Consider the following 51,211-nt stretch of genomic DNA (forward strand, 5'->3'; position numbering starts at 1 on the left):
TGTATCAAGGAAAACAATGCTCTGAACAAAGCAAACGCCTATATGTGTGTATTATCACACAGCAGCAGTAAGATATTTTGATGAGATGAACAGCATCATACATCATATAAAAACATATATAAAGTCTATCATAATACACATCTTTATATCACTCACTTGATGAGATGAATGCTGTAGAATTGCATGTTTAAAGAAGCAAAGAGATACGGGACTGTTAAGAATAGATGCTCAATGTCATTTTTTTTCACAAGAAAATAAAGAAAAAAACAGTTTTAGTTAATCAACGTAAATATTCAAAACTTTGCGTCATTAATTATAAGATTGAAAATACAATATTTTTTGGAACCTGTTTGAAATAAAAAGGTTAATAAAGCAGCGTTTTAAGAGATGGTGAAAAGATGAGATTAAGTAAAAATCTGCAATTAAGAGTTTTTTTTATTTTTATTGTATGTATTTCGTTGATCGTTACAGTTTCAATAAGTACGGTTTTCCATGCCCCTTATTGTCAAATCACTGCATATGCTTCCACCCAAGATATCGCTAAACCAGGTCAAAATTCATTTACTGCTTCGCAAATTAAAAACTGTCTCATGCAAAATGGTTTCAAAAATATTAAACGAGTGCGTTTAGATGATAAAGGTATTTGGCGCGCTCTTGTAGAAGTCAAAGAGTGCTGTTTTCTCGTATCAGTTGATTATTCTGGAACAGTAAGCATTCAAAATGAAAGAAAAAAACGTGATTGATTTAAAAACTTATAGTAACCTCTGTTCTAATAATCATGAGAAAAACTTTTTAAAAAAAATCTTTCATTCTATTAAAGAATCTGTACTCGTTGGATGTCTGAATGGTAGCATATCGGGAGCAATCGCAACAATTCTTGCAGCATATGGTTATATTGCTCTTCCAGGATTTGGTCCAATTATCGCAATGGGTATAGGCGTAGCACTTCCTGCCGGTACGATAATTGGCATAATAACGGGATCAATGATAGGTATTGTTGTTGGCACATTTTGCGCCTTTATGAGTGATTTATCTACATCATAATGCTTGTTTCCCTTTCCAAAGTTCGTGCGTAAAAAATTGTATTTATTTCCGTGCTTATAAACAGAAATATTGAAAAAACAAATATAATCAATCTGTTATATGTTTTATGGAAATCGTACCATATTATAGGATGAAGTGCTGGCTTTAAGTTATCGATATTTCTTATCTACTTAAAAAGTTTTTCTTTTTTAAAGAGCAAAGCTTGGAAAAATAGAGGTGAAGGATAACTATCAACTCATAGAGATTATGTTTTTTTAAGAAAGAAGGATTTCTCTAGAGAGAGTGGTGTATGGAGAAAATCATTTTGAACTTATTTATGATGCTTTTTCCTTTTTAATTGCACCTTCCTAAGAAGTTCTGTTCTCTTTATAGAGCAAGCGGAAAAAAGGTGTTATATGAATAAGATTTTTCTTCTTTTATTAACCTTACTGACATTTTTAAATTTTTTTTCTACGGTGTTAGCAACATCAATCCAAGTAAAAATCTATGAGCTAAAGAAAGACAACATCAAACAGCCTATAGGGATAATAGAAATTGAAGAAAATGAACACGGTCTCATTTTTTCGCCAAATTTGTCTACACTTCCGGAAGGTTTGCATGGCTTTCACATGCATATGAATCCTTCATGTGATACAAAGGATGGTGTAATTGGAGGAACTGCAGGTGGACATTATGATCCAGACCATAGCAATAGACATCTTGTCCCCTATAATATCAATGGTCATCTTGGTGATTTACCGGCACTTTATGTTAATGAACAAGGACGAGCAACGATGAGCGTTCTTGCACCACGCTTAAAAAAACTTTCTGAAATTAAAGAGCACTCATTAATAATCCATATGGGAGGAGATAACCAATCGGATAAACCGTTACCTCTCGGTGGAGGTGGTGCACGTTTAGCATGTGGTATTATAAAAAAATAACCATAAAACTGCTATAAATTATGGAAAGCTACGATTTTTCTCCAATTCGGTAAGGATATAGTCTATTACTTCAGCTTGTAGTGTAACTTGTCATAAGATTTTGTAATAATTTTTTTAAGTTTCAAAGTTCTTTAATCCATTTTAAAAATTTGAATTCTAATGATATTTTTGTGAAAAGCGTTTTAAAATCGTGTAACAGATGCATAAGCATTGTTAGTCTCGATTGAACACTTTTCCATTATTCACTATTTCCTCAATTCCTCTACGATATAAAGATTAGTTAGTCATGATTTCTAGTCAGACCTTTATGCCAAAGAACCATTTTTGATCGTGCAACAGAACCTTTTCCCTTCTGATGTACGGTAGAATCCAGTGCTATAATTAATCTATAATAGACAAAAAAGTGTAATATTTCAGTAAACTTTTTTAAATACTGAAATAAGTATCCGAAATCTTTCTTTTTCTTATCCAGAATAAGAAAGATAAAGAGGGGGTAATAAAACACTTGCAAAAGTAAGGGTTTCTGTTGTTTTTAAGGAATGTAAAAAGGGGTCTTAAATTATAATCGACAGTTTTATGCTGATAGTAGATTGCTAAAAGGAATGAGAGATAATTAATAAGCTTGAGAATAATAGAATCTTTGAAAAAATAATTCTCATGGACACATATGATCCCAATCAGACTGGCGAATTTCACCAGTCTGATAGAATTGACGAACACGTTTAATATATTGAAAAAAGTCTTTGTTTTCCTTCACCAATCTATTGGCTGTATCCCAATCAACTTCGCTACGTTCTTTTGCAGGAATTATAATCTGACTCTCGGAAAAATTTTCTCTATCAAGTCTTATAAATCCGATTCCATGTAAACTTGAAAGTATCCGAAATTCTTTTAACGTATCTACTCCTTCAATTTCGCTAGCGACTAAATAACTAAAATTAGCCCATGACGAATTGCTAACCGTTTGGAAAAATGCTTGTCGCAAATTTGAGCGATTGATAAGGATTTTTACTTCAAAAGACCAAAGTTTTGTCTTTTTATAAAAATATTGTAAAGCACAATCTTTGATTTCACGATGCCATTCGCTACTTAAATCTTGCATTCCTACAATATCTGGATAAAGCCATTTATTACCACCAGCACCATTCTTATTCTGAGAATATTTCTCGTCAATACGCCTACTATAAACTTCAAGCTCTGACCATAAAAATTTGGATAATAAAGGATAAAGATCATGCTCTTTAATAGCCTTTTTAACAAAAGATTTATCACTCCCAAAAACTGAAGAATCTATATCTCCTTCTACTTCATCAATTTCGGCTCTATCAGTTAATTGTGTAAAGTAATACTGCCGTGGCCGTCCTTCAGTGGTTTTAATTTCTGGATAGCGTTTTTGCAATCGAGGACGCAGGGCTCCTATTTCAGCAACAATTTGCTGAATAAGAGCGGCATCATTGTTAAGGAGAGTAACTATTGCAGTTGAACGCTTTTGTTTTTTGCGACATGCATCTGGGTAGTTTTCAAATATCCATTGTGCGATTTCTCGAGCTGTAAATTTTTTTGTTGGGTTTTTCTCTAAAAAACTAAAAATAGTATTTGTTAAATTTAGAGTCATACGTCAAATCACCCGTTTTCATCCTTTATTATATTTATTCCATTAGTTTTAGACTTTACAAGAGAGAGAATAATAAATAATTTAGGATTTTTTGAGATATGCCTATACTTGATGCGGAGCGTGATAAGATTTCTCAAGATCTTCCAATAAAATATGAGGTTCTAGTTTTGGACGTCTTTCTTTTCCAATCCAAGTGAGTTTTAATTTTTGTTTATTATAACTCATGCGATCGTCCTTAAATTTAAACACTTGTAAAAAATAAACAGCTCACTCATGAATGGCTAAATTAAAATGTCTTAACAATAATTTTTTAGTACCATCCGACAGCAATTTGTGCTTCTTCTGACATACAATCAGGTGTCCATGGTGGATCAAAAGTCATGGTCACTTCAACGTGCGAAACACCTTCAACTGCGCTGACAGCATTTTCCACCCATCTCGGCATTTCACCTGCAACAGGACACCCAGGCGCTGTAAGTGTCATTTCAATTTTTACCGAACGATCATCTTCAATATCAATACGATAAATTAATCCTAGCTCATAAATATCAGCAGGAATTTCCGGATCATAAACCGTTTTAAGAGCAGAAATGATATCATTCGTCATACGCTCAATTTCATCTGCCGGAATTGTTGATATGTAAGATTTTTCATTTCCACTTACAGTCTCAACAGATTCTGTAGAGTGATGCTCTTCAATTGATTTAGCCATTAAAAAATGTCCTTGCTTTTTCTAATGCTTCCACTAACTGATCAATGTCTTCATAACTACTATACATGGCTAATGATGCACGACAAGCAGATGTTAAACCAAAATGTTGTAACAAAGGTTGTGCACAATGCGTTCCTGCGCGTATAGCAACGCCTTGTCGATCAACAAACATAGCGATATCATGTGCGTGAATACCTTCCATTTCAAAAGATATAATAGCACCTTTATGAGGAGAACAACCATAAATACGCAATGATTTAACCGTTTCAAGCCTTTCATGTGCATAGGCTAAAAGTGCTGTTTCATGTGCATGAATGGCGTTCCTGTTTTTTTCTCGCATATAATCAATAGCAGCAGCCAAACCAATAGCTTCGGCTATGGGAGGAGTGCCTGCTTCAAAGCGATAAGGGGGAGCATTATAGGAAACTTTCTCAGTGGTCACATCCTCAATCATTTCTCCTCCCCCTTGAAAAGGATGCATTTCTTCTAGCCTGTATTCTTTACCATAAAGAACACCAATACCGGTCGGACCATAAAGCTTATGACCTGTAAAAACATACCAGTCACAATCAAGGTTTTGCACATCAACTGTTAAATGTACAGCCCCCTGAGAACCATCAACAAGAACAGGAATAGCATTTTGATGCGCTAGCTTGATTATCTCTTTCACAGGAGGCACAGTCCCCAATATGTTGGACATATGCGTAATAGCAACAAGTTTTGTTCTCTCACTTAAAGCCTTTTGGAAATCCTCAATATGTAAAATTCCATTCTTATCAACAGGCACAAAAACAAGCTTAACACCTTTCTGTTCACGAATAAAATGCCAAGGAATAATATTTGAATGATGCTCCATAATGGTGAGGACAATTTCATCACCCTCGTTCAATTTAGACATTCCCCAACCATAAGCAACGGTATTAATGGCTTCCGTCGCACTCTTGGTAAAAACAATTTCTCTCGCTGTTTGAGCATTTAAAAAAGCACGAACTGTTTCGCGAGCGTTTTCATAAGATTGTGTAGCTATATTTGATAAAAAATACATTCCTCTATGCACATTTGAGTAACGACATCGATAAAAATTATTCATTGCATCAAGCACTGATTGAGGCTTTTGAGCAGATGCCCCACTGTCAAGATAAGCCAGCCGCTTACCATAAACATCACAGTCTAAAATAGGAAAGTCACAACGAATCTCTTCTACATTATAACTCAACGTTGGTGCATCAATGTCCATTTTTATGCCTTAAATATTGTGCTTTAGCCATTGGATAATGATGTCATCGAGAGTTACTCGAATTTTATCCTGCTCAATATCCTCAATTAATTCTGAAACAAACCCTTTAATTAAAAGCTCTTGAGCAGTTTTGAAAGGGATACCACGCGCCATCAGATAAAAAAGCTGATCACAATTAATCTTAGCAACTGTCGCACCATGACCACACGCAACATCATCAGCAAAAATCTCCAATTCGGGCTTTGCATCAAATTCTGCTTCATCTGAAAGGATAAGGCTATTACAGGCCATACGTGCATCTGTTTTTTGCGCTTTTTGTGCCACGCGTATCATACCCTGAAAAACACCATGCGCCTTATCTGTGACAACATTGCGAATAATTTCCGTTGAGGTTGATTTTTCTTCAATGTGACGAACAGTCATCGTAAGATCACTATGTGTCTCCCCGGATAATAAATTTATTGCTCGTAATTGAAAATCAGAGCCTTTTCCTTGCAATTCAATATCAATTTCCTGACGATTAAGTTGGCTAGCTATATTAATAACATAAAGTGATAATTTAGCATTCTCACCAAGCACAGCATGCAATCGACCAAATTGTGTAGAATTTATTCCCCGATCGCGGATAAGGATCCATGTGACTTCACTATGGGCTGCAATATGCAATGAAACTATCGAACTGACAAAAGATTCTTTATCATTGCCGATTTGGCGCTCAATAACAACAGCTTGGCTGTTTTTGCCAATTTTAATATCTGAAAAAACGTGTGACTGTCCACCCATTTGAATGTTTTGGAGTTCTAGGGGAAAGTCTAATTTCGTATTCTCAGGAATCTGAAAAAGCCAGCCATCAGTAGCGAAAGCTGTGTTTAATTGCCCAATAAAATCATCAGTAGCAGTGATCTGTTCTAGCTTTGCATGTTTTTTTTCTAATGCATCTGCAAGACGTTCTATTGTGATAGCTGATATTTCCGATTGTATAAGTGTTTTACCATTTTCAATAGAAAAAACTGAGCTTTCTGAAAATAATGGAGCAACCAATTGGCTACTCGTTGTTTCTGAAAAATCACTGACCGATTTTAATAGAGCACGTAGATTGGTGTAATGCCAACTTTCAATTTTACGTGAAGGAAGAAGTACCTTTTGAAATAACTTAATAGCTTCTTTGCGTACTGCACGCACCACGTCATTTCCAGGTAAATCACCAATACACTGGTTGAAATTATTTATAATATCTTCTTCAACTGCTCTTAATTCTTGTCGTGCGTTCATAGGCATATTCAATAACCTCAAGCCGCTTTACCAATAATATCAGCATATCCATTTTGTTCCAAATAAAGCGCTAATGATTTATCTCCACTTTTAATAATACGACCTTTATGAAGAACATGCACCGTATCAGGAACAATATAATCAAGCAGACGCTGATAATGCGTAATAACCAAAAATGAACGCTCTACACTACGTAGTCTGTTAACGCCATCTGCAACAACTTTTAATGCATCAATATCTAAACCAGAATCCGTTTCATCCAAAATACAAAGTTTAGGTTCAAGGAGAGCCATTTGCAAAATTTCAGCGCGTTTTTTTTCTCCACCCGAAAAACCAACATTCAAGGGACGTTTAAGCATTTCCATATCTATTTCAAGTTTGGAAGAAGCTTCTTTAACACGTTTGATAAATTCAGGAATTTTAAGCTCCACTTCACCACGCACTTTGCGTTGAGAATTCATCGCAACTTTTAAAAATTCCATTGTTGCAACACCAGGTATTTCCATTGGATATTGAAATGCAAGAAAAACACCAGAGGCAGCACGTTCTGCTGGATCCATTTCTAAAAGTGATTGTCCGTTATAAAGAATATCCCCTTCTGTTACTTCATAATCATCACGACCAGAAAGTAAATAAGACAAGGTAGATTTTCCTGCCCCATTTTGTCCCATAATAGCAGCAATTTCACCATCCTGAACGGTTAAGTTTAAACCGCGAATAATCTCCGTATCAGTTTCAGCAATACGGGCGTGCAAATTTTTGATCTCTAACATAATGTAATCCTGTTCTTGTGGTTTATTGGGAGCGCACCATTTTACTTAATGGACAATTAGCCTACGCTTCCTTCAAGGCTGATACCAATCAGCTTCTGCGCTTCAACAGCAAACTCCATAGGGAGTTTTTGAATGACTTCTTTTACAAAACCATTCACGATTAACGCGATAGCCTCTTCTTCTGGAATTCCTCGTTGCATAACATAAAAAAGCTGATCATCAGATATTTTTGATGTTGTTGCCTCATGTTCAAATTGAACCGTTGCATTTTTTGCCTCAATATATGGTACCGTGTGAGCACCACAATCATTGCCAATTAATAAACTATCGCATTGCGTAAAATTCCGCGCATTTTGCGCTTTTCTGTATGCGGAAACTTGTCCACGATAAGTATTATTTGAAAAACCAGCAGAAATACCTTTAGAAATAATACGGCTTGATGTATTTTTCCCTAGGTGTATCATTTTGGTACCAGAATCGATTTGTTGATGGCCATTTGCAACGGCAATAGAATAAAATTCTCCACGTGAATTGTCACCACGTAGCAAGCAAGACGGGTATTTCCAGGTAATTGCAGAACCCGTCTCAACCTGCGTCCATGAAATCTTAGAATTATCACCTCGGCAATCCCCTCTCTTCGTCACAAAATTGTAAATGCCGCCCTTTCCTTCTTTGTCACCAGGATACCAGTTTTGTACCGTAGAATATTTAATTTCTGCATTCTTTAGTGCAATAAGCTCAACAACAGCAGCATGAAGTTGGTTTTCATCACGTTGAGGTGCTGTACAACCTTCAAGATAAGAAACGTAAGAATCTTCATCTGCAATAATCAGCGTTCGTTCAAATTGGCCTGTGTTACGTTCATTGATCCTAAAATAGGTTGAAAGTTCCATCGGGCAACGAACCCCTTTGGGAATATACACAAACGAACCATCAGTAAAAACAGCCGCATTTAAGGCGGCATAATAATTATCACCAGCTGGCACTACTGCTCCTAAATATTCCTTAATAAGAGCGGGATGTTCGGTAACCGCTTCTGAAATAGAACAAAAAATAACACCAGCACGTGCTAACTCTTTTTTAAATGTTGTCACAACAGAAACAGAATCAAAAACTGCATCAACAGCTACTCGCCCTGATGCGTAAATATTATCATCTAGAGTAGAAGGCTCTGTCTGTTTTCTTACCCCTGCTAAAATTTCCTGCTCTTTAAGGGGAATGCCAAGTTTTTCATACATTGCCAATAATTCAGGATCAACTTCATCCAAAGATTTTGGCCCTGTATGATTTTTAGGAGCAGCATAATAATAAAGTTCCTGAAAATTAATTTTTGGATATTTAATACGCGCCCAATGAGGCTCTTCCATTGTAGTCCAACGGCGGAAAGCTTGCAAACGCCATGTCAACATCCATTCAGGTTCACATTTTTTAGCAGAAATGAACCGAATAATATCTTCATTTAAGCCTTTTGGAGCCTTATCCGTCTCAATATTGGTTTCAAAACCATATTTATATTGATCTACGTCTATCTCACGAACTTGGCGTATTGTTTCCTGTATTGCTGGCATCAGCTTTCTCCACTTTTCCCGGCGTCAAGAACCGGTGATTAAAACTCTTGTTTTCTTCGCAAAATTAAAGCAAGCAACTTGTTCCTTAGACTATAGGTAAAACAGGAGAATTTCAATCAAGCTTATTTTATTTTGAAAATAGTGCTCTGTTTTTAGTGATAAACTTTATTTTTTGCTTTTCTTTACGATTTGAGAAAAAGCCAATAAAAAATCATCAATATCGTTAGACGTTGTGCACCGCCCTGTTGAAATGCGAATTGCACCGTTTGGAACATGATACCCCATTGCCTCCAAAACTTTGCTTTGTTTTACTTTTCCTGAAGAGCAAGCTGAACCCGATGATACAGAAAACCCTGCCAAATCAAAACCAATTTGCATAGTTTCAGCTTTCATATTTTGCACAGTAAAATAAGTGGTATTTGGCAAACGCTGAGCACCTTTGCCAAAAATTTCAACTTCATTGCTAATTTTTAAGAGCCCATCTTCTAATCTGTTGCGTAAATAAACCAACTGCTCTACCTCTGCTCGAGTAAAGCAATCAGCCATCGCTGCTCCAAAAGCAGCAATAAGCGGCAAAGCTTCTGTTCCGCCACGCAACCCTTTTTCTTGTCCCCCTCCAACAATAAGAGGATGTGGCATCAGAAGGTTACCACTTGAAACAAAAGCACCAATTCCTTTAGGACCACCAATTTTATGTGCAGACAATATAAAAAAATCACCCCCAATCTGATTAATATCAATAAGATTTTTATCAACATATTGCACTAAATCAACAATGAGAATTCCCCCAGCATCTCGAACAATGATAGCGATTTCTTCTATTCGTTGAATAACACCAGTTTCACTATTGGCAGCTTGAATAGCAATAAGAGGCAAGCCTTTTGTTTTATCATGAGAATCCAATAAAAATTTTAGTTTATCTTGTTGAATCAAACCATTTTGATCAACAGCAACTCTGCTTATCAATTCTTTAGGAAAACGTCCTCCTTCCGCAACAGATGGATGTTCAGTAGCTCCAATGTAAAGATGAGAAAATCGAACCTCACAACTCCCCATCTTATAAAAGGGGGTTAATAAAGTCATTGCTGCTTCACTCGCGCCAGATGTAAATACAATATGATCTGGATCTGTATTGAGCCTCTCTGCAATTTGTCGACGCGCTTTTTGCAATAAAGCTTTAGCGGCACGCCCCTCGGCATGGACCGATGATGGATTACCAAATATCTCTAAAGATTCTAGTAATGCCATCCGCGCCATTTTTGTAAGCGGTGTTGTTGCGTTATGATCAAAATATCGGCGTTTCACAATCATTTTACATCGTAATCATTAATCTTATAAATTGATTTTAAAAAATAGTGCAATTTTCTTGAAAAATGCACCAAAAACAGAATATCTAACGGTTCATTAAAATGAAATGATCATATAGAATAGACGAATAGTAGAAAACAGCCAAGGTCAATGAAAGCCTTTTATAGCATTTAAGGAATATTTAATGCCAGAAATTATTTTTAACGGTCCCGCAGGTCGACTTGAAGGGCGTTATCAACCTTCACAACAAAAAAATGCGCCAATTGCGATTATTTTGCATCCTCATCCCCAATTTGGTGGAACAATGAACAATAAAATTGTTTATGACCTCTTCTATATGTTCCAACAACGTGGTTTTACTACATTGCGTTTTAACTTTCGTGGTATCGGACGCAGCCAAGGCGAATTTGATTATGGAATAGGAGAACTTTCAGATGCCGCTGCTGCACTCGATTGGGTGCAAACACAGCATCCCGATTCTAAAAATTGCTGGGTAGCTGGATATTCATTTGGTGCTTGGATTGGTATGCAGCTTTTAATGCGCCGACCTGAAATTGAGGGCTTTATATCCGTTGCTCCGCAGCCCAATATTTATGACTTTTCATTTCTTGCCCCTTGTCCTTCCTCTGGGCTTATAATTCACGGTGATATTGATAAGGTCGCTCCCCAAAAAGATGTTCAAATACTCGTAGATAAATTAAAAACGCAAAAAGGAATCACCATTACACAGGAAATATTAGAGGGTGCTAACCACTTTTTTAGCGGGTGCACTCAGGAGCTTATTGAACGATGTGCACAATATTTGGATAATCAGATTACAAGTGAATTCCTAGCACCTCCACCTGAAATATTGTCACTTACTTAAAAGTGTTGGAAATTTATAAAAAAGGAAAAAACATTCTGATAACAGATATGCAGCTTATTTTTCAGTATTTTTTATAAGTTTCTTTCATCTTACCTGCTTTTTAAAAATAGAAAATATGTTCGCTCATATCAATGAAAGCCGTCTAAAGTATAAAAGCTAGAGAATCTCTTTGTTGCCTTTTATTCTCGATAGTGTGCGTTCACTTGTGAAATGTGCTTCATTTATGGTAGAGAGAGCATTAACCATCCAATATAAACAAATACAATATTATTTAGGAAACAAAATCCGTGCTTGCCTTTAAATCTGATTTTTTACACATTATGAACGAACGTGGTTTTGTCCACCAAATTTCGGATGAAAAAGGTTTAGATGATCTTTTTTCAAAAGAAACTGTAAGCGCCTATATTGGATTTGATCCTACAGCATCAAGTCTACATGCTGGAAGTCTTCTTCAAATTATGATGCTTTATTGGTTACAAAAAACCGGTCATCGCCCCATTGCTTTGATGGGTGGAGGAACAGGATTGATCGGTGATCCTTCCTTCAAAGATGAAGCACGACGCCTTCTGACACAAGATGATATTTCTGCAAACATCGCTGGAATTAAAAAAGTATTTGCTAACTATTTAACATTCGGTGATAAAGAAACCGATGCATGCATTGTCAATAATGCTGAATGGTTGTGCGATTTAAACTATTTGGAATTTTTGCGCGACGTAGGAAAGCATTTTTCCGTCAACCGTATGTTGTCATTTGATTCTGTCAGACTGAGACTTGAGCGCGAACATTCTTTATCGTTCCTAGAATTTAATTATATGATTCTGCAAGCTTATGACTTTGTTGAACTTTATAAGCGCTATGGTCTCCGTATGCAAATGGGTGGCTCTGATCAATGGGGCAATATTGTTAACGGAATCGAGTTAGGACATCGTTTAGGAACAGCACAGTTATATGCATTAACTTCACCGTTGCTGACAACGTCTTCCGGCGCCAAAATGGGTAAATCATTGAACGGCGCTGTATGGCTGAATGCTGATATGCTCTCACCTTACCAATTTTGGCAATATTGGCGCAACACAGAAGATGCCGATGTTACACGATTTTTAAAGCTTTATACAACATTGCCAATGAATGAGATTCTCAAACTTTCTACATTGCAAGGAACTGAAATTAACGAAGCAAAAAAAATTCTTGCAACAGAAATTACAGCAATGTTACACGGACGCGATTTTGCGAATGCAGCAGCAGAAACCGCCCGTAAAACTTTTGAAGAAAAAACACACGGAGTAAATCTTCCAACTGTTGAAATTAATGCTGCAGAATTAAAAACAGGTGCTGGATTGCTGGCTCTTCTTGTTCAGGCAGGGCTTGCCAAATCGAATAGTGAGGCACGCCGACATGTTCAAGGTGGTGGTGTACGCGTCAATGATCAAATTGTTGAGAACGAAAAGCAGCTTATTCTTGAAAAAGATGTCAACGCAGCAGGAATGATTAAACTTTCTTTCGGTAAGAAAAAACATGTTTTAATGAAACCGCTATAATATCTATCGATGATTTTTTTCTCATGCTATCATTTTTTTACATCCATTTGATGCGCAATGTTTATGTTTCTCACGCTTAGTTTGGTTTTCTCAATTCAATCCTTATGATATTATAATGGGACCCTGTATGACAGATAAATGCGAGACAATTATAATTCTAGAAAGTTGAAGTGTTGTTTCTATGATTTATTATCGTTCTGTATTCCTATACACAATGCTTACGCAAAAAAGAAAGACACAACAATGATAAAACAGATGAAAGGCTCCCCTGCTCCTAATTTCGATTTACCATGTGATGGTGGAGGTAGATTACGTCTTTCTGACCTTCAAGGAAAATCCGTTGTTTTATATTTTTATCCTAAAGATGACACCAGTGGGTGCATGAGTGAAGCGCTCGATTTTACACGTTTAAAAACAAAATTCGATGAAATTGAGGTAGTTATTATTGGAATATCTCCAGATAATGTTGAAAAACATGATAAATTCAAAATGAAACATGGACTTGATATTATCCTTGTTTCTGATGAAGAAAAAACGACACTTCAAGCTTATGGTGTTTGGGTTGAAAAAAGTATGTATGGACGCAAATATATGGGGGTTGAACGAAGCACTTTTCTGATTGATTCAACTGGAACAATAGCTGAAGAATGGCGTAAAGTGAGCGTATCTGGACACGCTGAAAATGTTTTAGCTGCTGCCACACTTTTACATCGTAATGGGTCATAAACTTAGTGATACAATGCGTTTAGAAAAAGCAAAATCGCCCTCTCCAGTTGGCTCTATTTTGCCAACTGATGAAGCTTGGTATAGAAATTAACAAACCCAAAAATAAATCTGCACAATTTAAAGAATATTGTGTGTGATCAATCAATATCTTCAATTTCTTGATCTTTTCCGTAAACGCGTCGAGCAAGTGCTGCCTCTATAAACGCATCTAAATTGCCATTAAGTACCGATTGCGGATCAGTGTTTTCGACGCCTGTACGTAAATCTTTGACAAGCTGATAGGGTTGAAGAACATAAGATCTAATTTGATGCCCCCATCCGATCTCTGTTTTAGATGCTTCAACGGCACTCGTTTCTTCTTCTCTTTTTTTAAGCTCTTCTTCATAAAGCCGTGCACGCAACATAGACCAAGCAGTTGCGCGATTTTTATGTTGAGAACGCTCTGTTTGACATTGGACAACAATACCTGTTTTTATATGTGTAATGCGAACAGCAGAATCTGTTGTATTGACATGTTGCCCTCCAGCCCCTGATGCACGATATGTATCAATACGAACATCTGCCTCTGAAACATCAACTTCAATATTATCATCAATGACTGGGTAAATCCAAATGCTTGCGAAAGAAGTATGACGCTTCGCATTTGAATCAAATGGTGAGATGCGTACCAAACGATGAACACCTGATTCTGTTTTCAACATACCATAAGCGTTATGCCCTTTTACAAGAAGAGTTGCTGACTTTATCCCTGCTTCTTCTCCATCGTGAATTTCTAATAGCTCAACCTTCATTTTATGCTGTTCAGCCCAGCGCGTATACATGCGTAACAGCATAGAAGCCCAATCTTGGCTTTCCGTACCTCCTGCTCCAGCATGAACTTCTAGATAAGTATCATTCGGATCTGCTTCTCCTGAAAGAAGCACATCAATTTGCTTTTTATCTATCTCATTCTTAAGATTACGTATTGAATTTTCTGCATCAGTGATAATTTCCATATCACTTTCCTCTTCGCCCATCGCGATTAATTCAATGCACTCTTCAAGTGTTTTTGTAAATGATCGAATATTATTGATTGAATCATCAAGATGCTGACGCTCACGCATCATATCTTGCGCTTGTTGCGCATTATCCCAAAGAGTTGGATCTTCTGCTTTTTGATTGAGATATTCGAGACGTTTTAGTGACTGATCCCAGTCAAAGATGCCCCCTTAGCAACTTAATTGCCTTTTGGATTTCATCAACTAATGTTTCCATTTCTGCTCGCATAATTTAACACCACAGCCTTTATTTTTTACATTCTTTTTAGGTTATGCTTTTGGGCATTTTATACAAATATAATAATTGTAAAAATAGATGACGCAGCCTCACCAATCTCTTTAGTCTAGCTACACTATGAAAAAATAGATAAAAGTTCACTCCGCCATTTATCTTAAAAAAGATTCTCGTTGATTAATACAGCCCACCAGTACCACTTTCAAGAGCCTTATTGACCTGTGGAGAGGTCGTTCCTAAAGGAATACCTTCTTGAAAAGAATCCGTGCTACCGATTACCTGATATATATCGGCAGGTCCAGTTCCTGGCTTAAATGCTTCTATAATGACATCATGATCCCCTCTTTCCGCAAGCATGCCTGTCTTACGATTAATCGGCATTAAAACCATCCCCTCTGGCATTTTAAATGGCACATCGGGTTTTCCTTTTAGAGCTTCTGCCATAAATTCACCAAAAATAGGTGCAGCCAATGAACTTCCTGTTCCGTTGTACCCTAACGGTGCGGGTTGGTCGTAACCAACAAAAACACCAACGACAAGATCAGGAGTGAACCCCATAAACCACACATCTTTAGAATCATTAGTGGTTCCTGTTTTAGCAGCCATATGTCGATTGAGAAAACGCAAACGTGCAGCTGTACCACGCTGAACAACTCCTTCCATCATTGATGTAATCTGATAAGCTGTCATAGGATCAAGAACTTGATCTCGCTCATCAATCAATGTTGGCTCACTTTGATTGTTCCACGCCTGAGCATGACAATTTTCACAGATACGATCATCATGACGGTAAATCGTTTTCCCATAACGATCTTGTATTCTATCTATCAAAGAAGGATTAATAGAGCGCCCCCCATTAGCAATAACTGAATAAGCTGTAACCATTCGTAAAACTGTTGTTTCGCCAGCTCCTAAAGCCATGGGAAGATAAGGCTGCAATTTATCTACAATACCAAAACGCTCTGCATATTCAGCGACAAGAGGCATTCCCATATCATAGGCAAGTCGTATTGTCATAAGATTGCGAGAATGTTCAATGCCATAACGCAGCGTTGAAGGCCCTGCAAATGTACCACCATAATTTTTAGGTTGCCAAATCTCACCATTAAATTGACGAATTTCAATGGGACCATCTAGAATAACTGATGCTGGTGTATATCCATTATCGAGTGCTGCTGCATATACAAAAGGCTTAAAAGCAGAACCAGGTTGACGATAGGCTTGTGTTGCACGATTAAATTCAGATGCAGCAAAAGAGAACCCTCCCACCATCGCAAGAACACGCCCTGTATGAGGTTCCATAGCAACAACTGCACCTTCAACTTTTGGGATTTGTTGTAAACGATAAGTGTTGTTTGTATTTGATACTTTTTCAACAAAAATGACATCTCCAACTTGCAGGACATGAGATAAATTCTGAACAGTTCTTCGATATCCATTTTCTTTTACAATATGTAATGCCCACTTTGAATCGGCTTCAGATAAAACAGCTGTTTCCCGTTTTGTTGATAATAAACCTGAAGCTTCGCGCTGTGGCTGTAAACCAATCTCTACTTTATTAGCGTTCGCAGAAAGAACAACAGCTAAGCGCCATTCAGGAACATCGCTTAACCCTGTGATATTTGCAAGTTCTATACCCCAATCATCTTTCTTATCAATGTGCTCATAAGCTCCACGCCATCCTTGTGTATGATCAAATTTAATTAACCCATTACGTAAAGCACGCTGAGCAAGCAGTTGCAAATGCGGATCAAGGGTTGTACGAATTGATAATCCACCTTCGTAAAGTATTTTAGCTCCATAACGATGCATTAAACGGCGACGCACTTCTTCAGTAAAATAATCAGCAGCAAAAACATAACTATCACTACCGCGTAGTGCTGCTCCTAGGGGCTCCGCTTTAGCTTTTTCACCCTGTTCACGCGTTACATACCCATTTGCAACCATCCGATCTATAACCCAATTGCGCCGATTAATAGCGCGTTGTGTATTTTTGAATGGGTCATAATTTGCTGGACCTTTTGGAAGAGCAGCCAAAAAAGCGCACTGTTCTAATGTAAGATCATTGACGGATTTATTGAAATAAGTCAAAGAAGCTGCCGCAATACCATAAGTGCCACGGCCGAGATAAATTTCATTAAGATAAAGCTCGAGAATATGATCTTTCGAATAGGTCTTCTCAATACGCATCGCAAGAATAGCTTCCTTTAATTTTCGCTCTAATGTTGTCTCAGAACTTAAAAGAAAGTTTTTAGCGACTTGTTGTGTAATAGTTGACGCCCCTTCTGGACGTTTTCCAGAACCAATATTACGGATATTATTGATCAAAGCTCTCGAAAGCCCTTCCGGATCTAAACCGAAATGGTGATAAAAATTTTTATCCTCGGCTGAAATAAAAGCATCTTTAAGAAGCTTTGGTATTGACTGAATGGGTAAATAGAGGCGATGTTTTGTTGCAAATTCCGCCATAAGGCTACCATCAGCAGCATGGACGCGTGTCATCACAGGTGGTTCATAGAGCGAAAGAACTTCATAATCAGGAAGTGCACTCATCTGCTCCTTTGCTATCGCCCCCTGTATCATTGCTCCCCAGAGCCCAACAGCAACAACAAAACTAAGAAGATATCTAAAAAAAATCATCATTGAAACGGTTATCGCTTTCTTCAGAATTGATCAAAGAAAAGGTACGTTATCTCATCAGCACCAGACGGGTATCGTCACTAGATCGAGATAAGAAAAAATGTTTTCTATCTTTTACTATTTATACTAGAAGCTCATATCGATACTCTATTTTTCCACAAATTTAAAGAGGCTGTATAATTTTCTGCCTAGACTCAGCAAATTGACGAACAGAATGAGCGATAGAAGCAGCCATTTGTTTCCTCCATTGAGGATTATTTAATAATTTTTCATCCTCTTTATTTGATAAATAGCCTACCTCTATCAAGACAGAGGGTATATCTGGAGCTTTTAAAACTTGAAAATCAGCATAGCGATGAGGGTTATTTATCAAATTGATATTATTCTTTGATAAATTTGCAATAATACTATTAGCAAAATTAACCGAAAATGTATGCGTTTCACGTCGGGCCAGATCGATCAAAATATCTGTCACTTCAAGCGATTCTTCTGCGGGTAAACCGTCAAGCAAATCAACCTTATTTTCACTTTCAGCTAAGGATTTTGCAATTGCATCAGATGCCTTGTCCGATATGGTATAGACTGTAGCACCACGAAGAGAATGCACATCAATGGTATCCGCATGAATCGATATAAAAAGATCAGCACCAAATTCTTGTGCCTTTTTAACTCTTTCGCTTAATCTTAAAAAAACATCAGAATCGCGTGTCAATGTAACGATGGTATGAGGGTCTTTTTTTAATTCATCTCGCAATGCATATGCGAAGGCGAGTGTTACATCTTTCTCTAAAATTCCAGTACCCCCGCGCGCACCACCATCAATCCCTCCATGCCCAGGATCAAGAACAACACGAAAATCACGTGTTAAACTTATCTGTGTTTTTGTATTGGAAATAGCTTTTTGTTGGTTTTTTAATATCTCATCAAACTTTTTTTGTGTGCTTTGAGTAATATCAATCAGAAGTTGCCACAAACCATTCTCTAATTTTTGTATCGTACTTTTTTCAACAACAAAAGCAATTTTGCTCGTCAAAATAATGCGCGAAGTCCGTATATCAGAGAAACTGTAACGCACGTCTGATAACATACTTGATAATGTATTTTGTTTCTTAAAAGGCGTATTCTGCGCTGAAAAATCAACTGTAGGTAAATTAATAACCAAACGTGCTGGGCTATCCAAAATCTGCAATCGAATATTTGGTTCAGCATTAAAGACCGCAATAATACGTGTGCGTGTATTATCACCAATGGTCCGCAAATTGACAAGTTTTAAGGCATCTGCAGCTTGAATATGTGCTGGGAATACTACGACTAATAACAATAATAAATAATACGTGAAGTGCCAAATAACATTCCAAGAGGCAGCTTTCAGCTTTTTGGTCGAAACCCTTTTTATCATAAGTAAAATACTCTATTCTACATTAACAACATTTCGTCTCAATCGTATAAAAGTAATACAACGAATTTATGCTCTATTTTTCAATAAATGCTGAATCTTTCAAGCGTAACAAAAAAAAACAAAATTAAGGCAATAAAGACATTATAATGGCATACATTGATATTGTTACTTGCCAAAAGCATGATATCAACATAAAAGAACACTTACGCTTTCCTAGACGATAATGGCCATCTGAATTTATTTGTAGTCTATATTAAGTTGTCTTTAGAAGGTTTGTTGCATGTTACACATAGAGGCTTTTCATAGATAAAAAATCTTTATGTCAGAGAACTAGGATTGCGTTATTTAAGATTCGCTGGTTCGGATATCCGAGCTATTTTAGAGATTGTTTTGCCGGAGACTTACAAAAATTATGAGTCATACAAAACAGATGGAGATGATAATGAAAAATGCTGTAAGTGCAACCATGCATCTACACGTAGCGCCCCATTCTGTTTTGCTGGTACCCCCCTTTTATGGCAGACAGCCCTTTATGTTTACGAATAGCCATACTGTTTGTTTGAATAAAGTTGCGTATGTCGCCTTCAGGATTTTAACTTATGTCAAACAAAATGCTTATAGATGCCTCCCACCCAGAGGAAACACGTGTTGTTGTTGTTCACGGCAACAAAATTGAAGAACTTGATTTTGAATCAGAACATAAAAAGCAGCTCAAGGGCAATATTTATCTAGCACGTATTACGCGCGTGGAACCATCTCTTCAAGCTGCTTTTGTCGAATATGGTGGTAATCGCCACGGTTTTTTGACGTTTTCTGAAATTCATCCCGATTATTATCAAATTCCTATTGCTGATCGCCTTGCTCTTCTTGAAGAAGAGGAAAAGGCTGCTGTGGGAGAAAATCATGTAGATACTCCCATTGAAGAAACAAATAAAAATAAAAAACGCTCCAGAAAAACAAAAAATGAAAAAAATAGCATCATGGCAGTGGATGTTGAAAACGATATCACATCCGCTGTAATAACAACCGATGATGCAGAAGAAGCATTTACAGATGTTTCTCACGAAGAAATCGAAATGGTTGGTGCAGAAGATGCACGCGAAGAACTCCCCACCTATCAGCGTAAACAAGGGCGTCAATATAAAATTCAAGAAGTGATTAAACGGCGTCAAATTTTGTTGGTACAAGTCATTAAAGAAGAGCGTGGCAATAAAGGCGCCGCACTCACAACGTATTTATCCCTAGCAGGTCGTTATTCGGTTTTAATGCCCAATACAGCACGCGGTGGTGGTATTTCACGAAAAATTACCAATATACAAGATCGCAAACGCCTTAAAGAAATTGTAAAAGAATTAGCAGTTCCTAAGGGTATGGGAGTTATCCTGCGTACCGCTGGAGCAAATAGAACAAAAGCTGAGATTAAACGCGATTATGAATATCTCACGCGGTTATGGGATACGGTTCGCACTTTGACACTCAAATCAACAGCACCTTGCCTTGTCCATGAAGAAAGTAATCTTATAAAACGTTCTATACGGGATCTTTATAATAAGAATATCAATGAAATTCTTGTTTCTGGTGACCAAGGATATCGTGAAGCAAAGGACTTCATGCGTATGCTTATGCCAAGTCATGCAAAAGTTGTGCAACCTTATCGCGATCCTGTCCCTATTTTTGCGCGAAATAATATCGAAATTCAACTTGATAAAATGTTACACCCCCAAGTTTCTTTAAAATCTGGTGGTTATCTTGTTATCAATCAAACAGAAGCGCTTGTGGCTATTGATGTAAATTCTGGCCGGTCCACCAAAGAACTTTCTGTCGAAAAAACAGCATTGCAAACCAATCTTGAAGCGGCAGAGGAAATAGCACGTCAATTACGCTTACGTGATCTCGCTGGTTTAATTGTGATTGATTTCATCGATATGCTTGAAGATCGCAATGTTCGGATGGTCGAAAAAAAGTTGAAAGATTGTTTGAAAAACGATCGTGCCCGTATTCAAGTTGGACACATTTCACATTTCGGCCTTCTGGAAATGAGTCGTCAACGTATTCGTATATCGGTTTTAGAAAGTACAACACAACCTTGTCCGCATTGCGCTGGAACAGGAAATATCCGTTCTGAATCATCAATTGCTTTACATGTTATGCGCTCAATTGAAGAATATCTACTTCATAATCCGCAACATAATATTACTGTGCGCACACCCGTAACAACAGCACTTTATGTATTAAATCATAAACGCAATATTCTTGTTAATCTAGAGGCACGCTTTAAGCTTAATATTAGTATTGAAGCAGACGATAGCATTGGAACGCAACATCTTATTATTTCTAAGGGCACAATAGCGGAAACAATTTCTCAACCTGCATTAATCTTTGAAGATGACAGTAAAGAAGAAATTGAAGATGCAATCTTAATAGAGAGCGAACCTATCGAAGATACAACACCCGTTGAAAAAAAACAGAAACGTCGACGTAAAAATCGTCAAAGTGAGATTGATAGCAATTCTCTCTCCACCGATCATAAAAAAGACGATACAAATGATGATTTCCGTCGTCGGGGACGTCGTCGGGGACGTCGTGGTGGTCGCCGTAATCAGGATAATAATTTTTATCAACATCGTATTCCTTATGCAGAACCAGTGGGAGATTTTGCGAAGCAGGCCTTAGAAGAAATCAAAGCAGAACACCGCCAACGCCGTGTTCAAACTCCTAAGCCTAAGCCTGTAGAACCTGTAGAATTTGAAGAAATAAAAAGCGATACACAACACCAAACTATACAACAAGATGAAGCTGTAAAAGTTGATACAGTTGCTAAACCTAAAAAGCGTAGAGTGCGTTCTTCAAAAACAGTGCAAAATAAACAAATTCTTGAAAACGGTCAGAATGTAGAAACACCAGAACCTTTGGAAGAAAAATCTACAGCCAGCTCGGTACATAAAGTTAAAACAAAAAAAGTGGATAAATCTGCTGATAAAGGAGAGGAAAAAACGCCCCCAACTGGTAAAAAATCCACACGTAAAACACGCAAAAAATCACCCTCTAAAGAAACAATGCAAACAAAAGAATCATCAGAGGAAAAAACTGTAATAGAAAAAAGCGTCGAGCCAACTTCCTCCAAAATTGAAGAGCCAGACAACCAACCTGTTGTTATATCATCAATGCCTGACGAGGCTCCTAAAACTCAGCGTGTTGGTTGGTGGAAACGCAGGACTCTTTCTAAAAGTTAAGCGTAAAAAAAACCGCCATATACTTTGTGGCGGTTTAAATTAAGCAAACATAGAAAATGCTTCAAGAATGCTCTTCTATGTCGCGTATTTATTACTGTTGCTTAGCTTTTTCTTGCTCAGCCCGCATACGATCTTCAATCTCCTTTTGCTTTGATTGAATGGCTTGTTGCAGTTTTATTTGTTCTTGTTGAAAATCTTTTTCCTCCATACCAGGACCGGTGTAAGCAGCTGTAAATCCATTAAGAGAAAATTCAATAGGGTTAGCTGAGCCACGGAAATTAGTTGTGGTTACAACCATTTTTGAACCACTTTTCATAGCAGCAATGAGCTTATCATCTAAGACATCATTGGCAATACAGCTTGGCCCATTACAAATAATATAAGGAATTTTTTTAGAGAAATCATCTCCAATTTGAATATGAACCCCTTCTGGCAAAAAACGACCTGTAGGCACCTGAATGCCTATACGTCTTTCATTTTGTTTCCCTTTTATTTCAACAAGATTAAAAGCCGTCAAAGGTTGTCCAGTATTTGATACAACAGTGTTCATTGTATTACAAATATCAACATCATGCTGCTTACTACAAACCTTGTACCAACCTTGAGATAAAGTTTGTGCATTCGCAGGAATATGGGTGGTAAGAAAAAGAGAAACGGCTCCAGCTAATACTGAAACAGCAAAATAGACATTTTTATGCGACATGATTAAGTTAATCCTTTCAACGCGCTTTTACAATACCCCCAACATGAGGAATATTCAATATAATTTCAATCAAGTATCTTAAAACAAACCAATGAAACGACACCTCTCATATGCCTCTTACTTCAATATAAAGAGAAAAGTCAAATTTCGAGAAAGAAAGCTATAAAAAGCTAGTTGAACCTTTATAGACTCATGTATACTTCCCCCTTTTATCCATTGGCTTTTTATAAAACTTATACATAAGATACCATAGTGCAATGGAATGAGATAAGATTGCACAAATGAAGCAATATTGCAATATAATTAAAGTAAACTTCTATGTAATTCTTTAACTCTTATGATCTTATCATTTTCTTTACATTTATAATTATTCTTTTAAGTTATCGAGCTCTGATACTTGATATATAGTAATGCATGTAATTCTAAAATTTTTGGACAATTTTTATTATTTTCCTTATATATATTTTTTATTAGAGTTATATTAGAAAATTTTAAAATTAATCTGTTTCGCTCCTTATAGAACTTTCAGGTTTTATATGATAAATTAATGTTTTAGAAATATTTATTATATTATTTAACAATAATAAATTCTCTATTATATAATACAGTTTTTAAAATAATTTTTAATGAGAAAATTATATATATTAATTTTAAACTTATAACTTATCTGTAAGAAATAGTTTAATAAATGAACAATCACTATTACTTCAATAGAGAGATTCTTAAATAGGATCTTGTTGTGCCATTTCTGCAAGCTGTATCATAATATTCGCTGCTCCAATAAGCCTTTCATTCACTGTAGCCCACTCACAAATAAGGACGATACTCTGGTCTGGTCGAATTTTTGCCATAGAGCCCTGCTTGGCAACCCATTGAACAAGAGCTACAGCATTTTCAAAATAATTATTTCGAAATTGTACAACAACCCCCTTTGGCCCAGCATCCAATTTTTCCACATGTGCTTTTCGACACAATGTTTTGATATAAAAAACTTTAAGAAGGTGTTGAACTTCTAGGGGCAAAGGACCAAAACGATCGATCAACTCAGCTCCAAATTCTTCGATTTGTTCTAAATCCTCAAGCTCTGTTAAACGACGGTAAAGTCCCATACGTAACGATAAGTCAGGCACAAAATTTTCTGGTATCATTACTGTTGTGCCAAGTGAAATTTGAGGCGACCATTGTTTATCTTCACTCTGCTCGCCATCTTTTAGTTCAGCAACAGCCTCTTCTAGCATTTTTTGATAGAGTTCAAAACCAACTTCTTTGATATGCCCTGATTGCTCTTCACCTAAAAAATTGCCTGAACCACGGATATCCATGTCATGACTTGCCAATTGAAAACCTGCCCCCAAGGTATCAAGAGATTGCAAAACTTTAAAACGACGATCAGCAGCAGAAGTTAAAACTTTACCAGCAGGAAAGGTAAAGAGAGCGTAAGCACGTTGTTTTGAACGCCCTACCCTCCCACGTAACTGATAAAGGGCAGAAAGACCAAACATCTCAGCACGATGCACAATTAAAGTATTGGCTGTTGGAATATCAAGACCTGATTCAATAATGGTTGTCGATAGCAGCACATCATATTGCCCATCATAAAATGCATTCATAATATCATCAAGTTGTCCAGCTGGCATTTGTCCATGAGCTACGACAAATTTGAGTTCAGGGACATGCGTTTTGAGATATTCTTCCACAACACCAAGATCAGAAATACGTGGACAAACGTAAAAACTTTGTCCACCACGGTAATATTCTCGAAGCAGTGTCTCTCGTATAATAAGCTCATCAAAAGGTGAAATAAAAGTACGTACCGCCATTCTATCAATGGGGGGCGTTGTTATCAATGAAAGTTCACGCACACCCGATAATGCCAACCCTAACGTGCGTGGTATAGGGGTGGCTGAAAGCGTAAGAACATGAATATCACTTTTTATCTCTTTTAAACGCTCTTTATGTTTTACACCAAAATGCTGCTCCTCATCAATGATAAGAAGTCCTAACCGTGAAAAATTGACTGCATCACTTAATAATGCATGCGTTCCAATGACAATATCAATCGTACCATCTGAAATACCTTTTTTGATTTGTGCGAGCTCCTTAGCTTTCACAAGCCTTGAAGCATGACCAATCTTAACGGGCAATCCTTGAAAACGCCCAATAAAAGTCTTGTAATGTTGTCGTGAAAGCAAAGTTGTTGGTACAACAACAGCAACTTGATACCCATTTAATGCTGCGACAAAAGCACTGCGAATAGCAACTTCTGTCTTTCCAAAGCCAACATCACCACATATCAAGCGATCCATCGGTTTGCCTGCCGCTAAGTCGTCCAAGACAGCTTCAATTGCATCCATTTGGTCTTCTGTTTCTTCATAAGGAAAGCATGCAACAAACTCATCGAATAGTCCAACTGGTGGAATAAAAACAGGTGCAGAACGCGTAACGCGCTCCGCAGCTATACGGATTAATTGCCCAGCTATTTGTAATAAATGTTTTTTTAACCGTGTTTTACGTGCTTGCCAAGCTACACCACCTAACTTATCTAACGTAACATCTGTTTCTTCTGATCCATAACGTGAGAGAAGTTCGATATTCTCAATAGGTAAAAAGAGGCGATCACCTCCAGCATAATTAATTTCAAGGCAATCACGTAAAATTCCTGTTGTCATGATGGTCTTTAGACCAACAAATTGTCCAATACCATGGTCAATATGCACAACGATATCGCCAGAATTTAAAGTAGAAACTTCGGAAATAAAATTTTTATTGTTTTTACGCCGTCTTGGGGATCTTATTAATCGATCACCAAGGATATCTTGCTCTGCTATAATAGCAAAGTCTTCCATTTCAAAACCATGTTCAATCATTATAACAGCAGCGGTTATACGATCACGTGGTGTTGCCCTAACAGTGTGCAATGATTTTACAACATCTATTTTTTGCAATCCATGCTCATCAAGAACTTGTAATAAACGGTTGAGAGATCCTTCACTCCAACACGCTAAAAGAACTTTCTTGCCAGCAGCGCGTAATGAAGCAATATGATTAACGACACTTGAAAAAACATTTTTTTCTTGCGCATTACGCTCTTCTACAAAATCATACCCCAGTTTAACATTCGCATGAACAATGGTTTGTTTAAAAGTTTGTGGAATATTAAAAGGCGTGAAATCAATACGTTGCCCAGATTGTTGTGCACATTCTAAGACTTGTTCTGGATTTAGATAAAGAAGGCTAGGCTCTATTGGATGATAAGAAGTAGAGCTTTCTTGATCGTTATCACGCTCTTTGCGCGCATTATAATAATCTTCAATAAGGCGATAGCGCTCAATGAGAGCCTCTTGTGTAAGATGCTCAAAAACAACAGGTAAATCACCACAATGATCAAAAAAACTATCAAGATTCTCATAAAAAAACGGTAACCAATGCTCCATACCAGAAAAACGCCGTCCCTGAGAAATTGCTTCATAAAGCATGTTATTTTTTTGTGATACACCAAATGTACGGATATAATTGCTTTTAAATCGGCTGATGAGTTCAGGTGTAAGAACAACCTCGCTCATCGAATGTAACAAAAATTCTGTTCTTTTATTCGTTGTTCTTTGCGTCTCTGAATCAAATACGCGGATGGTTTCTAAGGTATCCCCAAAAAAATCAAGCCGTAAAGGTTCAACATCAACGGGAGAAAAAATATCAAGTATTCCCCCTCTCACGGCAAATTCACCAACATCACGAACAACTGTAACACGCTCAAAACCATTGAATTCTAAAAATTGAATTAAGTGCCCCATGCTCATGCGCTGGCCAACACATGCGTGAACAATTTGTGCCTCAATCATTTCACGAGGAGGCAATTTTTGTATAATTGCATTTGCTGTTGTTAATATAATTGCAGGGCATGGATTCTTGCGTAAATTTGCTATATGTGCCAAAGTCGATAGTCGACGTGCTGTAATAACAATCCCAGGTGACACGCGATCATAAGGTAAACAATCCCATCCAGGAAATTGAAGTATAGGCAAATTTGGCTCAATAAAATTTAACACTTGCTGTAAATGAGCAATTTTTGTCCCATCGCGGACAACATAGATAAGTGGTTTACCTTGTGCAATTTCTGAACTTAATTTAGCAAGCGCAAAGGCTTCAAACCCATCAGTAACCCCATCAAAAATCGTATGAGGAGAAATATTTTTAGGAATGACAATTTTTTTAAATATAGGCATCGGAACTAATTTCAATTTATGCAGACATGATAATTTACAATGTCACGAAAAAGCGGCCCCTCAACTTCAGATGGTGGTAGAACTTCTCCCGTAATCCACATCAGTAAATCACGATCATCAAAAGACATAATATGTTCAAGTTGAGAGACCGTTTTATCATTCATCCCAACAATATGGGCATCCACATAGTGCCCTAAAATTAAATCCATTTCACGAATACCTCGATGCCATGCACGAAAAATCAATCGGCGACGGCGCACGTCCAGTTGATTTTTGTCAACGACCAAAACTGTCATAAAAGTCTCCTTGAATGAGGTAATTAGAATAGATTTTTTATCTTACCCTTAAGGAAGTTCAATAATTTTTTTTTCCTTAAGGGTAATTCGACGGTGCATTTGTTTAGCCAAGCCGTAATTATGTGTCGCAATAAGAGCAGAAAGACCAGATTGACGAACAAGCGCAGACAAAGCTTGAAACACATAAGCTGAAGTTACAGGATCAAGATTGCCCGTAGGTTCATCAGCTAAGAGAACAGAAGGGCCATTTGCGACTGCACGTGCAATAGCAACACGTTGTTGTTCACCACCGGATAATTCCGATGGACGATGATTGGCGCGATGAGAAATACGCAAATATGTCAACAATTTAAGTGCACGATCTTCTGCTATGGATTTTTTAAATCCTGCTATCATTTGCGGTATCATGACATTTTCTAAAGCTGTAAATTCTGGAAGCAAGTGATGAAATTGATAGACAAAACCGATATCATTGCGTCTTATAGCCGTTCGCTCACTATCAGAGCGTTTTGCACAAGAAACACCCCGTAACATCACATCACCAGCGGTTGGTTTTTCCAATAACCCAGCGATATGAAGAAGTGTTGATTTTCCAGCGCCAGATGGTGCAACAAGCGCTACAAGTTCCCCGCGATTAAGAACAAAATTCGCTTTATCTAAAATAATGAGAGGTTTATTACTCTCAAAAAAATGTCGCTCAATTTCTATAAGCTCTAAAATAGCTGCCATTATTCATACCTCAAAGCTTGTACAGGATCTAACTTAGCAGCGCGCCATGCCGGAATGAGAGCGGCAAGAAATGACAAAAATAAAGCCATTACAGCAACTAGGACTGTCTCTCCCCACTCAATTTGTGCAGGCAATTTTGTTAAAAAATAAAGCTGAGGATTAAAAACATCGACATTAAATAACCAAGAGATAAAGTCCTGAATATGATTTATATTCGCGGTCGCTATGACACCCAAAATTAAGCCCAATACTGTTCCAAGCAATCCAATCATCATACCAGTGACAATAAATATACGCAGAATCGCACCTTGTTGTGCGCCCATCGTGCGCAAAATAGCGATATCATGGCTTTTATCTTTTACAAGCATAATCAACCCTGAAATAATATTCAAAGCAGCCACAAGGACAATAAGAGAAAGAATGAAAAACATAACATTGCGTTCAATCTGTAAGGCTGAAAAAAAAGCCTGATTGCGGGAACGCCAATCAATTAAATAGACCTGTTGATCGACAGCTTTCTCTATAACTGGTTTTATTTGATCAACAGTATCAGGATTATTCAAAAATAATTCTAAAGATTGAACCTTATCCCCCAAATTAAAAAACATTTGCGCTTCATGGAGAGGCATAAAAACGAATATTGAATCGTATTCAGACATACCAACTTCAAAAATAGCAGTCACTTTATAAGCCTTAACACGTGGCGTAACCCCAAAAGGAGTCTCATCACCATCTGGTGTAATAATACGAAGATCACTCCCAACTGTAAGCCCCAATTTTTCTGCTAAACCACTTCCAATTGCAACTCCATCTTCTGTATCAAATTGAGAAAGTGACCCTAATTTAATGTTCTGAGATACTGTTTTAAGCTTCTCCAAATCTTGTTTGCGCATACCACGAACTAAAGCACCAGATCCTCCTTGAAGTTCACCCTGCACAAGTGCTTGACCTTCGATGACAGGGAGAGCAAACTTTACACCCTTTACGGACTCTAAAGAAGAAATAAGAGTATTATAATTGGGAAAACCAGAATCAATGGTTTGAACAATAAGGTGCCCATTCATGCCAAGAATACGATTAAGAAGCTCTGTACGGAAACCATTCATTACTGCCATAACAACAACAAGAGCAAATACTCCTAACATAATTCCAATGAGAGAAATGATTGAAATAACAGATGCTACAACATGTTTTTTATTAGGAATCATATAACGAAAAGCAATCATCCACTCATAAGATGAAAACCATTTACTCCTCAACCACTTCATAATATTGCCTATTAAATTACAGAAAATTGGCTGAGTACATTTTCAACCGTTAGAGATTTTTTAATACCCGTTTTTCGATCTTTCATTTCAACTTCATTTTGAGCAAGGCTTTTAGGTCCAACAATTATTTGTGTCGGCAAACCAATTAAATCCATTGTTGCAAATTTGGTTCCAGGACGCTCATTTCTATCATCTAATAATGGGTCAAAACCAGCATGTCTTAATCCCCGATAGAGAGTTTCACACGCATGTGTACATTTCTCATCATCTGGTTTCATATTGATGATACCAAAGTCAAATGGCGCCATAGAGCTTGGCCAAATAATACCATTTTCATCATGAGAAGCTTCAATAGCTGCAGCAACAAGACGCGAAGGTCCAATGCCATAAGATCCCATAGAGACAACATGCTCTTTTCCATCTTGTCCCATAACTTTTGCTCCCATTGGAGCAGAATATTTCGTGCCAAAGTGGAAAATATGTCCTACTTCAATACCACGCGCTGAAAGACGATTATGATCAGAAACTTTAGCCCACTCTTCTTCATTATGCATTTCTTCTGTTGCAGCATAAAAAGACGTCCACTGTTTAACAATATCAGCTAAAATAACTGTATCATAAAAATCAATTGAACTGTCTGGAATAGTGAGCTCAAGAAATTGTTTATCACAAAATATAACACTCTCTCCCGTTTCAGCCAAAATAATAAATTCATGGCTGAGCTCACCACCAATTGGACCTGTATCAGCACGCATAGGAATTGCTCTTAAGCCAAGACGAGCAAAAGTGCGTAAATAAGCAATAAACATACGATTATAAGATGTTTGAGAACCTTCATAATTAAGATCAAAAGAATAAGCATCCTTCATTAAAAATTCTCGTGAGCGCATCACACCAAAACGTGGACGGATTTCATCACGAAACTTCCATTGAATATGGTACAGATTGAGTGGAAGATCCTTATAAGAACGAATATAGGAACGGAAAATATCTGTTACCATCTCTTCATTAGTTGGACCATAAAGTAAATCACGCTTTTGACGATCTTTAATGCGGAGCATTTCCAAACCATAATCATCATAACGACCACTTTCACGCCAAAGATCCGCAGATTGAATTGTCGGCATTAATATTTCTATAGCACCAGCGCGTTCTTGCTCCTCACGTATAATTTTACAAACTTTATCAAGCACTTTTTTACCCAAGGGAAGCCAAGAATAAATTCCTGATGTTTGCTGGCGAATCATTCCGGAACGCAACATGAGCCGATGAGAAACAATCTCTGCTTCCTTAGGATTCTCTTTTAAAAGTGGAAGGAAATATTGAGAAAGACGCATTAAATAACTAACTCCTAACTAAGCCCATCATTTCAAAACAATTTAAGTATATATACGCTCATCTATAACTATATTCTCAATGCTTGCAAACATAACGATCACGTTGTTGAAAAATTTATCTGCTCTCTTGCTTATTTTTAGCGATACAATGATCTGATAATTTTCTTTCTGTCATTAAAAATGAAATAACGTAATATTAGAATATTTTATTTTGAACTGTGTAAAAAAACTGTACAGACAGGCTTTTTTCGCCAAACTTCATTAACTGCTGCTCTCACTGCGCGCCGTATTGCTTCTCGAATAAGTTCATTACTTTTTCTTTTAACGCGCGGAATATTATAAAAAGTGTTTTCCACAACATCTAAAAGAATATCTTTCAAACTTTCCCCTTTCCCATTACTTTCAGGTAAACCGGATGTGATCAAACTAATATCACCCTCTATATCATGTTTGCTGTTCATCTGGAGAGAAACAGCAACATAACCAGCATAACTTAATTTACGCCGCTCACGTATCCCTAATGCATCTTCATCACCAATAAGGCAACCATCCTTATAGATCCGACCAACGGGGACTTGATCAATAACCTCTACAGGCTCTGGCGCAAGACGCAGCATATTACCATTTCTAATATCAGCAATAATCTTAATACCTGCTTCACGTGCTAAAGCTGCTTGAGTAGCAAGATGCATTGCCTCACCATGTACAGGAACAAGTATCTGTGGTTTTACCCAATCATACATCTGTAAAAGTTCTAAACGACGAGGATGGCCTGAAACGTGGACAAGAGCATCTTCATTTGTAATCGTTTTAATTCCCAAATCTATAAAACGATTTTGTATCTCAAGAATAGATTTTTCGTTTCCTGGAATACTTCGTGAAGAATAAATAACCGTATCTCCAGCAGAAAGTGCAATATTTCTCATTTCATTTCGCGACAGTTTAGCTAAGGCAGCACGCGGCTCACCTTGACTGCCTGTTACAATTAAAACGATATCTTTTCGCGGGATGTAACCATAATCTTCTTCCGAAACAAATGGCGCTAAACCGTTCATATAACCAAGCTCTTGCGCAACCATAATACTTCGCTTAAGAGAACGTCCAACGACAAGAACTTGGCGCCCAACAGATTCAGCTGCAAGAGCAATTGAACGTATCCGACCAACATTAGATGCAAAAGTTGCGAGAGCAACTCGTCCTTCCGCTTTCGAAAGAATTTCAGAAAGACTTGTCTGAACTTGCTGCTCTGATGATGATATACCATCTCGACACGCATTCGTAGAATCACAAAGCAACGCTAAAACACCTTTTTTGCCTAAAGCGCGAAACCGTTTTTCATCTGTTACAGACCCAAGCGAAGGTGTATGATCAATTTTCCAATCGCCAGTATGAATCGCGGTGCCTAAAGACGTTGTAATTGCCAAAGATACAGATTCTGGAATTGAATGACTAACGGCAATAGCTTCGATTGCAAAGGAACCAACTTGAAAACAATCACCAGCTTGAAAAATATTGCATGAAATTTTATGAGATCCAAAATCTGATTGCCTTTTACTCTCTAATAATCCTGCCGTAAAAGGCGTACAGTAAAGTGGAACGTTAAGCTTTGGCCATAAATCAAGAACGGCACCATAATGATCTTCATGAGCATGTGTCAAAACAAGACCACGCACATTATGTTTTTCACTTTCTAGAAAACGAATATCAGGCAAAATAAGATCTGCCCCTGGTAATTCAGGTCCAGCAAAACTGACACCCATATCAACAAGAAGCCATTCACGAAGATTTGGGGGGCCAAATCCATAAGCAGCGAGATTCATCCCTATTTCACCTACCCCTCCTAAAGGTAAAAAAACAAATTCATTCTCGTTGGCCGCAACCATAAACATCTCCTAAATCATTAAGATAATCTGATGATGAAATAAAATTTTATCAATTAATAACGACTGGCATGAGCAGAAGCAGCCGAACCAAAATGAACATCTCCAGCTGTTATAATTGCTTGCTGACCATTTTTTTGTTTTATGATGCAGTTAAAATCCTTATCAAGCCCATCGAAAATACCTTCGATAACTTTTTCATCATTAACCACTTTGACATGCTGCCCAAGATGAGCAGAGTATAAAAGCCATTTTTCGCGGATTATATCGCATCCTCCTGACTTTTTCCAAAGGAGATAATTTTTAGAAAAAGACTCTGTTAAAGCCGTAAATAACTGTCCCGCATTAATATGTAAACCAATGTTTTTTAGGCTTGAAGTCGGATATGGCGCACCGTCATAATGATGCTTTACATTCATTCCAATACCAATCACTAATGCATATTGTTGTGGTGTCAATTTAAAAATCTCGAGCAAAACTCCAGAGCTTTTAGCGCCTCGTAACAAAATATCATTTGGCCATTTTAAACTAACAACACCGTTCATTTGCTTTTCATCTGGTATAAATTGTTTTACCGCTTCTACCACACTTATTCCAGCAACAAAACCAAGCTGAGCAGCAGTTTGATGAACAATATCATCAGTTAACAAAAGACTAGAATAAAGGTTACCTTTTGGACTAGACCATGTCCTACCTCTTCTCGCTCTTCCCTGTGATTGTTCTTGCGCAACAACCCAGAGATAACCTTGATGACCAGCTTGCGCTTTTCGTTGCGCAATGAGATTTGTTGAATCAACACTTTCGTATGATTCAACGGCGTATCCTTGCTTTTGTGCAAAATCTGATAAGATATAAACCATATTCATTAAAACAATGCGGCTGCTGCTTTTTCTGCCAACTCAGCAAACCAAACTCCAAAAAGCATATAAAATAAAATGAATAATGCAGAAAGACCGAGGCAAAATTGAAGCTCATTCGACAAAACAACAAAATGCGCTTTTGCATCATCAAACCACATAATTTTAATGATTCGCAAATAATAAAAAGCCCCAACAACAGATGCTACCATCCCAACGATAGCAAGGGGAGTAAGTCCAGCATGAACAGCCGCAGAAAACGTATACCACTTTCCAAAAAAACCAGCCATGGGAGGTATGCTGGCTAAAGAAAAAAGCTGTATCGTCATCACAACAGCCATAAACGGATTTGTTTTTACCAATCCTGAAAGATCATAAATATTTTCAACATTTCCACCACTAGACCGCATCCCAAGAATAAAGGCAAATGAACCAATCGTCATACCAAGATAAATAGTCATATAAAGAATAACGCTTTTTACCCCAAGCACATCCCCAGCAGCTAAACCAACAAGTGCATATCCCATATGACTGATCGACGAATAGGCCATTAAACGCTTAATATTGCTCTGACCAATTGCAGCAAATGCACCCAGTATCATTGATGCAATTGCCATAAATACCAAAATTTGCTGCCACGCAGGCATAGAGCCATCAGTACTCCCTAGCGGAATGAAGGTCATAACAATAATACGAACGATTAATGCCATTGCCGCAACCTTAGGAGCGCCAGCAAAAAATGCTGTAATTGGTGTTGGTGCCCCTTCGTAAACATCAGGCGTCCACATATGAAACGGAACAGCAGAAATTTTAAAAGCTAAACCAGCTAAAACAAAGACAATTCCAAAGATAACCCCCAATTGCAAGTTTTCACCTTTTAAAGCAACAGCAATTTCGTGAAAACCAATTTGACCGGTAAAACCATAAAGCAAGGAAATACCATAAAGCAGTAATCCTGAAGATAATGCTCCTAAAACAAAGTATTTTATACCGGCTTCAGAAGATTTTACATTGTCACGATTGATCGCAGCGAGAACATATAAGGCTAAAGACTGCAGTTCTAACCCCATATAAAGAGACAGCATATTCCCCGCTGAGATCATGAGCATCATGCCAAGAGTTGCTAAAAGAACGAGTACCGGAAATTCAAATACATCAAACTTATGATTATAGGTAAAATCAACAGACATAATAAGAGCAAAGAGTGCACCAATAAGCGTTAAAATTTTCATATAACGGCTGAAAGAATCGATAATAAGTGCATTGTTTTGAAATAAGCCACTTTTCGGAAAAACGACAATAATAACAATAGTTGCAACAAAAAGGGCGATAGCCAAACCCGTCACAGTTAAAGAAGAACGTACATTGGAATAGACACCAATCAAAAGCAAAACTATCGCTCCCAATGCTATTAAAATCTCCGGAAAAATTAACACTAATTGCGCTATTATTTCAGTTTGCATGAGCATTCTTCTCTTAATCTAGTGTAGTCTATTGACAAGGGTTTCTACAGAAAACGCCGTTGCTTTAAGAATAGGGGTTGGATAGATACCAAAAAATATTGTAAGAATAACCATCGGATAGAGAATGAATTTCTCTCTTAACGAGAGATCAACAAGTACTTTTAAGTTCTCTTTATCCAAAGAACCAAAAACCACACGCCGATAAAGATAAAGTGCATAGGCAGCTGACAAAATAACACCAGTTGTAGCAAAAATAACAACCAATTTATTCACTTGAAAAACACCTATTAAGGTTAAAAATTCACCCAAAAATCCTGAGCTGCCCGGTAAACCAACATTTGCCATCGTGAAAATTAAGAAAACAACGGCATATTTTGGCATGTTATTCACTAAACCGCCAAAAGCTGAAATTTCACGTGTGTGCAAGCGATCATAGATAACCCCAACACAAAGGAATAAAGCTGCCGAAACAATTCCATGCGATAGCATTTGATAAATAGCACCTTGGACAGCCTGTTCATTCGCAGCAAAAATGCCCATCGTCACATATCCCATATGCGCTATTGAGGAATAAGCAATAAGTTTTTTTATGTCATTTTGAACAAGAGCAACCAGTGATGTATAAATAATCGCAATAAGCGATAACGTGAAAACCAAAGGAGCAAAATAAGATGAGGCAATAGGAAACATTGGTAAAGAAAAACGAAGAAAACCATAACCGCCTAATTTGAGTAAGACACCAGCTAAAATAACGGAACCAGCTGTCGGTGCTTCTACATGTGCATCCGGTAACCATGTATGGACCGGCCACATCGGCATTTTAACTGCAAAAGACGCAAAAAACGCAAGCCATAACCACATTTGCATCTGTACTGGAAATTGGTAAGTTAATAAAGTTGGTATATCGAGTGTTCCAGCTTCCCAATACATAGCCATAATGGCAACCAGCATAAGCACTGATCCAAGTAAAGTGTAAAGAAAAAACTTCATACTCGCATAAACACGACGCGCCCCACCCCAAACACCTATAATAATAAACATTGGAATAAGGCTACCTTCAAAAAAAACATAAAATAATATTGCATCAAGAGCACAAAAGACTCCAATAATCGCAACTTCAAGAAGAAGAAAAGCAATCATATAAGCCTTTAATCTATCTTTAATATTCTCCCAACTTGCTAAAATACAGAAAGGCAAAAGAAAAGCTGAAAGAACAACAAAAAGAATAGAAATACCATCAATTCCCATATGATAGTTGATGCCCCCTCCTAACCAATCGAATTTCTCAACCATTTGAAAATGAGCGTTTGTATAATCAAAACCCGCCCAAATAATTAAGGAAATAATGAAAACAAAAACACTCGTAAAAAATGCTACATTGCGTATATTATGTCGTGCTGCTTCGCTATCATCTTTGATAAACAAAATCAAAATCACACCAACAAGCGGCAAAAATGTAACCGTAGAAAGAATAGGCCAATCAGTCATCAGTTTACGCCCCCGATCATCATCCATGTGATCAGCGATGCAATGCCAATAAGCATTGCAAATGCATAATGATAAAGATAGCCTGTCTGCATTCGAACAACTCTATTTGTAATATCAACAACACGCGCTGCGATACCGTTCGGACCTAAACCATCAATAATCTTACCGTCTCCCACCTTCCAAAGAAAGGCACCAATTCTTAAAGAAGAACGAACGAACAAAAAATGATATAATTGATCAAAATACCATTTTTGGTAAAGAAAGTGATGCACTCTAGGCATAAATCCAGCCAATTTCTTGGGGAGAGAAGGAATAGCAATATAGAATAAATAGGCTAGCATAAATCCAAGAACCATCGCTATAAAAGGTGACCATTTTACCCAATTGAATACATCGTGGACATCATGAAGAATATGATTATGGCTGTTTGTAAATAACGCCCCCTTCCAAAAAGCCTCATACAAGTCACCAAAAAAGTAAGATTGGAAAACAGCTCCAGCAAACATTGCTCCAATAGATAAAATAAAGAGGGGAAGCAACATAACTAGAGGTGATTCATGAACATGATGCATAACATCAACAGTTGCACGTGGTTTACCATGAAATGTCATAAATATAAGCCGCCACGAATAAAAACTGGTCAATAAAGCTGAAAAAACAAGAAGCCAAAAAGCATATCCTGAAGCAATATTATGGGATGCAAAAGCGGACTCTATAATCGCATCCTTGGAGAAAAAACCAGCAGTCCCCAAAAATGTCCCTGGAATTCCAACACCGGTCAACGCAATAGTTCCTATGATCATCATCCAATAAGTTGCTTGTATATGTTTACGCAACCCGCCCATTTTTCGCATATCTTGTTCATCAGATACAGCGTGAATTACAGAACCTGCACCAAGAAATAATAAAGCCTTAAAAAAAGCATGGGTAAAAAGGTGAAAAACAGCGGCTCCATAAGCTCCAACACCTAATGCAACAAACATATAACCAAGTTGCGAACAGGTAGAATAAGCAATAACCCGCTTAATGTCATTTTGCACCAATCCGACAGTTGCTGCAAAAAATGCAGTTGTTGCACCAACAATAATAATTATAGTCAAAGCAGTTGAAGAAAGCTCAAAAATTGGGGACATACGCGCAACCATAAAAACGCCGGCCGTTACCATTGTTGCTGCATGAATAAGTGCTGACACAGGCGTTGGTCCCTCCATTGCATCAGGAAGCCATGTATGTAAAAGAAATTGTGCTGATTTTCCCATAGCACCTATAAATAACAAACAGCAGGTAACAGTAATTGCTGTCTGACCATCAAGATGCCAATACCCAAATGTCACACTTTGTACAAAATTATTGTCGGCAGCTTTTGCAAAAATAGAGGCAAAATCAACCGATTGGAATAAAACAAAAATACTAAAAATTCCTAAGAGAAAACCAAAATCTCCAACACGGTTCACCACAAAAGCCTTCATCGCTGCTTTGTTTGCAGAATCGCGTTGAAACCAAAAACCAATGAGCAAATAAGAAGCAAGCCCCACACCTTCCCATCCAAAAAACATCTGAATTAAATTATTGGATGTCACCAACATAAGCATCATAAATGTAAATAAAGAAAGATAAGAAAAAAAACGGGACCTTGAAGGATCGTGGTGCATATAACCAATTGAATAAATATGCACTAATGCCGAAACACTATTTACAACAATAAGCATGACAGCTGTTAAAGTATCAACATGCAATGCCCAATCAAAAGTTAATCCATCGACGGTAAGCCAATGTAATACCAATATATCAACCATTGGAGCATGACCAAGTGCAATATTAAAAAAGGCTACCCAAGACAATATCGCAACAATTACCATAAAGCTACAAGTTACCAATTCACTCGCTCGATCTCCTATAGTTTTTCCACCTATAGCAGCAATTAAAAAGCCCAAAAGTGGAAGAAAGACGATCGTATAATACATCACTGGTCAGCCTTTCATTACATTAACATCTTCAACCGCAATAGAACCACGATTACGGAAAAAAACCACAAGAATTGCTAAACCAATTGCGGCTTCAGCAGCTGCTACGGTTAAAATAAATAAAGCGAATATTTGACCAACAAGATCGTGAAGAAACGCTGAAAACGCAACAAAATTGAGATTCACTGAAAGCAATATAAGCTCAATAGACATCAAGATAATAATCACATTTTTTCTGTTGAGAAAAATTCCAGCAATACCAATTGTAAACATTAAAGCAGAAACAATCAGATAATGAATAATATCAATGTGCATAGTCCCCCCTTAAACGCCCTTACCTGATTCAACTTGTTTGATTTCAATTGCATTTTCTACTGTTCTAGAAACTTGCGCCGCAATAGATTGTCGCTTTACACCCGATTTATGACGAAGTGTCAAAACAATAGCACCAATCATTGCAACCAATAAAATTATTCCAGCAATTTGAAAGTAAAAAACATAATCCGTATAGAGAATATCGCCTAATGCTTGTGTATTTGTTCGCTGTGCTAAATCTGGCATTGGTTGCGTAATATGTATTCCGATAACTGGAGAAAAATGGCTACCAATAAAAACAATAATTAATTCTACGGCAACAACAAAACCAATAAAAACTCCAATAGGAGCATACCGAAGTGCACCGCTTTTAAACTCAGCAAAATCAACATCAAGCATCATAACCACAAATAAAAACAAAACAGCGACAGCTCCAACATAAACAACAAGCAGAATAAGCCCTAAAAATTCCGCTCCTGCAAGCAAAAACAAAGCAGAAGCATTAAAAAATGCTAATATTAAAAATAAGACTGAATGCACAGGATTGCGGGCTGTAATAACAACAACAGCACTCGCAAGCATAATAAAAGCAAACAAATAGAAAAATGCCGCCGCTAGATCCGTTAGCATAGGCTTCTCCTCAAATAATCAAACAATTGGTATAACACTTCATACCAGATTACAATTTATCGGAAAAATTATCCGACACCTCATTCAACGATACACTTAACGATAAGGTGCATCCATCAATATATTTCGAGAAATTTCACGCTCCCAGCGATCTCCATTCAATAAAAGCTTTTCTTTATCATAATAAAGCTCTTCACGCGTTTCCGTCGCAAACTCAAAATTCGGACCTTCGACAATAGCCTCAACCGGACATGCTTCTTGACAAAAACCGCAGTAAATACACTTAACCATATCTATATCATAACGGACAGTTCTACGCGTACCGTCATTGCGCCGTGGTCCTGCTTCAATTGTAATAGCTTGAGCAGGGCAAATTGCTTCACATAATTTACAGGCAATGCACCGTTCTTCACCATTTGGGTAACGACGTAGCGCATGTTCACCACGAAAACGCGGAGAAACAACCCCCTTCTCATAAGGATAATTAATCGTAGGTTTTGGTGAAAAAAACTGACGCATTGCCAAGAAAAAAGCACTCACAAATTCCAGTAAAAGGAGTGATTTAGCTGCTTGAATAAGACCTGACATATAAAGAGCTCCTCTTAAGCAAAACCAGTATATTTTAAGAAAGCAGCAGTTATCACAACCATCGCTAGTGAGAGAGGAAGAAAGACCTTCCAACCAAGCCGCATAAGCTGATCATAACGATAACGCGGAACAAATGCTTTGACCATAGCAAACCAAAAAAATACAAAACAAACTTTTAGAACAAACCAAATAATACCAGGAACCCAATTAAGCCACCAAACATCCAAGGGAGGTAACCAACCACCTAAAAATAAAATGGTTGTTAATGCGCACATTAAAACAATAGCAACATATTCACCAAGGAAAAAAAGCATATAAGGCGTTGAAGAATACTCAACCATGTGACCAGCTACAAGTTCAGATTCAGCTTCGACCAAATCAAAAGGAGGACGATTTGTCTCTGCAAGTGCAGAAATAAAAAATATAATAAACATTGGAAAAAGCACTAACCAATTCCAATCAAGAAAACTGTTAAAGGGAAGACCAAGAGTTGTACCAATTCCAGAACTTTGTTTATGAACAATTGTAGTGAGATCCAATGAACCACTCACTAAAATGACGGTTACAAGCACAAACCCAATGGAAACCTCATAAGAAACCATCTGTGCAGCTGAACGAAGAGCTCCTAAGAAAGGATATTTCGAATTTGATGCCCATCCCCCCATGATAACACCATAAACCTCAAGAGATGAAATGGCTAAGATATAAAGCAAACCAACATTAATCTTCGCAACTTCCCAGCCTTCATTAACGGGAATAACAGCCCACGTTGATAAAGCAAGTGTAGCAGATATAAAAGGTGCCAACAGAAAAACACCCTTATTAGCACCAGCAGGAATAATAGGCTCTTTAACAACAAATTTAATTAAATCCGCAAAAGACTGTAACAATCCCCATGGACCAACAACATTTGGTCCACGACGCAATTGTACAGCCGCCCAAATCTTTCTATCTGCGTAAAGAAGATAAGCAACTAAAACGAGAAGAACAACTAAAAGGAGAAGTGTTTTTCCAACTATAATGAGTAATGGCAATAACCAAGTCATAAAGAAATCATACATCATTATTCTTTTTCCTCTGCCCTTACTCTACAGCTTGCGTAGCACGACTCTTTGCAAGAGATGAACATTCCGCCATAACGGCAGAAGCACGTGCTATCGGATTTGTCAAATAAAAGTCTTTTACCATAGAAGGAAATGTTTGTGCCTCTAAAACAATCATTTGTGCACCAAGCGCTTTAAGATCATCTATATCGGAAGGCACTATATCATCAATGGCACAAAGGTGTGGATAATCATTAAACAAGCTCTGTCTTAATTGAGAAAGCGAATCAAAAGGTAGTTTTTGTCCTAAAACATCCGATAAAGCACGTAAAATAGCCCAATCTTCTTTTGCTTCACCTGGGGCAAAACCAGCCCGATTTGTCATTTGAACACGCCCTTCTGTATTCACATAAAGCCCTGATTTTTCAGTATAAGTTGATGCTGGCAAAATAACATCAGCAGCATGTGCACCTTTATCACCATGGCTACCAATATAAATCGTAAAAGCTTTTGTATTAGCTAATTCTACTTCATCAGCACCAAGTAAAAATAAAACCTCACAGGTTTTAAGAATATTTGCAATCCCAAGCTTGGAAGTAAAGCCTATGTCCAACCCTCCAACAATGGAAGCAGCATTGTGAAGAACACCAAACCCATTCCATTTCTCGCTAAGGGCCCCAATACTATCCGCTAATTTTGCAAGACTCTTTAAAACAGACAAACCTTCCTTACCTGAAAGAGCTCCCTCCCCGATAAGAATAAGTGGCTTTTCAGATTCTTTTAACACATTAAAAAACGCTTCTTCTCCACGAACAAGTGCATTCAATGCATTCGTACCAGCGCCAAGATAAGAATAAGGATAACGTAAATCGACCTTTTCCCCAATTAATGCGATAGGAAACTGCCCCATCCGTTGGCGCTTTAAAATACGTGCATTTAAAACAGCAGCCTCATAACGCGGATTAGATCCCACAATAAGCAATGCATCAGCCTGTTCAATACCTGCAATCGTCGGATTAAAAATATAACTTGAACGCCCGAATTCAGGAGATAAAACCATCCCTCTTTGACGACAATCAAATATCTCCGACCCCAATGAAAGCAGCAATGTTTTAAGCGCGTACATTTCCTCAACAGACGCAAGATCTCCAGCAATCGCTCCAATTTTTTCTGGCAAGGTTTTGGAAACCACCATTTTAATTTTTGCAAAAGCTTCCGTCCAACTTACAGGCTGAAACTTTCCATCTTTGCGCACATATGGTCTATCAAGCCGCTGAGTGCGCAGTCCATCCCAAATAAAACGCGTCTTATCAGAAATCCATTCCTCATTTACATCTTCATTTGTACGCGGCAGAATCCGCATAACTTCACGACCACGACTATCAATGCGAATGGCACTGCCAAGTGCATCCATCACATCAATTGATTCCGTTTTAATTAATTCCCATGGACGTGCATGAAATGCATAAGGTTTTGAAGTTAAAGCCCCCACGGGACAAAGATCAATAACATTGCCCTGTAACTCAGATGTCATTGCTTTTTCAAGATATGTCGTAATTTCAGCATCTTCACCACGGCCTATCAAACCAAGCTCAGAAATACCCGCCACTTCTGTCGTAAAACGAACACAACGTGTGCAATGGATACACCGTGTCATAACTGTTTTCACAAGTGGTCCAATATATTTATCTTCTACAGCACGCTTATTTTCTGTATAACGAGAACAATCACGCCCATAAAGCATTGCTTGATCTTGAAGATCGCATTCTCCCCCTTGATCACAGACAGGACAATCCAAAGGATGATTGATAAGGAGAAATTCCATAACACCTTCACGTGCTTTTTTAACCATCGCCGTGTTGGTAAAAATTTCAGGTACTTCACCATTAGGCCCTAGCCGTAAATCGCGAACCCCCATAGCACAAGAAGCTTGGGGTTTCGGAGGTCCACCCTTGACTTCAACCAAGCACATACGGCAATTTCCAGCAATTGATAAAGATTCATGAAAACAAAAACGAGGAATTTCAGCACCAGCTGCCTCAGCAGCTTGAAGCAACGTATAGTAATCAGGAACTTCAATCTCTTTACCATCAACTTTGATATTTATCATCACTCATCCAGCCTACGGATAACCCATTTAAAACTTGCATTCGTTGCTCTTAGAACAAAATCCTTTATTATACTGTTTCTAAAGCAATATTTTTGCTTTGGACTACATTTCGCGTATAACTATCAATTCTACGCTCAATTTCTGGACGGAAATTACGTATCAACCCCTGTACAGGCCATGCGGCAGCATCACCAAGCGCACAAATAGTGTGGCCTTCGACTTGTTTAGACACTTCAAACAAAAGATCAATCTCGCGTTTTTGCGCTCTTCCCTCAACCATACGCCCCAAAAGACGCATCATCCAACCCGTGCCTTCACGACATGGTGTACACTGACCACAACTCTCATGCTTGAAAAAAGCTGCTATACGCCAAATTGCCTTGATAATATCGGTTGATTTATCCATAACAATCATACCCCCTGTACCAAAAGAAGATCCGACATCTCGCATTCCATCAAAATCCATGATCGCATCAACCATATCTTCGCCACGAACGACCGGACAAGAAGCCCCACCAGGAATAACGGCTAAAAGATTACCCCATCCACCACGAATACCCCCTGTATGTTTTTCAATTAATTCACGAAATGAAACACCAAGAGCGTCTTCAAATGTACAAGGTGCATTAACATGCCCAGAGACCATAAACAATTTCGTTCCAACATTATTTGCACGTCCGATTGATGAAAACCACGAAGCGCCCCGACGCAAAATCGTTGGAACAACGGCGATGGACTCTACATTATTTACTGTTGTTGGGCAGCCATAAATCCCCATATTTGCAGGAAATGGTGGTTTAAGCCGAGGCTGTCCCTTTTTCCCTTCAAGACTTTCCAGAAGAGCCGTTTCTTCACCACAAATATAAGCACCCGCACCATGATGAATAATAATATCACAAGCATGCCCATATTTCGTTTTTTTGCCAAGCAAACCTGCATCATAACATTCATCAACGGCAGCTTGAAGCGCTTCACGCTCACGAATATATTCACCACGAATATAAATAAAAGCAACATTCGCTCCCATCGCAAAAGTAGCAATTGCACATCCTTCAATTAAAGTATGGGGATCATGCCGTAAAATATCGCGGTCTTTACATGTTCCCGGTTCTGATTCGTCTGCATTTACAACCAAATAATGAGGTCGACCATCACTCTGTTTTGGCATAAAAGACCACTTCGTTCCTGTAGGAAAACCAGCACCACCACGTCCACGCAAACCTGAAGCCTTCACTTCATCAATGATCCAATTGCGACCTTTGTCGATAATCGCCTTGGTACCATCCCAATGTCCACGCAACATCGCAGCCTTTAATGATTTGTCTTTTAAACCATACAGATTGGTGAAAATGCGATCTTTATCAGCCAGCATACCCCACCCTTTTTTCTCTTTTCCATAGCATTCTTAGCTTTTCCTCAAATGCAATTTTTAAATATCTTTTCAAGACTTTTTACTTGTCGTTAAATCTAGTCATCATGGGTAGAATAATAAAATATTTTTTCAAAAAAATACCTATTATGTTCTCTTTTCCTTATCCTTTTTCTTTGAAGGTTTAAGTGGCTTCTTTTTTTCTTCATCAATAAGAGAAGTTAAACCACTAATCGGTTCCGATGATTTACGACTACTTTGCGGACCAACCGCTATCTCAGAACCTTTACCTGCTTCAAATGCATCAATAATTTCTTCAAGACGCTCAGCTGTAAGATCTTCATAAGTATCTTTAAAAATCATAACCATTGGAGCATTCACACAAGCACCAAGACACTCTACCTCTTCCCATGATAAGGTTCCATCCTGATTGGTAACAAAAGGTTCATGGTGAATTTTTTTCTGACAAACTTTAATCAATTCACCAGAACCACGTAGCATACAAGGAGTTGTACCACAAACTTGAATATGCGCCCTTGTTCCAACAGGCTGGAGCTGAAACTGAGTATAAAAAGTCGCAACCTCTAGAACACGAATATAAGCCATAGAAAGAATCTGAGCGATATGCTCAATCGCCGCACGTGTCACCCAACCATCTTGCTCTTGAGCACGCATTAACAATGGAATTACAGCAGACTGCTCACGCCCTACAGGATATTTTTCTATGGTATTTTTTACCCATATCTGATTTTCCTTGGTAAAAGAAAACTCTTTAGGCTGGTAGACATCATCTGCAAGACGGCGCACGGACATTAGCGATCAACCTCCCCAAAAACAATATCAATCGAACCTAAAATAGCTGTAGCATCTGCCAACATATGACCTCGGGTTAAAAAGTCCATGGCTTGAAGATGAGCAAAACCAGGAGCACGCAATTTAACACGATAAGGCTTATTGGTACCATCAGAAACAAGATAAACGCCAAACTCACCCTTGGGAGCTTCCACAGCAACATATACTTCTCCAGGGGGAGTATGAAAACCTTCCGTATAAAGTTTAAAATGGTGAATAAGCGCTTCCATCGAACTTTTCATTTCGCACCGCTTTGGTGGCACAATCTTGCGATCTAAACTTGTGACGGGTTCATTTCTTTCAGTGCTAAGCAAACGATCTACACATTGGCGCATAATTTTTGCTGATTGACGCATCTCTTCCATACGAATGAGATAGCGATCATAACAATCGCTGTTTTTGCCTACAGGAATATCAAATTCCATTTCATCGTAACATTCATAAGGTTGACTTTTACGCAGATCCCACGGCACACCAGCTCCACGAATCATTACCCCAGAAAAACCCCGCGCCCAAGCTTCATCAATACTTACCACGCCAATATCGACATTACGCTGCTTAAAAATCCGATTTGGCGTCACAAGCGCATCCAGTTTACCAAGAGCAACAAGAAAAGGATCAATAAAATTACCAATATCTTCAATTAAAGATTCTGGTAAATCTTGATGCACACCACCAGGGCGAAAATAATTTGCATGAAGACGTGCACCACACGCACGCTCATAAAAAATCATCAATCTTTCACGTTGCTCAAATCCCCAAAGCGGCGGTGTCAAAGCACCAACATCCATAGCTTGCGTTGTCACATTAAGTAAATGATTCAGAATACGCCCAATTTCTGAAAACAAAACACGTATTAACTGCCCTCGTTTGGGAACCTCAACACCCAATAATTTTTCAATGGCAAGTACAAAAGCGTGCTCCTGATTCATAGGAGCAACATAATCCAAACGATCTAGATAAGGACCCGCTTGAAGATAAGTTTTTGTTTCCATTAATTTTTCGGTACCGCGATGCAACAGTCCAATATGTGGATCTACACGCTCCACAACTTCACCGTCCAATTCCAGAACCATGCGCAAAACCCCATGCGCGGCAGGATGTTGCGGACCAAAATTGATATTAAAGTTTCGAACATTGACCTCAGCCACAACTAACCCCTTGCCTTTAAAAAACTTTATATCAAACTTTAACAAAAACTCTTAAAATTTTTAAATACTTAATTATTTAAGAATTTCATTACTAATACCATACCTTGTCAGCCTCAATATCATTTTTCACCATCTGCTTTCTCATCACATGGCAAAACATATTGAGCCCCCTCCCAAGGAGAAAGAAAATCAAAATTACGCATTTCTTGTCGCAAAACAACAGGTTCGTAAATCACCCTCTTTGCTTCATTATCGTAACGGCATTCGACAAAACCCGTTACGGGAAAATCTTTGCGTAGAGGATACCCCTCAAATCCATAATCAGTTAAGATCCGTCTTAAATCTGGATGACCTGAAAATAAAATCCCATACATATCGTATGTCTCACGCTCATACCATTCTGCCCCAGGATAAATCGAACAAGCAGAAGCAACAGGAGTATTTTCATCAGTACGCACTTTAACACGCAACCGTAAATTATGACGAGGAGATAATAATTGATAAGAGACATCAAAACGTTTATCACGAGAAGGATAATCAACGCCACTAATGTCGGTAATGTTAATGAACTGACAGCGAGAATCATCGCGAACAAACGTTAAAACATCCGTAATTGCATCAAGACGCGATATAATGGTCAATTCACCAAATGCAAAAACAGTTTCTTCAAGCTTATCTCCTAATTTATTTTTCAAATAGGTAGCAAGTTCTCTCAATGTTTCACTCATAAACAACAAAAGCTCCCTATCGCTCTATTGAGCCGGTACGACGAATTTTCTTTTGCAACAATAATATACCATATAGCAATGCTTCTGCCGTAGGGGGACAGCCCGGAACATAAATATCCACAGGCACAATACGGTCACATCCACGAACAACTGAATAAGAATAATGGTAATATCCACCACCGTTTGCACATGATCCCATAGAAATCACATAACGGGGTTCCGGCATCTGATCATAAACCTTCCTTAAAGCAGGTGCCATTTTATTTGTTAAAGTACCAGCTACTACCATCACATCGGACTGACGGGGTGAAGCACGTGGCGCGTATCCAAAACGCTCATTATCATAATGAGGCATTGAACATTGCATCATTTCGATAGCACAACAAGCCAAACCAAAACTCATCCACATTAAAGAACCGGTGCGCGCCCAAGTAATCAAAGCATCCGCTGAAGTAACTAAAAAACCCTTATCCGATAATTCAGCATCAATATCACGGAAAAATTTATCGTCAGAACCTATAAATTCACCCGTATTTGGATCTATAATCCCTTTTGGCTTTGGAGCAATAACCGTTGAGTTATTAGATATTAATCCCATTCAAGAGCCCCCTTTTTCCATTCATATATAAACCCGATAGTCAAAAGTGCTAAGAACACAATCATAGACCAAAAACCGAACATACCTATCGAGCCAAATGACACTGCCCAAGGGAAAAGAAAGGCAACTTCAAGATCAAAAATAATAAACAAAATCGAAACTAAATAAAAACGAATATCAAACTTCATGCGTGCGTCACTAAATGAATTAAACCCACATTCATAAGCCGATAATTTTTCAGGATCGGGGGAACGATAAGCCACGATGTAAGGCATAATCAAAAGAACCCCCGCAATAATTGCCGAAACAACAATAAAGATCAAGACCGGTAAATAAGAGCCCAGTAAATGAGTCATAATTCTCTTCCACCTTAATTGGGATTCCTGAATTAACGCAATCACCTAATATTGTCTAGATCAAACAGACAAATTGTAAGGATCGCTCTGTTAATTCCGCTCGTACTGCTTCAAGGGCATGTCGTGCAATATTTCTCATAGGCATAGGTACCGCAGAGCAAGGAAAGACGCAAGTCCTATTCTTACAAACCACCTAAAAAAGCTACATTCTAGGAATCATTTTAAACTCAGAATCTTAATATGCAATGCCTTATAAGTAAGGATGTTTACGGTAAAAAACGGAAACTCCGCGAAGAAATTATGAAATGGCGCGGGTGACGGGGCTCGAACCCGCGACCTCCGGCGTGACAGGCCAGCACTCTAACCAACTGAGCTACACCCACGCACTTCTTATGAACCAATTGATTAATTGGTACAAGCGGTCGTGTAAGGGGTTCATGCGTTTATGTCAAGAAGGCTTATGCATTTTTTTAAAAAAATTATCAAACAACATCTTTATTCTTGCGTTTGGAGAAATTTTTCCTTAAAGAGGTCCCACTCAGTTGCTGATCATTGCATTGGGCGATTAGCTCAGCTGGTAGAGCGCCTCGTTTACACCGAGGATGTCGGGAGTTCGAGTCTCTCATCGCCCACCATATGCTTTTATATCACAAATAATATATTGATTTTACTATTCTTTTTTACGGTTCGGGATACCCAAATAAAAGTTTGGGAATAGGATTTTTTAACATGCCTCTCAATTATTGCGAATCAAGACTTCTTTTCGAGGTGTTTTTATGAGAACTTTAGAATAAAAAATCTTACGATATTTCTTTTTTCCTAAATGAAGTGGAAAACTAGAATTATCTGCTTTTACAGAGAAATAAAAATCATCAAAACTACCAGAACTATAGCATTTCGTGATGTAACAATCATCAAAATCATCCTTAAGTAGGCAAGCAGACAAATAGTAATTGATCGAAGAAATACGCTGTGCAACCGTATCATCATCTGAAAAATCAATAACATCCTTCTGAAAACTAATATCAAGACTTTTGGCTTTATTTTTTCTACAATAATGATAACTGCCTATCAGGATATCATTTAAAATTTTTTGCCATTGAAGATTCGTTTCTGATGTTAAGGGGCTATCCTGTTCTAAGCTTGTATCACTATTATGATGAGTTTTTAAAAATCTAATTTTATCAGGGATATCAAACATAGATCTTCCTTAACTCTTTGTTATCCACTTTTTGAGATGTGAGAAGATATTGTCTAGCGCGTCCATAATACGGACAAAATCGATAATGAACATAAAGATAAAGAAGGCGCTCCACTTCATGAAACGTGACATCATCTTCAAACCTTGATAGGTGTTAATCATCTCATGAAGCAGCTGCTGTTCTTTTTCGCTGAGATCTTTATCCTTGTTACTTTCTTGTTTGGTCATGTTGCCAACCACATAAGCGTGCTCCCTGTTTGTTATGTTTCAAAATATCTCTTGCCAGGTTGGAACTGATGACCGCAACATCTTGCTTATCCAAATAGAGGGGCAACCAGCCATCACAAGAAACAGACCTATTTGCCGCGCACCCAACGAGAAAGTTCAGTGCGCACATCAACATCACTTTTCCGATTAACTTCATTTTCTACCTCAAGACGTGTTTTTGCTGTCTTTAAAGCATTCTCTGTTTGCTTATGCCGTTCGCTTCTCTTGCCAAGATGAAACGCATTCACTAACGACATTAAAAAAACGGCTAAAGCCGCTGTAAACATGAGAGAATATTTCTTAAGCCCAAAAAATCATAAACGCTGCTCACGAAACCGTTTGGCTACAAACACTATGCCTACACATGCCGCTAAAACCATTATAGCCGCTAACGCCCATTGCACGGGACCGTTGCCTGCCAAAAATCCTCCAAGACCTGAACAAGAGCCTATAATCGGGGCTAGCGCTTCTATTTTAAGGACCCCCGTTGCCTCTTTCGTTTCAACTCTTTGATAATTTGAAGAAACATAAGACCCTTTCGCCCATAAGCCTGCTTCGGCTGCTCTACGGTTGGCTAACCCTTGAAGAGGTTTGCCCCCTACCTTATTCCACTTCTGTAATTCTGCTGGAACAGCTTCATAATCCCCCTTATTGAGCTTTTTCAAAAGCGTTGAGTTGCAAAAGGCTCTCGTTCCTACGTTATAACAAAAGGACACTAATGCCGCGAATTGTTCATCTGTTAACGAAACCTTCACCGCTTTCTCAAATTGCTTTAAATCCTCACAAAGAATTTCTTCGGCTTGCCGTTGTGTAATCCGCATCCCTTTTTTGACAAGCGGGTTGCCCGCAGCGCTTGTGTGACCGTAACCAATGGTCCAAATGCATGCCGTGTCTTTATAGGCTTCTAAACGCAAGCCTTCCCATTGCTTAATCAGTGCTAATCCTTCTTGCGATATTCTTCTCATTGGCTTCTCCATAAAAAAAGCCCCACAAAAGTGAGGCTGGACAAATATGATTTTCTTTTCGGTCTATAACGGCTTATTCCCTATTTTCTTGGATCAATCCCTCGACTTCTTCAACACTAAAACCAAGCCTAAATAGCGGGGCATATTCACTCTCTTGCAATTCATATTGATAACGCTTTTCTATAAACTCTCCCTCTAAATCAACCGGCATTTCTTGTGTCACAAAAACCTTATGCCTTTCATCTTCAATCCCCTCTTCTCTCTCTCCAAGCTCTTTTATCGGCACCCAATAAAAACGCGTCTCTAAAAGCTGCTCGAGCCGTCTCAACGTCTCAACCCTGTCATATGCAAGCATGTTCAGATAATCTTGCTTCGTATTTAAATGCTCTGGATACTCTATCATCTCTGCCGTCATCCATTATCCAAAACGCCGTGGACGACTACACCCACGGGCTCCTAGTTTTTCATCAGAAGAAGTACGAGAATACGAACCATTACGAAAAAAAGGACCGCTGCTCTTCGTACCGTCCTGCCAATTTCCTCCACCTACCAAAACATTTATCTCTGTCGCATTCGTCTCTGTCGTAAAACTTGACCACAAGGTTGAACTAGACTGTATTTGCATGGCAAAACTTCCTGACAAAAATTGTAAAAGATAACCACAACCATCTTCACAACCTATATGCGAGACCATCCGTCTAT

The 51,211-nt window shown here is 38.0% G+C and carries 44 protein-coding genes, 2 tRNA genes and 2 pseudogenes; 8 read left to right on the forward strand and 40 right to left on the reverse strand.

Going from position 1 to position 51,211, the window contains the following annotated elements; genetic code table 11:
* The first annotated feature begins 398 nt into the window (after nt 1-398).
* From ABD915_RS04090 to sodC, 3 genes are all read left to right on the forward strand, one after another.
* Entirely contained in the window at nt 399-743 is a 345-nt protein-coding gene (locus tag ABD915_RS04090) for a hypothetical protein (protein ID WP_345115532.1), read from the forward strand.
* Complete coding sequence (locus ABD915_RS04095; RefSeq protein ID WP_345115535.1) at nt 721-1,044, forward strand: hypothetical protein; 324 nt, start codon at nt 721-723, stop codon at nt 1,042-1,044. The genes ABD915_RS04090 and ABD915_RS04095 overlap by 23 nt, the downstream gene beginning before the upstream one ends.
* 395 nt (nt 1,045-1,439) lie before the next feature.
* Nucleotides 1,440-1,967 carry a superoxide dismutase [Cu-Zn] SodC gene (gene sodC / locus ABD915_RS04100; RefSeq protein WP_345115538.1) on the forward strand — a complete coding sequence of 176 codons (528 nt, stop codon included), beginning with the start codon at nt 1,440-1,442 and terminating at the stop codon, nt 1,965-1,967.
* 655 nt (nt 1,968-2,622) lie between these two features.
* Here the strand turns inward: sodC and ABD915_RS04105 are convergent.
* The 8 genes from ABD915_RS04105 to ABD915_RS04140 all read right to left on the reverse strand — a co-directional run bounded on the left by ABD915_RS04105 (nt 2,623) and on the right by ABD915_RS04140 (nt 10,455).
* Nucleotides 2,623-3,582 (reverse strand): COG2958 family protein, encoded by a 960-nt coding sequence (locus tag ABD915_RS04105; RefSeq protein ID WP_345115540.1) that lies wholly within the window; start codon nt 3,580-3,582, stop codon nt 2,623-2,625.
* 102 nt (nt 3,583-3,684) lie between these two features.
* A complete protein-coding gene (locus ABD915_RS04110; protein WP_345115651.1) occupies nt 3,685-3,807 on the reverse strand; it encodes a hypothetical protein in 123 nt (40 codons plus the stop codon).
* An 85-nt stretch (nt 3,808-3,892) separates the two neighbouring features.
* Complete coding sequence (locus ABD915_RS04115; protein WP_345115542.1) at nt 3,893-4,294, reverse strand: SUF system Fe-S cluster assembly protein; 402 nt, start codon at nt 4,292-4,294, stop codon at nt 3,893-3,895.
* Nucleotides 4,287-5,531 carry a cysteine desulfurase gene (locus ABD915_RS04120; RefSeq protein WP_345115544.1) on the reverse strand — a complete coding sequence of 415 codons (1,245 nt, stop codon included), beginning with the start codon at nt 5,529-5,531 and terminating at the stop codon, nt 4,287-4,289. The genes ABD915_RS04115 and ABD915_RS04120 overlap by 8 nt, the downstream gene beginning before the upstream one ends.
* Before the next feature lie 9 nt (nt 5,532-5,540).
* On the reverse strand, nt 5,541-6,809 hold the full coding sequence (gene sufD, locus ABD915_RS04125) for a Fe-S cluster assembly protein SufD (RefSeq protein ID WP_345115547.1): 1,269 nt from the start codon (nt 6,807-6,809) through the stop codon (nt 5,541-5,543).
* A gap of 11 nt (nt 6,810-6,820) precedes the next feature.
* Nucleotides 6,821-7,576 (reverse strand): Fe-S cluster assembly ATPase SufC, encoded by a 756-nt coding sequence (gene sufC / locus ABD915_RS04130; RefSeq protein WP_345115549.1) that lies wholly within the window; start codon nt 7,574-7,576, stop codon nt 6,821-6,823.
* Nucleotides 7,577-7,632: 56 nt separating this feature from the next.
* On the reverse strand, nt 7,633-9,144 hold the full coding sequence (gene sufB, locus ABD915_RS04135) for a Fe-S cluster assembly protein SufB (protein WP_345115551.1): 1,512 nt from the start codon (nt 9,142-9,144) through the stop codon (nt 7,633-7,635).
* Between the two features lie 165 nt (nt 9,145-9,309).
* The gene (locus ABD915_RS04140) at nt 9,310-10,455 is read right to left on the reverse strand and encodes a cysteine desulfurase family protein (protein WP_345115554.1); all 1,146 of its coding nucleotides are present in this window, start codon (nt 10,453-10,455) and stop codon (nt 9,310-9,312) included.
* 181 nt (nt 10,456-10,636) lie between these two features.
* Here ABD915_RS04140 and ABD915_RS04145 point away from each other — a divergent pair, with 181 nt between their 5' ends.
* From ABD915_RS04145 to ABD915_RS04155, 3 genes are all read left to right on the forward strand, one after another.
* Nucleotides 10,637-11,317: an alpha/beta hydrolase gene (locus tag ABD915_RS04145; RefSeq protein ID WP_345115556.1), complete on the forward strand. Its 681-nt coding sequence runs from the start codon at nt 10,637-10,639 to the stop codon at nt 11,315-11,317.
* A 287-nt stretch (nt 11,318-11,604) separates the two neighbouring features.
* Nucleotides 11,605-12,858, forward strand: a complete 1,254-nt coding sequence (tyrS, locus tag ABD915_RS04150) for a tyrosine--tRNA ligase (protein ID WP_345115558.1) — start codon at nt 11,605-11,607, stop codon at nt 12,856-12,858.
* A 243-nt stretch (nt 12,859-13,101) separates the two neighbouring features.
* The gene (locus ABD915_RS04155; RefSeq protein WP_345115560.1) at nt 13,102-13,584 is read left to right on the forward strand and encodes a peroxiredoxin; all 483 of its coding nucleotides are present in this window, start codon (nt 13,102-13,104) and stop codon (nt 13,582-13,584) included.
* A 137-nt stretch (nt 13,585-13,721) separates the two neighbouring features.
* Here the strand turns inward: ABD915_RS04155 and prfB are convergent.
* The 3 genes from prfB to ABD915_RS04170 all read right to left on the reverse strand — a co-directional run bounded on the left by prfB (nt 13,722) and on the right by ABD915_RS04170 (nt 18,895).
* Nucleotides 13,722-14,850 (reverse strand): peptide chain release factor 2 gene (gene prfB / locus ABD915_RS04160; protein WP_345115563.1). Its coding sequence is split into 2 segments (ribosomal slippage): nt 13,722-14,780 and nt 14,782-14,850, totalling 1,128 coding nucleotides; the frame shifts between segments, so codons are not numbered across the junction.
* A 183-nt stretch (nt 14,851-15,033) separates the two neighbouring features.
* Nucleotides 15,034-17,499: a penicillin-binding protein 1A gene (locus ABD915_RS04165; protein ID WP_345115566.1), complete on the reverse strand. Its 2,466-nt coding sequence runs from the start codon at nt 17,497-17,499 to the stop codon at nt 15,034-15,036.
* A 160-nt stretch (nt 17,500-17,659) separates the two neighbouring features.
* Nucleotides 17,660-18,895: an N-acetylmuramoyl-L-alanine amidase gene (locus ABD915_RS04170; protein WP_345115568.1), complete on the reverse strand. Its 1,236-nt coding sequence runs from the start codon at nt 18,893-18,895 to the stop codon at nt 17,660-17,662.
* 599 nt (nt 18,896-19,494) lie between these two features.
* Here ABD915_RS04170 and ABD915_RS04175 point away from each other — a divergent pair.
* Nucleotides 19,495-22,128, forward strand: a complete 2,634-nt coding sequence (locus ABD915_RS04175) for an Rne/Rng family ribonuclease (protein ID WP_345115571.1) — start codon at nt 19,495-19,497, stop codon at nt 22,126-22,128.
* Nucleotides 22,129-22,219: 91 nt separating this feature from the next.
* On the opposite strand, the gene ABD915_RS04180 is transcribed toward ABD915_RS04175, so the two are convergent.
* The 23 genes from ABD915_RS04180 to ABD915_RS04290 all read right to left on the reverse strand — a co-directional run bounded on the left by ABD915_RS04180 (nt 22,220) and on the right by ABD915_RS04290 (nt 48,459).
* Nucleotides 22,220-22,831 carry an invasion associated locus B family protein gene (locus tag ABD915_RS04180; protein WP_345115574.1) on the reverse strand — a complete coding sequence of 204 codons (612 nt, stop codon included), beginning with the start codon at nt 22,829-22,831 and terminating at the stop codon, nt 22,220-22,222.
* A gap of 722 nt (nt 22,832-23,553) precedes the next feature.
* Nucleotides 23,554-27,054, reverse strand: a complete 3,501-nt coding sequence (mfd, locus tag ABD915_RS04185; protein WP_345115577.1) for a transcription-repair coupling factor — start codon at nt 27,052-27,054, stop codon at nt 23,554-23,556.
* 11 nt (nt 27,055-27,065) lie between these two features.
* Entirely contained in the window at nt 27,066-27,350 is a 285-nt protein-coding gene (locus tag ABD915_RS04190) for an FAD assembly factor SdhE (protein WP_345115580.1), read from the reverse strand.
* Nucleotides 27,351-27,398: 48 nt separating this feature from the next.
* Nucleotides 27,399-28,079 carry an ABC transporter ATP-binding protein gene (locus ABD915_RS04195; protein ID WP_345115582.1) on the reverse strand — a complete coding sequence of 227 codons (681 nt, stop codon included), beginning with the start codon at nt 28,077-28,079 and terminating at the stop codon, nt 27,399-27,401.
* Nucleotides 28,079-29,347: a lipoprotein-releasing ABC transporter permease subunit gene (locus ABD915_RS04200; RefSeq protein ID WP_345115584.1), complete on the reverse strand. Its 1,269-nt coding sequence runs from the start codon at nt 29,345-29,347 to the stop codon at nt 28,079-28,081. The genes ABD915_RS04195 and ABD915_RS04200 overlap by 1 nt, the downstream gene beginning before the upstream one ends.
* Nucleotides 29,348-29,358: 11 nt before the next feature.
* Nucleotides 29,359-30,684 carry a proline--tRNA ligase gene (gene proS, locus ABD915_RS04205; protein WP_345115587.1) on the reverse strand — a complete coding sequence of 442 codons (1,326 nt, stop codon included), beginning with the start codon at nt 30,682-30,684 and terminating at the stop codon, nt 29,359-29,361.
* A 206-nt stretch (nt 30,685-30,890) separates the two neighbouring features.
* The gene (locus ABD915_RS04210) at nt 30,891-32,567 is read right to left on the reverse strand and encodes a ribonuclease J (RefSeq protein ID WP_345115590.1); all 1,677 of its coding nucleotides are present in this window, start codon (nt 32,565-32,567) and stop codon (nt 30,891-30,893) included.
* A 53-nt stretch (nt 32,568-32,620) separates the two neighbouring features.
* Nucleotides 32,621-33,430 (reverse strand): biotin--[acetyl-CoA-carboxylase] ligase, encoded by an 810-nt coding sequence (locus ABD915_RS04215; protein WP_345115592.1) that lies wholly within the window; start codon nt 33,428-33,430, stop codon nt 32,621-32,623.
* Nucleotides 33,430-34,884 (reverse strand): NADH-quinone oxidoreductase subunit NuoN, encoded by a 1,455-nt coding sequence (nuoN, locus tag ABD915_RS04220; protein WP_345115595.1) that lies wholly within the window; start codon nt 34,882-34,884, stop codon nt 33,430-33,432. Before nuoN ends, ABD915_RS04215 begins: the two co-directional genes overlap by 1 nt.
* An 18-nt stretch (nt 34,885-34,902) precedes the next feature.
* Entirely contained in the window at nt 34,903-36,372 is a 1,470-nt protein-coding gene (locus ABD915_RS04225) for an NADH-quinone oxidoreductase subunit M (RefSeq protein WP_345115643.1), read from the reverse strand.
* Nucleotides 36,372-38,336: an NADH-quinone oxidoreductase subunit L gene (gene nuoL / locus ABD915_RS04230; protein WP_345115598.1), complete on the reverse strand. Its 1,965-nt coding sequence runs from the start codon at nt 38,334-38,336 to the stop codon at nt 36,372-36,374. The genes ABD915_RS04225 and nuoL overlap by 1 nt, the downstream gene beginning before the upstream one ends.
* A gap of 6 nt (nt 38,337-38,342) precedes the next feature.
* Nucleotides 38,343-38,651 carry an NADH-quinone oxidoreductase subunit NuoK gene (gene nuoK, locus ABD915_RS04235; protein WP_345115600.1) on the reverse strand — a complete coding sequence of 103 codons (309 nt, stop codon included), beginning with the start codon at nt 38,649-38,651 and terminating at the stop codon, nt 38,343-38,345.
* A 9-nt stretch (nt 38,652-38,660) separates the two neighbouring features.
* Complete coding sequence (locus tag ABD915_RS04240) at nt 38,661-39,281, reverse strand: NADH-quinone oxidoreductase subunit J (RefSeq protein ID WP_345115603.1); 621 nt, start codon at nt 39,279-39,281, stop codon at nt 38,661-38,663.
* A 96-nt stretch (nt 39,282-39,377) separates the two neighbouring features.
* Nucleotides 39,378-39,869, reverse strand: coding sequence for an NADH-quinone oxidoreductase subunit NuoI (nuoI, locus tag ABD915_RS04245; RefSeq protein ID WP_345115605.1), 492 nt, complete (start codon nt 39,867-39,869; stop codon nt 39,378-39,380).
* 14 nt (nt 39,870-39,883) lie between these two features.
* A complete protein-coding gene (gene nuoH, locus ABD915_RS04250; RefSeq protein WP_345115646.1) occupies nt 39,884-40,930 on the reverse strand; it encodes an NADH-quinone oxidoreductase subunit NuoH in 1,047 nt (348 codons plus the stop codon).
* Between the two features lie 22 nt (nt 40,931-40,952).
* A complete protein-coding gene (gene nuoG, locus ABD915_RS04255) occupies nt 40,953-43,022 on the reverse strand; it encodes an NADH-quinone oxidoreductase subunit NuoG (RefSeq protein ID WP_345115608.1) in 2,070 nt (689 codons plus the stop codon).
* A gap of 67 nt (nt 43,023-43,089) precedes the next feature.
* Entirely contained in the window at nt 43,090-44,394 is a 1,305-nt protein-coding gene (gene nuoF, locus ABD915_RS04260) for an NADH-quinone oxidoreductase subunit NuoF (RefSeq protein WP_345115611.1), read from the reverse strand.
* A gap of 144 nt (nt 44,395-44,538) precedes the next feature.
* Nucleotides 44,539-45,204, reverse strand: a complete 666-nt coding sequence (gene nuoE, locus ABD915_RS04265) for an NADH-quinone oxidoreductase subunit NuoE (RefSeq protein ID WP_345115614.1) — start codon at nt 45,202-45,204, stop codon at nt 44,539-44,541.
* Nucleotides 45,204-46,394 (reverse strand): NADH-quinone oxidoreductase subunit D, encoded by a 1,191-nt coding sequence (locus tag ABD915_RS04270; RefSeq protein ID WP_345115616.1) that lies wholly within the window; start codon nt 46,392-46,394, stop codon nt 45,204-45,206. The genes nuoE and ABD915_RS04270 overlap by 1 nt, the downstream gene beginning before the upstream one ends.
* Before the next feature lie 119 nt (nt 46,395-46,513).
* Nucleotides 46,514-47,122 carry an NADH-quinone oxidoreductase subunit C gene (locus tag ABD915_RS04275; RefSeq protein ID WP_345115619.1) on the reverse strand — a complete coding sequence of 203 codons (609 nt, stop codon included), beginning with the start codon at nt 47,120-47,122 and terminating at the stop codon, nt 46,514-46,516.
* Nucleotides 47,123-47,138: 16 nt separating this feature from the next.
* On the reverse strand, nt 47,139-47,720 hold the full coding sequence (locus tag ABD915_RS04280; protein WP_345115622.1) for a NuoB/complex I 20 kDa subunit family protein: 582 nt from the start codon (nt 47,718-47,720) through the stop codon (nt 47,139-47,141).
* Nucleotides 47,711-48,076, reverse strand: a complete 366-nt coding sequence (locus ABD915_RS04285; RefSeq protein ID WP_345115624.1) for an NADH-quinone oxidoreductase subunit A — start codon at nt 48,074-48,076, stop codon at nt 47,711-47,713. Before ABD915_RS04285 ends, ABD915_RS04280 begins: the two co-directional genes overlap by 10 nt.
* 306 nt (nt 48,077-48,382) lie before the next feature.
* Nucleotides 48,383-48,459, reverse strand: a tRNA-Asp gene (locus ABD915_RS04290).
* Between the two features lie 176 nt (nt 48,460-48,635).
* Here ABD915_RS04290 and ABD915_RS04295 point away from each other — a divergent pair.
* Nucleotides 48,636-48,711 (forward strand) — tRNA-Val (locus ABD915_RS04295).
* Between the two features lie 101 nt (nt 48,712-48,812).
* Here the strand turns inward: ABD915_RS04295 and ABD915_RS04300 are convergent.
* From ABD915_RS04300 to ABD915_RS04325, 6 genes and pseudogenes are all read right to left on the reverse strand, one after another.
* A complete protein-coding gene (locus tag ABD915_RS04300) occupies nt 48,813-49,277 on the reverse strand; it encodes a hypothetical protein (RefSeq protein WP_345115626.1) in 465 nt (154 codons plus the stop codon).
* A gap of 9 nt (nt 49,278-49,286) precedes the next feature.
* Nucleotides 49,287-49,517 (reverse strand): hypothetical protein, encoded by a 231-nt coding sequence (locus ABD915_RS04305; RefSeq protein WP_345115628.1) that lies wholly within the window; start codon nt 49,515-49,517, stop codon nt 49,287-49,289.
* 116 nt (nt 49,518-49,633) lie between these two features.
* Nucleotides 49,634-49,862: pseudogene (locus tag ABD915_RS04310) on the reverse strand (hypothetical protein).
* Complete coding sequence (locus ABD915_RS04315) at nt 49,859-50,509, reverse strand: lysozyme (protein ID WP_345115633.1); 651 nt, start codon at nt 50,507-50,509, stop codon at nt 49,859-49,861. The pseudogene ABD915_RS04310 and the gene ABD915_RS04315 overlap by 4 nt, the downstream one beginning before the upstream one ends.
* A 73-nt stretch (nt 50,510-50,582) precedes the next feature.
* Nucleotides 50,583-50,912 carry a hypothetical protein gene (locus tag ABD915_RS04320; protein ID WP_345115648.1) on the reverse strand — a complete coding sequence of 110 codons (330 nt, stop codon included), beginning with the start codon at nt 50,910-50,912 and terminating at the stop codon, nt 50,583-50,585.
* A gap of 15 nt (nt 50,913-50,927) precedes the next feature.
* Nucleotides 50,928-51,211, reverse strand: a pseudogene (locus ABD915_RS04325) (hypothetical protein); the annotation flags it as partial.

The organism is Bartonella jaculi, from assembly GCF_039543045.1.
GTDB classification, from domain to species: Bacteria; Pseudomonadota; Alphaproteobacteria; order Rhizobiales; family Rhizobiaceae; genus Bartonella; species Bartonella jaculi.

What these genes read in the sequence shown, in the direction of transcription:
- ABD915_RS04090 (WP_345115532.1), top strand. Translation starts at nt 399, where the DNA reads ATGAGATTAAGTAAAAATCTGCAATTAAGAGTTTTTTTTATTTTTATT.
- ABD915_RS04095 (WP_345115535.1), top strand. Translation starts at nt 721, where the DNA reads ATGAAAGAAAAAAACGTGATTGATTTAAAAACTTATAGTAACCTCTGT.
- sodC (WP_345115538.1), top strand. Translation starts at nt 1,440, where the DNA reads ATGAATAAGATTTTTCTTCTTTTATTAACCTTACTGACATTTTTAAAT.
- ABD915_RS04105 (WP_345115540.1), bottom strand. Translation starts at nt 3,582, where the DNA reads ATGACTCTAAATTTAACAAATACTATTTTTAGTTTTTTAGAGAAAAAC.
- ABD915_RS04110 (WP_345115651.1), bottom strand. Translation starts at nt 3,807, where the DNA reads ATGAGTTATAATAAACAAAAATTAAAACTCACTTGGATTGGAAAAGAA.
- ABD915_RS04115 (WP_345115542.1), bottom strand. Translation starts at nt 4,294, where the DNA reads ATGGCTAAATCAATTGAAGAGCATCACTCTACAGAATCTGTTGAGACT.
- ABD915_RS04120 (WP_345115544.1), bottom strand. Translation starts at nt 5,531, where the DNA reads ATGGACATTGATGCACCAACGTTGAGTTATAATGTAGAAGAGATTCGT.
- sufD (WP_345115547.1), bottom strand. Translation starts at nt 6,809, where the DNA reads ATGCCTATGAACGCACGACAAGAATTAAGAGCAGTTGAAGAAGATATT.
- sufC (WP_345115549.1), bottom strand. Translation starts at nt 7,576, where the DNA reads ATGTTAGAGATCAAAAATTTGCACGCCCGTATTGCTGAAACTGATACG.
- sufB (WP_345115551.1), bottom strand. Translation starts at nt 9,144, where the DNA reads ATGCCAGCAATACAGGAAACAATACGCCAAGTTCGTGAGATAGACGTA.
- ABD915_RS04140 (WP_345115554.1), bottom strand. Translation starts at nt 10,455, where the DNA reads ATGATTGTGAAACGCCGATATTTTGATCATAACGCAACAACACCGCTT.
- ABD915_RS04145 (WP_345115556.1), top strand. Translation starts at nt 10,637, where the DNA reads ATGCCAGAAATTATTTTTAACGGTCCCGCAGGTCGACTTGAAGGGCGT.
- ABD915_RS04155 (WP_345115560.1), top strand. Translation starts at nt 13,102, where the DNA reads ATGATAAAACAGATGAAAGGCTCCCCTGCTCCTAATTTCGATTTACCA.
- ABD915_RS04165 (WP_345115566.1), bottom strand. Translation starts at nt 17,499, where the DNA reads ATGATGATTTTTTTTAGATATCTTCTTAGTTTTGTTGTTGCTGTTGGG.
- ABD915_RS04170 (WP_345115568.1), bottom strand. Translation starts at nt 18,895, where the DNA reads ATGATAAAAAGGGTTTCGACCAAAAAGCTGAAAGCTGCCTCTTGGAAT.
- ABD915_RS04175 (WP_345115571.1), top strand. Translation starts at nt 19,495, where the DNA reads ATGTCAAACAAAATGCTTATAGATGCCTCCCACCCAGAGGAAACACGT.
- ABD915_RS04180 (WP_345115574.1), bottom strand. Translation starts at nt 22,831, where the DNA reads ATGTCGCATAAAAATGTCTATTTTGCTGTTTCAGTATTAGCTGGAGCC.
- mfd (WP_345115577.1), bottom strand. Translation starts at nt 27,054, where the DNA reads ATGCCTATATTTAAAAAAATTGTCATTCCTAAAAATATTTCTCCTCAT.
- ABD915_RS04190 (WP_345115580.1), bottom strand. Translation starts at nt 27,350, where the DNA reads ATGACAGTTTTGGTCGTTGACAAAAATCAACTGGACGTGCGCCGTCGC.
- ABD915_RS04195 (WP_345115582.1), bottom strand. Translation starts at nt 28,079, where the DNA reads ATGGCAGCTATTTTAGAGCTTATAGAAATTGAGCGACATTTTTTTGAG.
- ABD915_RS04200 (WP_345115584.1), bottom strand. Translation starts at nt 29,347, where the DNA reads ATGAAGTGGTTGAGGAGTAAATGGTTTTCATCTTATGAGTGGATGATT.
- proS (WP_345115587.1), bottom strand. Translation starts at nt 30,684, where the DNA reads ATGCGTCTTTCTCAATATTTCCTTCCACTTTTAAAAGAGAATCCTAAG.
- ABD915_RS04210 (WP_345115590.1), bottom strand. Translation starts at nt 32,567, where the DNA reads ATGGTTGCGGCCAACGAGAATGAATTTGTTTTTTTACCTTTAGGAGGG.
- ABD915_RS04215 (WP_345115592.1), bottom strand. Translation starts at nt 33,430, where the DNA reads ATGAATATGGTTTATATCTTATCAGATTTTGCACAAAAGCAAGGATAC.
- nuoN (WP_345115595.1), bottom strand. Translation starts at nt 34,884, where the DNA reads ATGCAAACTGAAATAATAGCGCAATTAGTGTTAATTTTTCCGGAGATT.
- ABD915_RS04225 (WP_345115643.1), bottom strand. Translation starts at nt 36,372, where the DNA reads ATGACTGATTGGCCTATTCTTTCTACGGTTACATTTTTGCCGCTTGTT.
- nuoL (WP_345115598.1), bottom strand. Translation starts at nt 38,336, where the DNA reads ATGTATTATACGATCGTCTTTCTTCCACTTTTGGGCTTTTTAATTGCT.
- nuoK (WP_345115600.1), bottom strand. Translation starts at nt 38,651, where the DNA reads ATGCACATTGATATTATTCATTATCTGATTGTTTCTGCTTTAATGTTT.
- ABD915_RS04240 (WP_345115603.1), bottom strand. Translation starts at nt 39,281, where the DNA reads ATGCTAACGGATCTAGCGGCGGCATTTTTCTATTTGTTTGCTTTTATT.
- nuoI (WP_345115605.1), bottom strand. Translation starts at nt 39,869, where the DNA reads ATGTCAGGTCTTATTCAAGCAGCTAAATCACTCCTTTTACTGGAATTT.
- nuoH (WP_345115646.1), bottom strand. Translation starts at nt 40,930, where the DNA reads ATGTATGATTTCTTTATGACTTGGTTATTGCCATTACTCATTATAGTT.
- nuoG (WP_345115608.1), bottom strand. Translation starts at nt 43,022, where the DNA reads ATGATAAATATCAAAGTTGATGGTAAAGAGATTGAAGTTCCTGATTAC.
- nuoF (WP_345115611.1), bottom strand. Translation starts at nt 44,394, where the DNA reads ATGCTGGCTGATAAAGATCGCATTTTCACCAATCTGTATGGTTTAAAA.
- nuoE (WP_345115614.1), bottom strand. Translation starts at nt 45,204, where the DNA reads ATGTCCGTGCGCCGTCTTGCAGATGATGTCTACCAGCCTAAAGAGTTT.
- ABD915_RS04275 (WP_345115619.1), bottom strand. Translation starts at nt 47,122, where the DNA reads ATGAGTGAAACATTGAGAGAACTTGCTACCTATTTGAAAAATAAATTA.
- ABD915_RS04280 (WP_345115622.1), bottom strand. Translation starts at nt 47,720, where the DNA reads ATGGGATTAATATCTAATAACTCAACGGTTATTGCTCCAAAGCCAAAA.
- ABD915_RS04285 (WP_345115624.1), bottom strand. Translation starts at nt 48,076, where the DNA reads ATGACTCATTTACTGGGCTCTTATTTACCGGTCTTGATCTTTATTGTT.
- ABD915_RS04300 (WP_345115626.1), bottom strand. Translation starts at nt 49,277, where the DNA reads ATGTTTGATATCCCTGATAAAATTAGATTTTTAAAAACTCATCATAAT.
- ABD915_RS04315 (WP_345115633.1), bottom strand. Translation starts at nt 50,509, where the DNA reads ATGAGAAGAATATCGCAAGAAGGATTAGCACTGATTAAGCAATGGGAA.
- ABD915_RS04320 (WP_345115648.1), bottom strand. Translation starts at nt 50,912, where the DNA reads ATGATAGAGTATCCAGAGCATTTAAATACGAAGCAAGATTATCTGAAC.